Source organism: Corynebacterium sp. S5S1, from assembly GCF_001913985.1.
Classification (GTDB): Bacteria; Actinomycetota; Actinomycetes; order Mycobacteriales; family Mycobacteriaceae; genus Corynebacterium; species Corynebacterium marquesiae.
In genome coordinates this window covers 1-45,536 of sequence record NZ_MKXT01000015.1, presented here as the reverse complement: position 1 = coordinate 45,536, position 45,536 = coordinate 1, and the positions used below count along the sequence as shown (strand labels likewise).

Here is a 45,536-nt window from a genome sequence, read left to right as displayed (position 1 = left end):
ACAAGAAAGACAACGAACTCAGCCCCCAACGGGGCAACTAAAAACGAAAAATCTCGAGACACCGACCGGAACGATGTCTCGAGACTTCACATTGTGCCCCCAGTGGGACTCGAACCCACACTGAATCGATTTTAAGTCGACTGCCTCTGCCGATTGGGCTATGGGGGCAAGGGCAAGGAGTATTTTAGGCCACCTCACCCTGCGGGAGTTAACGAGGGGTACCCTCCGCAGCCAGACCAGCGATAATGCCATCGAGAATGTCCTTTTCACTGATGAAAAAGCTGCGCGCATCGCAATTGCGCTCGATGAGCTGCATGATGCCTTCGACGGCTACGGCCCCACCGCCGATGACATCGGCACGGCCGGGGTGAATGACGGGATTAAGGGCGCGGACGTCGGAAGGCAGGCTAATAAGCTGCTGCAAAAGCACGCGCAGGGCATCGAAGCGGAGCTCAGACCCGTGAATGGCATCGGCGTCGTAGCGCTCAAGGCCCTGAGCCAATGCAGAAAGAGTGGTAAAAGTTCCTGCGCAGCCGACGATGGTACGGGCCTTAGAAATAGGTACTATCTTCTCTACTTCCGCCGTGCGCTCGCCGACGTACTCGGAAGCGATCTCAATCTCCGACTCGGTTGGCGGATCGGTACGCATGATGCGCTCGGTTAGCCTGACGCACCCCATGCGGGCCGAGTGAGTGCCCAAGATATCGCCATCTGCGGTGCCTACGACGAACTCGGTCGAACCGCCACCCAAATCGATAACACAGAATGGCCCCCGGTCTGGCTCCACATCGGCCACGGCGCCATTAAAGGACAACAGAGCCTCTTCCTCACCCGAGACGACCTCGGCCTGTGCGCCAGGCTGAATTTGGCCGAGCAACTCAGCAGTCATGTCGAAGAATTCCTGCTGATTCTTGGCATCGCGGGTAGCGGAGGTAGCAACCATCCGCACGCGGGTGACCTTCTCAAACTTCATCTGGCGTACGTAGCCTTCCAAGGCCACGCGGGCGCGGTCTAGAGCCGCAGGGGCGATTTCGCCAGTGGCATCGACTCCCTCTCCCAGGCGGATGATTTCCATGGTGCGGGTAATATCGCGGACCTTGCCGTCATCCTGAATTTCAGAGATGAGCAAGCGAATCGAATTGGTACCGCAATCAATCGCAGCAACGCGAGTCATAGCAGCCCTCCTATTCCGCGTTAGAGAAATCGAACTGGGCCAAGTCAATCCCCAGATCCTCTACGCTGGGCCAATCCTGCGGGATAGCAGAGCCTCGAAGCTTGCCGTGGTCGGCGGCCATCGCCACCGCCTCAGTTCCCAAACGGAAATGCTGTGGGCCTTCAGCAAGCGCGTACGCGATGAGCACATGCAGACACTTCACCCGATCGGGCATGCCGCCACCGGAGAAATCGGTGCAAAGGTCTTCGATGTCATTGCGCTTGGCCAAAAAGTATTCGTGGGCACGCTGATAGTCGGCAGCCAATTCCTCGTCCTCACCCAAGCGGGCTTCCATCCACTTCATAACGTGAGCAACCTCCAAGCGTGAGGCTTCTGCCGTAAGCCGTGGGTCGGTGAGGTAGTAGAGGGTGGGGAATGGGGTGCCGTCGGCAAGCTTGGGTGCCGTCTTAATTACCGCGGGCTGCCCATCCGGCGTGCGATAAGAAACCTCTAGGACCCCGCGTGGAGTGCGGCCCAATTGCTCAGTTACTACAGCGATATCTGCATCAGTGACGGTCATGCGGACAATTATCGCACATCTGGATTCTCTTCCGGCGCCGGCTCAATCGGAAGATGATTTACCTGCTCGGACGGAGCTTCTTCCTCAGGCGGCTCGGCTACAGAATCCCACAGAACTTCGTACCATTCGCGGGAATCTTCTTCCTTCTGACCATCTGTAGTGAGCTGGTCATCCGGCTTAATCTGCGGGTCAATGATGCGGTAGGCGGTCTCACCCTCATCGACAACCCCGAATCGGCGCCGCGCCTCCTGCTTGATGTACTCATCGGACTTATATCTATCAATCTTCTCCAGCAAAGCAGCTTTCTCATCCTGCTTGGCGGCGATTGACTCATTGAGGCGGGCAATTTCGGACCGGCCGTGGTAGTAATTGCGCAGCGGAATGGCGATAGCAAACAAAACAACGAGCACTATAGCTACGATTACGCCTACTCCGGCAATACTCATCCGGTCCGGCTTCTGTTTCTGCTTCAGTTGTGCACGCTGTGCCTTGCGGACATCCGCAGCACGCGAGGCTACCGGAACCCTAGTACGGCTCCGGTTTCGCTGCGTCTTCTTTTCGCGTGCCATAGGTCTTTAATCCTAGCGCTGTCACTCCTGTAACAGGGACGTGGCACGCGCAAATTAGATACGCTAAAGGAAATTCTCCCGCCCAGGGAGGAACTTTCATGTCCCTCAAACGCCTCCTGCCCGTTCTCACCGCAACCTTATTCCTCGCCAGCTGCAACCCCTCCGCCCAAGACGGCGAATACCCCGTCTACGGTGACGGCTACGACCTAAACGCTAAAGACGGCATGGCCGACTACCTCAAGGAGTATAAGATCCTGCCGGATGATTACATCAACCATGATGCTGACCAGCTCGAGGGAGACGATCAGCCCGAAAGCTTTGAAACCAACGCAGACTCTGTCAAGAAGGCCGGCGAAGCTGCCTGCAAGAATGATGAATTGCTCGATATCTCGAAGGAATATTTCCGAGGAAACACCGACAAATTTGGGGGAAGCAGTTATGTCATCGGTCGACGGCTCTGATGACAAATATCGTGATGTTTTTGAAGCGCTAGACATCCCTGATGACGCACCGGACTCTGACAAAATCATGGCTGCAGCGATGACCTCACTCGGCGCCGTGATGTCTTGCGGTGATGAATTCAGCGATGAGGAACTGGAAAAGGTCGCTGAGACGATCCATTCCAGCTAGAGCTTCGAACCATATTCCCTGCCTAAGGAATAGTAATGCCACTCAAGCGTCTCCTCCTCCTAGCCGCCGTAGGCGCCCTACTTGCTGGGTGCAGCTCGAGCGACCACAAAGAAGAAGTCGCCACCGAAGCGGAGTCCCCCACTAGCAAAAGCACTACCAGCAGCGAAGCTCCTACCACTACCACCAGCAGAAACCACGACCTCAATACCAAAAGCGGCTTCATTTACCACATAAAAGAACACGGCACGATCCCGGACTTTTACCTGGACGTGTTCGGCGCGGGCGCTTCCGATACCGATGACGGCCCCACCAGCTACGAGGTCAACGCCACGACCCTGAAGAAGGCTGGAGCTGTTGCCTGCGAGAATGATCAGATTCTAGACGATGCTAAGTATTTGCTAGCCCATGGCGACAGCGGATTTGAGGAGCTCGTTCCCGATTTAGAAGAGTTTGACAGGAAATACGCTCCCGTCTACGAAAAGCTTGAAATGTCAGCGGCCTCTCCCCTCCCTGACAAGCTATTTACCATGTACATGGCTGGAGTGGGTTCCCTCGCCACCTGCGGTGACAAATATGATGATAAGGAACTCGAGGCAGTGGCTGACAAAATTTTCAGCTACTAGACCCCCCTAAATTTCGCACAATTTTTCGCTTCAAGCCTTGCGCAAGCCAGCAAGGCGGCTTATACTGAGGGTAGAAATTCGATTGGGTGTGCGATTTATTCCAGAGGGGGAACTTTCCGTGACAGCCAGCGACGCACCACCAAAGAAAGCTTATTTTTCTACCAATAACCTCGACGATACGGTTTGCGTTTTGGGCATGCTCCAACGCATTCAATCCTGGCAGCTCTACCAATCCGTACTTCCGCGATTAGAAGACGATGTCGAATGCACTACCGCTGCTTTAGCTAAGCGGGTCGGCTTGAGCTACTGGCGCGTTTTATCCGCACTGCGCTCTCACCTGCGCATGCGTGAGTTGCCGTTAACCACGGCAGTACAGACCGAACATTGGATTCTTGACCTCCCGCGGCTGCACGTCATTGATGCCGAGCTTGCCCCGCTTGGCGACGACGCCGAGGGCATCCAACTAGTCGATGCCGCCCTTGCAGACTTCCTCACCCCGAAGGAACCTGCTCAGCATGTCCCCACGGAATCTGAAATCCGTAGATTCTTGCGCGATTACATCGATGGCATTCTCAAACCAGATATTGAGAAGGAAATCGAGCACTCTGTTTCCATTTCTTATTCCAAAGGCCAAGCCACCATCACCCTGAAAACGGATAAAGCAACCGCCAGTGCTATTTCACGGCACATCGATAAAGCAGCGCGAAAGAAGAACATCACAAAGCCAGAGGCTTTGGAGGCGCTGATCTTTAATCGCACCCAGACAAAAGTAGTTATCAATACCTATACAGCGGGTGAGGATGCTTCTCGGGTATATATCCCGTCGGCAGGATGGTGCGTTCTTACCGAACGCTTGAGCACTTACTCGATGACTCGCGAGTTGTGCCCAAAAGAAACATCCTCCTACGTCCCCACCGAGCAAATCAGGACATGGGTCCATGGTCGCGATGCCACGTGCCGTTGGCCGGGGTGTTCCATGCCGGCGCATTACTGCCAGCTTGATCATCGGGTGGAGTATGCCGACGGCGGGCCGACGAGTATCGATAATCTTGTCACCCTTTGTCAGCACCACCACAATGTGAAGACCGATGGTAGGGCCCGCTACATCATGGATCCCATCACTGGGGACGTCGCTTGGCTCTTTTCGGACGGCACTTTCGAAATTGACCGTGCCCAAGGGCCTTTGGCGCCGCGGACCGTAAATTGGAAGCAAACCTGGCAACAATACCTAGACATGCGAAAGCGCCCCCGCGGCAATGCAAGGGCGCTATGAAAGGAGGCGATTAAGCCTTAAAGCGCGGGAAAGCAGAGCGGCCGGCGTAGACTGCGCCGTCGCCAAGCTCCTGCTCGATGCGCAGAAGCTGGTTGTACTTAGCTACGCGCTCGGAACGAGCCGGTGCACCGGTCTTAATCTGGCCACAGTTCAGAGCAACAGCCAGGTCTGCAATGGTGGTGTCCTCGGTCTCGCCAGAGCGGTGGGACATCATGGTGCGGTAGCCATTGCGGTGAGCCAGCTCGACTGCGTCGAAGGTCTCGGTCAGGGTGCCGATCTGGTTGACCTTTACCAGCAGAGCGTTAGCGGCCTTCTTCTCAATGCCTTCCTGCAGGCGAGCAGGGTTGGTGACGAAGAAATCATCGCCGACGATCTGTACCTTCTCACCAATCGCGGCGGTCAGGGTGGTGTAGCCTTCCCAATCGTCTTCCTGCAGTGGGTCTTCGATGGAGACGATCGGGTACTCGTCAATGAGGCCCTCGTAGACCTTGCACATTTCTTCAGCGGTGTGCTCGCCACCCTCGAAGTGATACTTGCCGTCCTTGAAGAACTCGGAGGAAGCAACGTCGAGTGCCAGGGCTACGTCCTTGCCGGGCTCGAAGCCGGCCTTCTTGATGGCGTCCACAATGACGTCGAGAGCAGCCTTGGTGGAGTCAACGGACGGTGCAAAGCCACCCTCGTCGCCCAGACCAGTGGACAAGCCCTTGTCCTTCAGCACTGCCTTCAGTGCGTGGTAGACCTCGGCGCCCATGCGAAGAGCCTCGGCGAAAGACTCCGCACCAATCGGAGCGATCATGAATTCCTGGACGTCTACGCCGGAGTCAGCGTGTGCGCCGCCGTTGAGGATGTTCATCATTGGCACTGGCAGTACGTGTGCATTCGGGCCGCCAATGTAGCGGTACAGAGGCAGTGCAGCGGACTCTGCGGCGGCCTTGGCTGCGGCGATGGAAACGCCCAAGATAGCGTTAGCGCCGAGCTCGGACTTGTTATCAGTACCGTCCAGCTTAATCAGTGCCTGGTCAATGAGGCGCTGATCGTCGGCTTCGAAGCCAGCAATTTCGTCGGCAATCTTCTCGTTGATGTTCTCAACAGCTTTCAGAACGCCCTTACCCTGGTAGCGCTCGCCACCGTCGCGCAGCTCGTGAGCCTCGTGCACACCGGTAGAAGCACCGGAAGGAACGCCGGCAACACCGCGGGCGCCGTCGTCAAGGAAGACCTCGGCCTCGACGGTTGGGTTGCCACGGGAATCAAGAATTTCGCGGGCGAAAGTGTGGATGATATCAGCCATGCTGTTTTTCACTCCTCATAAATAAGTTCGCTCTGGACCAGCCAGCCCAGCTACGTAGTCAATTGTTGCAGAAAACTTTGCTGTGTGACGCTACTTGGCACTTTGCGGAACCGAATAGGCATTGGCGGCGTGTGCAACTTTATGCAAATACTCGCTGGACTGGTTGTAATTTAGAACTGCTTCCTCCCACTGTTCTGGGTTAGAGAGATCTCTATCACCAAAGCATAAAAGTCCGGCGGCGCCGACTGCGGCGTCGTCAATTTGATTGGGATCTGCCTTCCCATCGCCGTTAGCATCGGCGCCCACCGATTCCCATGTGGTCGGGATAAATTGCATCGGGCCGACGGCGCGGTCATATTCGGAATCCCCATCGATGTCGCCATTATCGGTATCTGGAGTGTGCGCCGTATTGTTCAGGCCATCGAGGGCGATGCCGTTGATGGGTGGTTGGGGGTAGCCGGCGTCGTCAAGCTTGGAGGGCTTAAACCAATTGCCGTTGTAGGTGCCGTGGCGGGTCTCCACGTAGCCTAGGCCGGCAAGGGTATTCCACCGCAGATGGCAATTCGGCCATTTTTGCTGAGCGATGAGTTCCGCGTTGCCATAAGCGCGCAGTGCGGCCGGCGGGATGCCCGTCTGCTCAGCTAGGTCAGAGGCCCAGTAGGTAAGCTTATCCGCAGTGCGGCTGGGAGCATTGACGTCAATATGCGCGACCTCTTTGCCTTCAACGGGCGGAATGTTCTCCGGTACGGGCTCCTGGGAAGTGCCGTGCCCCGTCAACAGCCATGCCACCAACGCGATGATCACGGCTACGGCCACCCCGCAGCCCCCGAATATCTGCAGGAGCCTCTTCATGAGAAGCCATCCTACATTCCCTTACCTTCGCGCCATAGCCTCTCTTGCGTGTCAACGTCGACAATCTCCGTGGTGCCATCAAAGAGGTATGGGGCGCGGGCGCGCATTTTGGTGAGGAAGCTCTGGGCGACGTCGTCAAGCGAAAAGGTGGAGATTTCCGCATGGAAGAGTACTTGGAGGAAGATATCGCCCAATTCTTTGAGCATCTCGCTTTCCGGTTCGCGGTTGCGCACGGCCGCGGCGAATTCGGCAGACTCCTCCTCAAGATAGGGCAAGAGCGAGGTATGGGTTTGCTCGCGCTCCCACTCCCCAATGCGCCGCGCCGTGGCCATGGTCTGGCGCGCCTGCATGATGGGATCCGCAAGGGATTCGGCGCGAATGACGGACTCGCCGCTAGCGAGGCGGGCGCGAGTTTCCGGATCGTGTTCGTCGGTGCTGACCAAGGTTCCGGTGGCATCCTCGCCTACCAGCAGATCGGAGAAATTCCACCGTACGGACACGGGTACCTCACCCGTGAAGTGGACAGGGCCACGCAGCTTCCCGTGCGCCTGCATGGGGATCATGGTGGGCCAGCGTTCATCGAGCAACAGCACAGTCATGTGCACAAAGTCTAGCCCGAGTTCCCATTATGGGGCTATTCAAGGTATTTTAGGCCAATGACCTCCAGCCAGAATAAATCCCACTCCGTGACGTTGTGGACCCTCGTCGCGCTGATTATCGGTTCCACCGTGGGCGCGGGCATTTTCTCGCTGCCGCAAAACATTGCCTCCGTTGCCGGCCCAGGCGCGATGCTCATCGGCTGGCTGGTCGCGGGCATCGGCATGCTCTCTGTGGCGTTTGTTTTTCAAATTCTGGCCCGCCGAAAGCCGCACCTTGATTCTGGCGTCTATTCCTATGTGCGCGCCGGCCTCGGCGATTTTATTGGCTTTACCTCCGGCTGGGGCTACTGGCTGGGCTCCGTTATGGCGCAGGTGGGTTATGCCACCCTCTTTTTCAATACCTTGGGCCATTACCTGCTGCTTTTCGACGCCGACCATTACTGGTCCTCCGCCATCGCCGTCTCCCTCCTATCCTGGGGCATTTTCGCGGTGCTCGCTCGCGGTATCAAGCAGGCCGCGTTCATGAACCTCATCACCACGATTGCCAAGATCGTGCCCATCTTGGCCTTCGTAGTGCTCATTGCTTTCCTCGGGTTCAGCTGGGATAAATTCACCTTGGACTTCTGGGGGCGTGCCTCCGAGGCCAGTGTTTTCGAGCAGGTTCAAGGAATTATGCTCTTTACTGTGTGGGTCTTCATCGGCGTGGAGGGCGCCTCCGTTTATTCCAAGCAGGCTTCTAAGCGCACCGATGTTGGTCGCGCCACCGTCATTGGCTTCTTCTCCGTGCTGGCGCTCTTGGTCTCCGTTTCCACGTTGAGCTTTGGCGTGATGACCAAGGAAGAACTGGCCGCACTGCCAGATAATTCCATGGCCTCGGTGCTCACAGAGGTCGTCGGCCCCTGGGGCGGCGCGCTGATTTCCATCGGCCTGTGCCTCTCGGTCCTCGGCGCCTACGTTTCCTGGCAAATGCTGTGCGCTGAGCCCATCGTCATGATGGCCATCGACGGCCTCATTCCTCGCCGCATTGGCACCATCAATGTGGCCGGCGCCCCGTGGGTAGCACAGCTGATTTCCACGATGGCCATCCAGCTGTTCATCATCGTCTTCTACGTCAACGAGGCTTCTTATGCCGCGATGGTGCAGCTCGCCACCATCATGTACCTCCTGCCCTATATCTTCTCTTCGCTGTATCTGCTGCTGCTAGCGATACGGGGCAAGGGTGTGACCCACCCGCACGCCGGAACGCGGTTCGATCTCTCTGGGCCGGATATTCCCAGACGCGAAAACCGGCGCCACTTTGGCATCGCGCTGGTGGCCTTCGTGTACTCGCTGTGGCTCATTTATGCCGCCGACCCGGTTTATATTCTCTTCGGTGCTCTCGCCGTCGTGCCGGGAATTATCCCGTACGTGCTCACCCGGCTATCGCGCCGCGAGAAGCTTTTTAATGGATTTGAGTGGTCAATCGTCATCGTGGTGCTGGTGGCCGCCACCATCGCCGCGGTCGGCCTCACCCAAGGATCGCTGGAGCTCTAATCACCTGCCCCGCCAGCCGGGCCAGGTCGGTACCCTCACCCCGCCATCGCAAGTGGTCTTGAACACAGACAGTTTAGTACGATTATAACACCCCACTAATTCCTGTGACTATCACTTTTTGGAGCACTTGTGACTCAAACCAATGTTAGCGTCATGCCATCTGCCACTCCCGCTGGTTCGGCCCCCGCGGCAGGCAAGGCTTGGGCAGAGCGGATTAAAGAGTTGGCGGAGCAGCGCAATGCGGTGATCCTGGCACATAATTACCAGATCCCGGAGATCCAGGACGTTGCCCACCACACCGGCGATTCCTTGGCGCTGTCCCGCAAGGCGGCGGAAACCGATGCAGATATCATCGTCTTTTGCGGTGTGCACTTCATGGCGGAATCCGCCAAGATTCTTTCGCCGAATAAGAAGGTCCTCATCCCCGATGAGCGCGCTGGGTGTTCCCTGGCGGATTCCATTACCGCCGATGAGCTGCGCGCCTGGAAGGCTGAGCACCCCGACGCCCTTGTGGTCAGCTACGTCAATACCACCGCAGAGGTCAAGGCGCTGACCGATGTCTGCTGTACATCCTCTAATGCCGTCGACGTGGTCAACTCGCTGCCGACGGATAAAGAGATCCTCTTTTGCCCAGACCAGTTCTTGGGCGCCTACGTGAAGCGCGAGACCGGCCGGGAAAATATATACATCTGGGCCGGTGAGTGCCACGTGCACGCGGGCATCAGTTCCCAGCAGCTGACCCAACAGACCCAAGATAACCCAGACGCGGACCTGTATATCCACCCGGAATGCGGGTGCTCCAATTCCGCGTTGTACCTGGCCAACGAGGGCTTGGTGCCACAAGAGCGCGTGCACATGCTCTCAACCGGGCAAATGATCACCCAGTCCCAGAAGCAGCCCCAAAACAAGGTGCTCGTCGCCACCGAGACCGGCATGTTGCACCAGCTGCGCCAGGCCGCGCCGGACGTCGATTTCCAGGCCGTCAACGATCACGCCGAGTGCAAGTACATGAAGATGATTACCCCACAGGCCCTGGAGCACTGCCTGATGGAAGAGACCGATGAGGTTACGGTTCCAGAAGACATCGCGAATGCGGCGCGCAAGTCCCTCGAGGCCATGATTTCCATCGGCAACCCCGGCGGGGGCGAGTAAATGGAATCACTGCGCCTGCCTGATTGCTCCGCTCTTATCGCCACGACCTTGGATGAGGATTTCGCTTATGGGCCGGATTACACCTCGCTTGCCACGGTGCCGGGTGAGACCCGCTGCACGGCGGAGTTCACCGCGCGCGAGGCCGGCACCATCGCAGGCTTGGGCCTTATCGAAGAGGTCCTTGGGGCCACCGCCCAGCACTTAGCCCAGTGGGGCGTGGATACTGCGGGCTCCGCGCTTGCCGATGCCCCAGCCCCTACCATCACCCTCCACTCCACCGACGGCGACCGCGTTGCCCCAGGCCAGGTCATCGCCACGGTGCAGGCGCCTGCCCTCCTCGTGCTGTCCGCTGAGCGCACCATGCTCAATATGGTCTCGCACGTAAGCGGCATCGCTACGCAGACCCGGCGTTGGATCGATGCCATCGCAGCAGCAGCGGCGGACACAGGGACCCCGGATAGCGTTAAGCAAGCCCAGGTGCGCGATACCCGCAAGACCCTGCCTGGCCTGCGCGCGCTGCAGAAATACGCCGTGCGTGCCGGCGGCGGGGCGAACCACCGCATGGGCTTGGGCGACGCCGCCATGATTAAGGACAATCATGTGCTCGCCGTAGGTGGCAGCGTGGCAACGGCCCTGCGCCGCGTGCGCGAGCATGCCCCTGACATTGCCTGCGAGGTCGAGGTCGATACCTTAGATCAGCTCGACGAGGTGCTCCCGCTGCACCCGGATATGGTGCTGTTGGATAACTTCGCGCTTGCCGATGTCCACACCGCCGTCCACTGCCGCCAAGCCCTAAGCCCAACCACGGCGCTGGAGGTCTCCGGCGGATTGCAGCTGGAGAACGCCGGTGAGTACGGCACCTCGGGCGTGGACTATATCGCCGTCGGCGCCCTCACCCACTCGGTGCGCGTGCTGGATATCGGCTTGGACTTCTCCTAAGCGCCGATCGGCTACTCGCCTACGCTGATGACCGACCCGGCGCCGGCTTCCTCACCAGACACGTTGATGGGTTGGACGTCAAAAAGCGCGCTCAAAAAGTCCGCGGCCCACTGGATGAGCTCCTCGTCGCGCAACTTGGGCGAGGTGACATTGCGCCCCGCCTTGGGGAACGGCACGTTGATGGCCTTCGCGGCCGCGCGGAAGCTAGAGCCCGGATATAGGCGCTTGAGACGCACCTGCTTGGAATCCGGCAGCTCGACGGGGTGGAACTTGATGCGAGTGCCCTGCACAGTGATATCGGAAATACCGGCACGGCGCGCCTGGTGGCGCAGGCGAGCAACGGAGAGTAGGCGCAGCACCTCTTGCGGCAATGGGCCGAAGCGATCTTCCATTTCCTCGATGACGGCCTTGAGATCATCATTGTTTTGCGAGGCCGCAAGCTTGCGGTAGACCTCCAGGCGCAGGCGCTCAGAGTCGATATAGCTTTCCGGAATATGCGCATCCACGGGGAGATCAATGCGGATTTCCTTCGGGCCTTCATCGGTAACGGTGGGAGCCTCGCCGCGGGCGAGGGATTTGAAAGTTTCTACTGCCTCGCCAACGAGGCGCACGTAGAGATCGAAGCCCACACCGGCAATGTGGCCGGACTGTTGGGCGCCAAGGACGTTGCCGGCACCGCGCATCTCCAAGTCCTTCATGGCTACGGCCATGCCCGCACCAAGGTCATTATTTTGGGCGATGGTGGCTAGGCGGTCATAGGAGGTTTCTGTGAGCGTAGCGCCCTTGGGGTACAAGAAGTAGGCATAGCCGCGCTCGCGGGAACGACCTACTCGCCCGCGCAGCTGGTGCAGCTGGGACAAGCCCATATGGTGGGCGTTTTCCACAATGAGGGTATTCGCATTGGCGATATCCAAGCCGGTCTCCACGATGGTGGTACATACCAAAACGTCATACTCGCGGTCCCAGAAGCCCTGGACGGTCTGTTCCAGCACGTCCTCGTTCATTTGCCCGTGCGCGACGACGACGCGGGCTTCCGGTACCAGGTCACGCAGCTCGCGGGCCTTCTTTTCGATATCAGAGACTTTGTTGTGGATGAAAAAGGTTTGACCATCGCGCAGCAGCTCGCGGCGGATGGCCGCGGCTACCTGCTTGTCCTCGTAAGCGCCGACGTAGGTCAGCACCGGGTGGCGGTCTTCCGGTGGGGTCAGAATGGTGGACATCTCGCGGATGCCAGCCATAGACATCTCTAAGGTGCGCGGGATAGGTGTTGCGGACATGGTGAGCACATCCACGCTGGCTTTAAGGGCCTTAATGTGTTCCTTGTGCTCCACGCCGAAGCGCTGCTCCTCGTCCACGACGATGAGGCCGAGGTTCTTCCAGTGCACGCCGGTCTGGAGGAGGCGGTGGGTACCGACTACGATATCGACGCTGCCATCGGCCAGCCCCTTAAAGATGTCCTTTGCTTCCTTCTTTGAGGTAAAGCGCGAAAGCACCTCTATCTTGACGGGGAAGCCGGTCATGCGCTCGCTGAAGGTATCAAAGTGCTGCTGCGCCAGCAGCGTGGTGGGCACGAGGACGGCCACCTGCATACCGTCTTGCACGGCCTTGAAGGCAGCGCGGATGGCCACCTCGGTTTTGCCGTAGCCCACATCGCCGACGACGACGCGGTCCATCGGCACCGTGGATTCCATGTCCTGCTTGACGGCCTCGATGGCCAGCATCTGATCTTCGGTTTCGACGAAAGGGAAATTATCCTCCATCTCCGCCTGCCACGGATTATCCGGGGAGAATTGGTGCCCCGGCGCGGCCTGGCGCTTGGCGTAGAGCTCGACCAGCTCGCCGGCGATTTCGCGCACGGCGGCGCGTGCCTTCTTCTTGGTGTTCTTCCAGTCGGAACCGCCCATCTTGGACAGGTGAGGCGATTCGCCACCGGTGTACTTGCTGAGCAGATCCAGCGAGTCCATGGGAACCCAGAGCTGATCGGTGGGCTGACCACGCTTGGAGGGCGCGTACTCGAGCACGATGTATTCGCGGCGGCTGGTTTCATCGCCGGACTGGATGGTGCGCTCGGCCATCTTGAGAAACTTGCCGATGCCGTGGGTCTCGTGCACCACAAAATCGCCCTGCTTGAGGGCGAGCGGGTCAACCTTGTTGCGGCGCTTGGCGGGCCGGCGCTTCGCTTCGGCGATATTGCCTACGCGGTTACCGGTCAGATCCGTCTCGGTTACGACGACCAGTGGGAGGGCCTCGGCGTCCTTGGGCTTTTTCACCTTGGGAAATACCAGGCCGGCGTGGCTTAGTGCTTGGTAGAGGGTGACTTCGCCGGCGGTGGGCTCCCAACCAGGGGTAGCCACCTTGGTGCGGATGCCCTTTTCTGCAAAGCGATCCACCATGCGTTTGATGGCACCTTGTGCCGGCGCGATGAAGGCTGCTCGGCCGCCGGCGTTGGTGTGCGCGAGAAGCTGGGCCATCATGGCGTCGATTTCATCGATATTGCCGCGCGGGGTGGGCCCTGGTTCGAATTCGAGCGGGAGGGTCTCCTCTTCCGGCGCGGCGAGCATTCCCGGTGGGGAGAAAGTCCACAAAGGCAGGCCGGACTCGCTAATGGAGACCTCGAGCGACTCATAGGAGCGGTAGCTGGAAGCCTCGGTATCGAGTCCTTCGGTAGCCAACGGGCCATCGGCACCCATGGCTGCGGCCTCCCAGCCCGCGGCGAGGAACTCCGCATCGGTCTTTTCTAGGTCTGCCACGCGGCGGCGAATCTTTTCCGGACCGACCATCACCACGTGGGTGGTGGGGCGCAGGATTTCGGGGAGGGTGATCATGGGGGCGTCGGAAAGCGCGGGCAGGAGCGCCTCCATACCTTCGGCCGGGATGTGCTCGCTTACTTTGGTCAATAGCTCCACCAAGGCGGGATTGCCGGGATGCTTGACGGCGAGATCGGCCGCACGCTTGGCAATGGCGTCCGTAATAGGCAGCTCCCGGGCAGGGAAAATGTCTACGCAGCCCACCTCGATTTCCGGAATGGTGCGCTGGTCAGCCACGGAGAATTGGCGGATATCGGTAATCTCATCGCCCCAAAACTCCACGCGAACCGGATAATCCAGCGTCGTAGGGAAAATATCGATGATGCCGCCGCGCGTAGCGTACTCGCCACGCTTAGCCACCATGTCTACGTGCTTATAGGCGCGGAACTCGAGCTCGCGGACTACCGCATCAAAGTCATATTCATGATCTTCTTCGAGGTGGACGGGAGCGCGGCCCTCCACCTCTTGCAGGATGGGCTGAGACAGACCGCGGGCAGCCGTGACGATGACCTGCAGGCTATCGAGATTGTGCAGAACTTCAGCGCGGCGGCCGATGATGTCTACGCCGGGGCTCAAACGCTCGTGCGGCAGAGTCTCCCAGGCGGGGAACATGGCCACCTTCTCCCCCAGCATCGCCGTAAGCTCCGCCGTGAGATCCTCGGCCTCGCGACTCGTAGCGGTTACCACGAGCACTGGGGCATGATGGGCCAAGGTGCCCAAGGCCCACGGCCGGGACTGATCCAAGCCTGTGATGTGGAGGTCGTCGCCCACATGAGAAATCATGCCCTTGAGCTTGGGATCTGAGGCCGCTACCTTGAGCAGGCCGGCCAGCATTGGGGTCGCCATTTATTTGCCTCCTAGCTTGGGCTTTACTTCCATACCGGACAAACCATTCCAGCATAGATTGACAATATGCGTGGCGACGACTTCCTTGTCCGGGTTGCGCTCATCCAGCCACCATTGCGCCGTGGTCGATACCATTCCCACCAGCGCTTGGCCGTAAATATCCGCCAAATCTGGGTCGATGCCGCGGTGCTCGAATGCTTCTCGCAGGATATAGGAAACCTGACCCACTGCGGAATTCAACAGTGTGGAGAAGCTGCGTTCGTCGCCGGGCTTGGCATCGCGCACCAGGATGAGAAAGCCATCAGTTTCTTCCTCGACATAGGTCAAAATGGCCATGACGGCCTGCTCGATGCGCTCGCGCCAGCTTCCGGTCTCCAAGGAATCAGTAATAACCTTTTCCAGTGCTAGCATCTCGCGGTCCACGACCACCGCGTAGAGGCCTTCCTTGCCCCCGAAGTGCTCATAGACCACGGGTTTGGATACCCCGGCGCGTGCCGCGATCTCTTCGACGGTGGTTCCTTCAAAACCCAGTTCCGCGAATGCGGCGCGTCCGATGGAAATGAGTTGTTCGCGGCGTTCCCGGCCGGTCATCCTTTGTCGAGCCATGCCCTCTACCCTATCCTTTGCCCCGCAATTTGTGATTTACCCGGGGGCGTCAGGTAGGCTATGCCTACAGCTTTTGCTGTGTTTCCCCATGGTGTAATCGGCAACACTACGGTTTTTGGTACCGTCATTCTAGGTTCGAGTCCTGGTGGGGAAGCTGATTTTTGTAGCCCGTTGACTGGTGTTTTTGCTGGTTGCGGGCTATTTTTCTTTCTTTGCCGGGTTACATTGGCGACGTTTGGCGACCTGCGGAAACGGTTCAGTCTCCGTCAAAAGTCCGTCACAAAACACACCCCTAAAACGACGAAAAGACCCCACCCCGCTAAGGGTGAGGGGCAGCCGTTAAGAACATCTTCCTGAACATCCGGCGGGAGCCGAGCGATATCCAATGCGCTTTTGTCACGGCCGACTATACGCCGGATCCCACCAATCGCCGCCCAGTATTTACGCCGGGTACACTCGATGGTCTCCTGTAGCGTCTCCACACGTGAGCGGAGGCTAATAATCTGGTCGGCCTGATTTTTTAATTCAACTTGCTGGGCGTCGAGTCGCTGCATCATACATTCGGTGAATGCATCCCAGTCTGGCCTGGTCGTCTCTATGCGTTTCGTCTCCTCCGCAGACCGGGCGATACTTTTATTGCCGGGGTAGCCGGTAGCAATGATGCCGAATGCGGCGATGATTTCCCCGTTAGGATTCAAACCTCCCCCTAAAGTCGGGAACCTCCTTGTGCGGTTGTTGCCTGCCTCGGCCAAACGCCCAGAGCGCAAGCGGCGTGATAGCCCGATAGCTAATGGCGGTGCCCCAGCCTCTCCCACCGGTCAGAATGAATGACGTTGCCCACACGAAGTGCAGGCCGATTCCTGCGCCAACGGCGGGTGGCGCTTTCTCCTCTAGAAAATGTGCGGCTTTACGTGACTGGTCTAACACGTGTGGCAGGTAGCTTATTCCTCGTAGTGATGCGGCTATGCCGATGATTCCGAGTCCTACTGCGTCACCAGTAATCCAACCTGGCCCCATACTCATCCCTCTACTCGGTGGCGGACCACAGTGGTGTCCTTGGCTGTAGTGGCGCCATCGTAGACAGGCAGGCCCACACTATCCGCCCGCGGGGTCTGGTAGTCCTCCGGCGTGTCACTCACCCCGGGTCGTGTACCAAAAGCGCGTAGCCCAGATTGTTCCATCATGCGCGCCTTGCTGGGGGTCACGACGTCCTTGGTGAAACGGTTGACGATGAATCCGATGACGGTGGCAGCCGCAGTTAGCCCCATGGATAGCGCTGTATCGGCTTGCCCTGCGCGGTTCGCTAAGTCTACTACGGTGTAGAGGCGATTGATACGCTTGACTCGGTCTAGATCATCTAAACTAATAACAAAACATTGTCTTTTCCTTGTTTTGTAGCGGGTAAGACAAGATAGTATGTCACCCTCCGGCTATTTGACAAGTTTGTAATTCAATTAGCGGTAAGCATTTTGGCTTTTTGCAGGCCCACCCCCGATAGGTGACAACTTTTTTGTGCAGTATGCTTACTTTTATGACAATCCCCGCTGAAATAAAAGACATCTTCGCCAGCCTCGCCGGCCACCGCGTCACCGCTCAAGACATGGCCGAGATTCTCGACACCTCACGCAATACCGTGAACCTGCGCCTAAAGAATGGCCTGACAGCAGAAGACGTAATCACCATCGCCCGCGGACTACGCATTAACCCTGTCGATGCGCTCGTCGAACTAGACCAGCTAACTCGCGATGAAGTCTTTGGCTACCTTGACGGCGATGCAAGACTCCTAGCCACCGCTAGCGTTGAGGAGCTTGTCTACCACCTAGCCAAAGACACGCTAAGCAACGCCGACAAGATTGAGCTAGGCGGCGCGGCCCGCGCACTACTTGAGCGCGATGAGCTCACTGCCCGCCGTTCGGGTGCCCCCGTGTCCGGGCCGTCTGCTTCACTGCATGATGACGATGATGACGTTGTCCGCGAGTTTGATTACGACTCGGGCGAGTACGCCGCAGACTCGTCACCTAATGAGCAAGAAGAACGAGAGAAGCAAGGAGAAGACCCCATTGACTAAGCCAGATCAAGTCGCCATCTACACCACCGAAGACGGAAAAGCACACGTAAGGCTCCAACTAAAAGATAACGACGCATGGCTTACACAGAAGCAAATGGCTGATCTCTTCGACGTCACTGCAGCGTCCGTCTCACACCACATTCAGTCCATCACACGTTCAGGCGAATTAGCAGAAGAAGCTACTTTCAAAAAACTTTTGAAAGTACCAGGTCAAACCAGGTCTGTTAATCACTACAACTTGGACATGATTCTCGCCGTTGGCTACCGCGTACGAGGCCCCCGCGGCTCGCAATTTAGGAAATGGGCCACTGAAGTTCTACGCGGATACCTCACCAAAGGTTTCGCTATCGATGCTCAGAAACTCAAACACGATGGTGTCGATACCCATTTCGATGAATTACTCGAGACTATTCGAGAGATCCGAACTTCTGAACGCCAATTTTTTCGCAAAATCTGCGATGTTATATCCGCAACCAGCGCCGACTACCAAGAGAAGAAATCGTTCAAGGAAGTTCAACAATTCTTCGCTGGGATTCAAAACCGACTTCATTTCGCCACCCATGGGCGGACCGCAGCGGAGCTAATCTGGGAACGCGCAGACCGCACCAAACCATACGCCGGGCTCACAGCATGGGACGGAGAATCACCCCACAGAAGCGACATGGGCATAGCTAAAAACTTCCTCACCGAAAGTGAGGCCAAGCATATGCGCAGGCTTACCACTATGTTCCTAGACTATGCAGAAGACCAAGCCGAAATGGGCAAAACCATGCTCTTGAGTGACTGGGTTGATAAAACGGAATCCTGGCTCGTCTTCAATGAACGCGAAGTTCTCAAAGGATACGGGAAAAGGAACCACAAGCAGGCAGTAAATAAAGCCGAGAAAGAATGGACCGCTCACCAACGTCAACTCGATTCTGAAGTAAACGAAATAGACATGAAAGCTCTAGAAGCAGAAGTCAAGACTTTGAAACGAGGTGAGGATTCGATTGATTAGCACCGATACCCTCATTGATGTGGCGCAGGCCCGGGGCTACCGAATCCGGTGGCACCGCGGCGGGCCAAAAGCGGCATAGGGTCCGGCGCAAAATATAATCACCCTGCAGATCGGCCTCGACGATGCCCACACCGTGTGTGCCCTAGCCCATGAGCTCGGCCACGCACACTAAAGCGATCCTCCCGGCCACCACGGCGCGCACGAAATCCGCGCAAACCGCTTCGCCGCCCGTCTCCTCATCAACCCGGCAGACTACGCCACCGCAGAAGCAGTCTACGGACCGCCCCCAACCTCCTAGCCAACGAGCTAGGCGTGACGGTCAAAGTCCTTAAAACTTGGCAATCTCTCTACGATAGGCAAGCAGCATGAAGCGCCTATTCTCTACCCTCGCCATCATCCCTCTCGCCCTGGCCGCGTGCTCGAGCGAAGGCGATGAAGTTGGACATCCAACGTCCACCGCGCCAACTTCTGCTAGTAGCAGTGCGCCGGCGACCAGTTCTTCGACACCGAGCTCTACGAGTACCAAGGCATCGACGTCCCAGTCGCTGGCGCCGGAGACCACTACGCCTGCGGTGGATAACTACTCACCGACATCTCCGGCGGCAGCCGAGCCGACGTTCGTGGCGTGTTGGGAAAATGGCTACGCACAACTTTCAGATATGAGTGTGGTCAAATGGCCAGACTGCGTACTTCCGCCACAGGAAGCGGCAGACCTCGGCCCGGACCCGGCAACGATCCCCTACGCCAATGGCGGAACCTGCCCGGCGCACAAGTGCGGATACGGCCACGACGCGAGCGGCAACCCAAACCCCAGCTCCGGAGAAATCCAAGCCAAGAACGGCTGCGACACCGGCTACATCACTGCCCCCGCTCTCTGCGCGGCGGTAGCCGATATCCAAGTCCCTCACAAAGACGAAGTGCCTCGCCAACGCTCACAGCCGCAAATCTGAGACCAAACTGATGCTATGCGATTGACAATTCGCATACCGCGCAATGCTCCGATTTAGCTAGGAGAAATACACAAACCCCCAGCTAACACACGCGCGCGGACGCCACCCTAAAACCGCGTGATATTATACGGATATGCAAACGCATAGAGGAAAGCTACCCAAACCAGACCCCAGAAAAATTGCAGCCCAAATCGCCGCAGATAAACGCTGGGGCAAAGAGATCGAACGCGCCACACACCAAGGCATCATCAATATCGCAGACACCTCCCTCGACTGCTACGTATTAACAGATGGACGACGAATAATAAGCCAAACATCAATCATGTCGATCCTCGGAAGATCCCAATCCAGTGGTCGCCGCACACGCAACGACAATCGGCCTCCATTTCTGGAGGCAAATAACCTCCTTCCATACATCACACCGGAACTCAAAGTACAACTTCAACGAGTTCAATACAGAGTAGGCGACGAAAAACAAGAAAAAAGTGGATACAACGCCGAAATCCTCCCCCGCATCTGCAACGTATACATGGACGCAGAAGAAGATGAAGTTCTTACCCAAAACCAGAAACCAGCAGCTGCTGCATCACGACGAGTCGTAAAAGCACTCTCTCTTGTAGGTATCACTGCTCTAGTTGATGAGGCAACAGGATACCAAGAGACAAGAGCAAAAGATGAACTACAAAAGCTCTTAGACGCATACATCGTCGAAGAATTCCGACCGTGGGTTAGAACATTCCCTGAAACTTTTTTTAAAGAAATCTATCGCTTGCATGGATGGGACTTCACTCCTGGCGACCATCACCACCCACAATACGTAGGAAAAATCATCAATAAGTACATCTATGATGCTATGCCAGCAGGAGTTCTTGATCGCTTACGCGAATTGAATCCAAAGAATGAGCACGGGAATAGATCGCGAAAGCATCACCAGCACCTTGCAGATGACGTAGGAGTAACTCACCTAGAGGGACAAATACAACAAGTCATCGCGTTAATGAAAGCCTCAGACGATAAAGATCAGTTCGATCGCCTATTTAACAAAGCGACTAAGCGTGATTCTCCGGTACAACAGATGCTGGAATTTTAAGCGGTATCGCCCCAGCACTCTCAAACACCTACATCGTTGAGCGCCAGGGCGGCAGTAAAGCACACCGGCGCATGTCCGGTGGAAGTGTCAGCGCGTTCCTTCAGCACTGGCTAACAAGAACATTATATGGCATCAATCAAGGCATACAACACGAAACACGGCCGCAGATACCGTGTCGGCTACGTTAAGCCAGACGCCAGGAACACCTCGAAGCGTGGTTTCAAGCGCAAACCGGAAGCAGAAAAATGGGCTAGTCGTAACGCGGTGTCTATCGCGGACGGCGACTGGGTGGACCCGACTAAAGGGGCCGCGAAGGTAAGTGAGGTTGTCGAGGACTGGCTCGTCCTCAACGAGCTATTGAAGCCCTATAGCACGGACATGACTATTTGGCGCGGCACCGCCCAACCGTACTGGGGCGCGCGCAGGGTCAAGGAGATTACTCACCGTGAGGTGCAGCGGTGGGTATCCAGCATGGGCTACTCACCGTCGTGGATGCGCAACTGTCACAGTGTGCTGTGTCAGATTCTTGATGTTGCAGTCCAGGACCAGCGGGGAAAAGAACGTAGCTCGCGGTGTGCGCCCGCCACGCAAGGCCAAGACGGTGCATGTGTATTTGACGATGCAGCAGCTGCACGACCTCGCGGACGAATGCTCGCGCCACGTTGAGATTTTGATGCTGCTGGGCACGTCGGGGCTGCGCTGGGGTGAGCTTGCGGCTCTGCGGCTGAGGGACCTAGGCTCAACCAACAATCGTATCCATGTGCGCCGCAACGCCGTGAATCTTGATAACGAGAAGCGGTGGCATTTCAATACAACGCTGAAGAACCATAGGCGGCGCTCGGTGGCGGTGCCGAAAGCTGTCATGGACCAGGTGCTCGAGGTAGCCGCGCACCGCGGTAGAGACGAGCTCATCTGGCAGTCCCGCAGTGGTACGCCCATACACTCGCCCGGGCATAAGACGTGATTTGACGGCGCGGTACAGCGGATGATGGCGAGGTCTAAGGCCGATATTGATGCGGCAAGGATGGCGGGCCGGTGCCGCGGGCGTTTGAACGCATCACGCCGCACGGGCTTAGGCACGTGGCGGCCTGCCTGTCGGTGAATGCCGGGACGAACGTGAAAGTTGTGCAGACCCAGCTGGGGCATGCGGACGCGGCGGAGACGCTGAATACCTATGCGGACTTGTTCCTGAACATGCTGGACGAGGTTGCGGAGTCGATGGACGGCATGCTGGCGGAGGTGGTGGAATTTTGTGAAACTCCGTCAAAAGGGGAGCAAAAAGGCCGTTTATCCTAGTAAAATGCCCGGTTTATGGTAGGTTCGAGCCCTTGTGGGGAAGCTTTTTAGTTTTTCTTTCTACCGCGACGAAAACCTTTGAGCTCGGCTTTCTTCGCAATCGCCGCCACTTGGGCCGCGGTGTAGTTAACGGGGGCTACACCGGCGCGGGGCAGGACCCAGCCGCGCCAATAGGACAAAATCGCCATGCCACTGCCGACGATCGGCGCGACCACCATGCCGAGTGCAAACTGTCCGTAATCGGCAAAGGTAACCATGACGATGCCGGTGAGGATAGAGGGCACGGCATACAGGGGGCTGCCGCCAAAGATGGACGGGATTTCCCCGGAGGCAATATCGCGGACCATTCCGCCGCCCACTGCGGTGAGCACGCCAAGGAAGACACAGGGAATAAGTGGCATGCCGTGGGTGAGCGCCTTGACACAGCCGGTGGTGGACCACACGCCGAGGATGATGGCATCGCCGTGTTCGCGGAATAGCTCCCACGCCTTGCCCTTGAGATCGATGAGAAATGCAATGAGTGCACCGCAGCAAGCAAGGCCGAGGTACCAGGGGTCTGAAATCGCTGCGGCTGCTCCATCCCCGATGAGCATGTCACGGATCATGCCGCCGGCCAGCCCTGAGAAGAGGGCGAGGAACACGAAGCCCACAATGTCGAATTCGCGGCGGCGGGCAAGGGTGCCGCCAATGATGCCGTTCAAAACTACGCCGAGAAGATCGAAGGCTTGGTAGAGCGAATTGATGAGGGGATCGACATCGTGCATGATTCTTAGGCCTCCTGCCGCGCGGGTAGAATTTCGGCGTGACTGCGGCCGTGTTTTACTCTCCGGCGTGTCAGCATGGCTTTAATTTAACCAACTCGTTCCTCTGAAAGATCGCATTTCTCATGTCTAAATCCAATGCCCGGTATTTCATCTGGTCCAATGGCCTGCAAAACTTGGGCGATCAAATTGTTGCGGCCAAGACGGTGCTGCCCGCGCTCTTTAGTGCGGCCGGAGTGCCTGCGTTCTTTACCGGCCTGCTCACCCCTATCCGCGAGTCCGGTTCGATGCTGCCGCAGGCAGCGCTTACCCCGTGGGTGACTACGCATAGGGCCCGCAAGCGCCTGTGGATTATCGGCTCTTTGGGCCAAGCGGTATCCGCCGCGGTCATCGCGCTCGCGGCATTTTTTACCCGCGGGGCAATTCTAGGCATCATTGTGCTGCTGGCGCTGGCCGCGCTCTCGCTTTTCCGCGCGCTGTGCTCGATTGCGGGCAAGGACGTGCAGGCGCGCACCATTTCCAAGGGCGCGCGTGGCCAGGTGACCGGTAGCGCGGCAGCCCTCGGTGGCGGTGCTACTTTGCTGACCGGCATTATCCTCTACTTTTTGGGCGAGCTCAGCATTCCCATGATGGGCACGGTCCTCGCCATTGGTGCGGCCACGTGGGCCATTGCCGCGTGGGTCTTTTCGCACGTGGATGAGCCGGTGCCAGAGGAAGCCGAAGGGGGCATCGATAAGCAGTGGTGGCGCGATACCTGGCAGCTTTTTACTAGCGACGACCAATTTCGCAACTTCGTCATCGTCCGCGCGCTCTTGCTCGTGTCGGCGCTATCTACCTCTTTTATTGTGCTGCTCAGCAGCAACCTTGCCGGGCTCTACGGATTCGTGCTTGCTTCCGGCCTAGCCTCCCTGGTGGGCGGGCGTATCTCCGGGGTGTATTCGGATAAGTCTTCTAAGAACACCATGGCCGTAGGCGCGGCCGTGGCTTCCGTCGTGCTGGTGCTTTTGGTCGCCAGCTCGCGCTGGGCACCGGATGCGGTCAATGCCTGGGTCATGCCGATTGGCTTCTTCGCCGTGAACCTCGCGCACACGGCCATTCGCGTGGCGCGAAAGACCTACGTGGTGGATATGGCCGGCGGCGATAAGCGCACGCAGTATGTGGGTGCGGCCAATACGATGATGGGCATTATCCTTCTCATCGTCGGTGGCATTTCCTCCGTGGTGGCACTGGCCGGACCTGAGGCGGCGCTGCTTTTCCTTGCCCTCATTGGTTTCCTCGGGGTGTGGCGCGCCCGCGGCCTGAAAGAGGTTTCTCACACATAAATCGCACTTGGGCTATAGGATGTAGTCCGGATAAGAATCAGACTCGACCCCCAGGAGTTCAATAACCCGTGGTAGCAACAACCTCGTGTGCTGTCGTCGTCCTTGCGGCTGGCGCCGGCACCCGCATGAAGTCCACCAAGCAGAAGACCTTGCATGAGATTGGCGATCGCACCTTGCTCGGCCACGCTCTGCATGCTGCGGCCGGGATCAACCCGGAGCGCATCGTGACGGTGGTGGGCCACCAGCGCGATCAGGTCGCCCCCGCCGTGGATGCCATCGCCCAAGAGCTGGACTGCGAGGTACTGCAGGCGGTGCAGGAGGAGCAGCTGGGCACCGGTCATGCCGTGGCCTGCGGCTTGGAGCCGATTCCGGACTTCGAGGGAACCGTCATTGTCACCAACGGCGACGTCCCGCTGCTTACCCCAGAAACCATCGAGGGCCTGCGCGCCACCCACACCGAGCAGGGCAACGCGGTCACTGTGCTCTCGATGCGCCTCGATGACCCGACCGGTTACGGCCGCATCATTCGCGCTGAGGATGGCAGCGTGTCTGCCATCGTGGAGCAAAAGGATGCCACCGAAGAACAGCGCCAGGTCAATGAGGTCAATTCCGGCGTTTTCGCCTTTGATGGGCGCGTGCTTGCCGATGCCCTCCAGAAGCTCGACTCCAATAACGCCCAAGGCGAGCTGTATATCACCGATGTGCTTGAGATTGCCCGTACCGCGGGGCACGGCGTCGGCGCGCACGTAGCAGCAGATCCGGCCGAACTCGCGGGCGTCAATGACCGCGTGCAGCTTGCCGCTGCCGGCCGTGAGCTCAACCGCCGCATGGTAGAAAAAGCGATGCGCGGAGGGGCCACCATCGTGGATCCGGAAACCACCTGGATTGGGGTCAACGTCACCGTGGGCTCCGATGTCATTATCCACCCAGGCACGCAGCTGTGGGGCGCTACCAGCATCGCCGATAACGCCGAGATCGGCCCCGACACCACCTTGACCAATATGCAGGTGGGCGAGGGCGCTTCTGTCGTGCGCACCCATGGCAGCGATTCCGTCATTGGTACCAACGCTAAGGTCGGCCCGTTTACCTATATCCGCCCGAAGACCGTGGTGGGCGAGGACGGAAAGCTCGGCGGCTTCGTAGAGGCAAAGAACGCCCAGATTGGCCGCGGCTCCAAGGTTCCGCACCTGACCTATATCGGCGATGCCACCGTGGGCGAGCAGTCCAATATCGGCGCCTCCTCCGTCTTTGTGAACTATGACGGCGTGAACAAGCACCACACCACCATCGGCAGCCACGTGCGCACCGGTTCTGACACAATGTTTATCGCTCCGGTCAATGTCGGTGATGGCGCATACTCCGGTGCGGGTACAGTTATTAAAGACGATGTTCCTGCGGGAGCACTCGCAGTCTCCGGTGGCAAACAGCGCAACATCGAGGGCTGGGTTCAAAAGAAGCGTCCGGGTACTCCCGCGGCTGATGCCGCAGCCCGTGCGCAGGACAACGAAAAGTAAGGGGCATATTCTCCCATGACTGGCAAGGTAACTGGTAGCAGCAAGAACATGAAGCTCTTCTCTGGGCGTGCACACCCAGAGTTGGCGGAGGCTGTGGCTAAGGAGCTCAAGACCGATCTGGTTCCTACCACCGCCCGCGACTTCGCTAACGGCGAAATCTTCATTCGCTTTGAAGAGTCCGTGCGCGGCGCCGACTGCTTCGTAATGCAGTCTCACACCCAGCCGCTCAACAAGTGGCTAATGGAGCAGCTCATCATGATCGATGCTCTCAAGCGCGGCTCCGCTAAGCGCATCACCGCCATCCTGCCCTTCTATCCATATGCACGCCAGGATAAGAAGCACCTGGGCCGCGAGCCAATTTCCGCCCGCCTAGTGGCAGACCTTCTGCAGGCTGCTGGTGCGGACCGCATCGTGTCCGTGGACCTGCACACCGATCAGATCCAGGGCTTCTTCGATGGCCCGGTCGATCACATGCACGCTCAGCCCATCTTGACCGATTACATCAAGTCCAAGTACGCCACCGATAACATCACCGTGGTCTCCCCGGATGCCGGCCGCGTGAAGGTCGCGGAAAAGTGGGCCCACGACTTGGGTGATGCCCCGCTAGCCTTCGTGCACAAGACCCGCTCCAATACCGAGGCCAATAAGACGGTGTCCAACCGCGTGGTCGGCGATGTAGAGGGCAAAGACTGCGTGCTTCTCGACGACATGATTGACACCGGTGGCACCATCGCCGGCGCCGTACGCGTACTCAAGGATGCGGGCGCCAAGAAGGTCATCATCGCCTGCACCCACGGCGTCTTCTCTGACCCTGCCCGCGAGCGCCTCTCCGAGTGCGGCGCGGAAGAGGTTATCACCACCGATACCCTGCCGCAGTCCACCGAAGGCTGGTCCAACCTCACGGTGCTGTCCATCGCACCGCTTTTGGCACAGACCATCCACGAGATCTTTGAGAATGGTTCCGTGACCACCCTTTTCGACCGCGCCTAAACATGTTCTACTATCACTAGCCGCCGAGAATTTACTTCGGCGGCTTTTGATTTGTTACCGGCACACGTGCTAATCTAACTCAGTCTCGGCGAGGGCGACCTCAGGATGAGGAAGCCGTTATCGACGCGATTGAAGTTAGAGCATGTTGCTTTTTATATACGCCTGCGATGACTCGTCCAAGACGTCCATCGGCAGGCTTTCGTCGTTTTATCGCGTTGGCCGCGCCGCACTACTTTAACTAAGGAGAACGAAGCATGGCACAGCGCCCAGTAATTAAGGCTGAAGCACGTACCGAATTTGGCAAGGGTGTCGCACGCCGCCTGCGTCGCGAGTGGAAGGTTCCAGGCGTCATCTACGGTTCCCACCAGGAGCCGGTCCACTTCGCAGTTCCGCTGCTGGACATCCAGTCCCTCGTCCGCAACAACGGCGTCAACGCCGTTCTGGAGCTGGAGATTGACGGCGAGCAGTACCTGACCATGGTTAAGCACGTTGACCAGAACGTCCTGACCTTCGACATCGACCACGTTGACCTGCTGGCTATTAAGCGCGGCGAGAAGGTTGAGGTTGAGGTTCCGGTTACCCTGACCGGCGAGCCGGCCCCAGGCACCATGCACATCCAGGATGCTGACGTACTGCTGGTTGAGGCAGACGTACTGAACATTCCGGAGGAGCTCGAGGTTTCCATCGAGGGCCTCGAGGACGGTGCAGTTATCACCGCTGCCGACGTCACTATGCCGGAAGGCACCACCCTGGTAGCAGAGGAAGACACCGTTATCGTCTCCATCTCCCTGCCTGAGGTTGATGAGGAGCTCGAGGAAGCAGCCGAGGCTGCTGAGGAAGGCGGCGCTGACGCTGGCGCCGAGTCCGTCGACGAGGGCGAAGAGTCCTCCGACTCCAAGGAGTAATCCCCTCCCCTTCACACGCATAGGCCGCCGTGAGATTCGCTTCTCGCGGCGGCCTTGCCGTTTTTCTCTCTGCCTATGAGACAATTGAGCGCGTGACTCCACTTCTCGTAGTAGGCCTTGGCAACCCCGGCCCCAAGTACGCAGGCACCCGGCACAATATCGGCTTCGATGTGGCAGATGAACTCGCAGGAGAGCTCATGAGCAGCTTTTCGGTACACAAAAAGACCAATACCGAAGTCGCTGAGGGCATAGCTGGCGGCCGCAAAATTATCTGCGCAAAGCCACGGTCCTATATGAACCTCTCCGGCGGGCCGATCAAGGCTTTGGCCCAATACTTTCATCTCTCCACCGCCGACATCATCGTTATCCACGATGAGCTAGAACTCGATTTCGGCACCATTAAGCTCCGCAAAGGCGGCGGCGACCATGGCCACAATGGGTTGCGTTCAACCACAAAGTCCCTGGGCACCAAAGACTACCAACGCCTTTCAATAGGAATCGGGCGCCCACCGGGGCGCATGGACCCTGCGTCGTTTGTGCTCAAGCCTTGGGCAAAGCAGGAAAAGGCAGAAATCCCCATCCTTTGCGCCGACGCAGTCGAGGAAATCTTACGCGTAGGATAGTCGCCATGAAATTGGCTACCCTACGCACTGGCTTTGGAACTTCCGCTATCCGCATCGACGGCGATAACGTGGGTGTTGAATTGGATTATGAAGATGTCGGCCAGCTGCTGCGCAGCGAAGATTGGCGCAAGGCCGCCCAGCTTTCCGGCGAGCCCGTGGTCTTCGACCACGCCGACCTGGAGGCTGTCATACCAACTCCCGGCAAAGTCATCTGCGTAGGGCTTAATTACGCCAAGCATATCCGCGAGATGGGACGCGAATTCCCCGAACATCCCACCTTGTTCATCAAGTTCGCCGATGCCCTCACCGGCCCCTATGATGATGTCTTCATTCCCGAATATGGCACACGGAAGCTGGATTATGAGGGAGAATTGGCGGTCATCATCGGCGAGCGCGCCCACCGTGTCACCCGCGACGAAGCACTGGATTATGTGGCCGGCTACGCCATCATGAATGACTACACGCTGCGTGACTTCCAGCGCCAAACTAGCCAGTTCCATGCCGGCAAATCCTTTTATCGCACAGCCGGCTTCGGCCCTTGGCTTACCACCGCGGATGAGTGGTCACCGGGGTCCGGAGCTGTCCTCACCACTACCGTAGGCGGTGAGGAAAGGCAGCGCGATAATACCGATGACCTCATCTTTTCCGTAGCTGAGCTCATAGAGTTCTGCTCGCAGCTCTACCCACTCAATCCAGGCGACGTCATCGTTACCGGCACGCCGGAGGGCGTGGGTTTTGCCCGCATCCCGCAGCAATTTATCGAGGACGGCCAGAACGTCACCATCTCCATCGAAGGCTTGGGGCATATTTCTAATACCACCCGCTATGGAGAGCCCGGCTGCGGCCCCGGCTGTACTTGTTCCTAAGCTGTGCCCAGGTTCTCACTCCAAAGTGGGCGGTAGCGTTTTCATCCCAGCCGCTTGTGCCGGTTAAGCTGGATTAATGAGCACAAAAAGCAGTAAAGCCCCTAAGAAACTCAACAAGAAGGCCTACGAAAAGGAGCTCGAACGCCTCCAAGCGGAGCTCGTGGACATGCAGCAGTGGGTCGTTGAAACCGGCGCCCGCGTAGTCATCATCATGGAGGGCCGCGACGCCGCTGGCAAGGGCTCCGCGATTAAGCGCATCACCCAGTACCTCAACCCGCGCACCTGCCGCGTCGAGGCACTGCCTGCACCGAACTCGCGCGAACAGGGCCAGTGGTACTTCCAGCGCTACGTGGAAAAGCTGCCTACCAAGGGCGAAATCGTCATCTTTGACCGCTCCTGGTACAACCGCGCCGGTGTCGAGCGCGTCATGGGCTTTTGCACCGATCAGGAATACGTCCGCTTCCTGCACCAAGCACCCACCTTTGAGCAGATGTTGGTAGAAGACGGCATCATGCTGCGCAAGTACTGGTTCTCTGTGTCCGATGAGGAGCAGATCAAGCGCTTTGAATCCCGCCGTAACGATCCGCTGCGCCGTTGGAAGCTCTCCCCTATGGATCTGCAGTCCATTACCCGCTGGGAGGACTACTCCCGTGCCAAGGATGCGATGTTCATCCACACCGATACCCCAACCGCGCCGTGGTACACCGTGGAATCGGAAGACAAGAAGCGCTCCCGCATTAACGTCATTTCGCACCTGCTGAGCACCATTCCCTACGAGAAGATCGAGCGCGAGATGCCCGAGATTCCGCAGCGCCCGGATTCCGATGGCGAAACCTATGAACGCCCTGCCCGCGAAGAGTTCCGCTACGTGCCGGACGTCGCTGCCAAGCTAGAGCGCAAGTCCGAGCAGAAGACAGCGAAGAAGACGTCCAAGAAGGGCAAGAAAAAGGATAAGAAGAAGTAGCACCAGTTCAGCCACAGAGCTTTAGCCCGCCTTCATTTTGTCTTGAAGGTGGGCCTTCTTATTGAAGTTTTTAACGGCACCCTAAGCTTCGAGCCTTAACCGTCAGGAGTCTCTTTGGATACTCACGACCTGATGGGGTCAGGGAGGGCGAAGCTCAGACTGTGGACGATTGTTGAAACACATAAAGCGGCCACGTTTCAAGTCCATTGGCGTGCTTCCAGGCCGATAGCATGGCTGCTTTTAGGGGTGGGGTGATTGGGGGCAGGGAAAACGGCAAAAGCCCGCGGTTAAGCCGCGGGCTTGGGCTAGGTGTGTTTAAAGCTCAGCAGGAGATACGCGCTTTGGCAGAACTACCGGGCGGGTGTGCGCCAGCTCTTCTACGATGCGTACTACCTGGTTAGAGTAACCGAACTCGTTGTCGTACCACACATACAGCACCAGGTGCTTGCCAGAGGCGATGGTAGCAACGCCGTCGACGATGCCAGCGTGGGTATTGCCGATGAAGTCAGAGGAAACAACCTCTGGGGAGGCAATGTAGGAAATCTGCTGGCGCAGGTCGGAGTGCAAAGAAACATTGCGCAGGAAGTCGTTGACCTCATCGCGCTCTACTTCCTTCGACAGCTCGAGGTTGAGCACGGCCATGGACACGTCCGGGGTAGGAACGCGAATGGCATTGCCGGTGAGCTTGCCTTCAAATTCCGGCAGGGCCTTAGCCACAGCCTTGGCTGCGCCGGTAGCGGTAAGCACCATGTTCAGGCCTGCGGCGCGGCCGCGGCGATCGCCCTTGTGGTAGTTATCAATGAGGTTTTGGTCATTGGTAAACGAGTGCGCGGTCTCCACGTGGCCGTGGGTTACGCCGTAGCGGTCATTGATGACCTTGAGTACCGGCGTGATTCCGTTGGTGGTGCAGGATGCAGCGGAGAGAATCTGATCCTCATCGGCGATGTTGTCGTTATTGATGCCGTAGACGATGTTCTTGATATCGCCCTTGCCCGGTGCGGTCAGCAGCACGCGGGAGATGCCCTTGGCCTTAAGGTGCTGAGACAGGCCCTCGCGGTCGCGCCATGCGCCGGTGTTATCTACCAAGATGGCGTTGTTGATGCCATAAGAGGTGTAGTCAATCTCGGACGGATCGTTTGCGTAAATCATCTGGATCTTGGTGCCATTGGCCCAAATGACCTCATTTTCCTCATCCACGGAGATGGTGCCGTTGAAAGCACCGTGGACGGAATCGCGGCGCAGCAAGGAAGCGCGCTTGAGGATGTCACCGTCGCCCTTCTTGCGCAGGACAATGCCGCGCAGGCGAACGCCACCATATGCTGCCTCGCGGGCGACGAGCAGGCGGGCCAGCAGGCGACCGATGCGACCGAATCCGTAGAGAACGACGTCGGTGGTTTCTAGATCCACGCCAGCACCGACGATCTCGCACAGCTCGCCTTCCAGGTACATGCGGAGGTTTTCCTCGTTGGACTCCTCCCAGCCCAGAACCAAGCGGCCCAGATCCACGCTTGCGGCACCCAGGTTCATGTCTGCCAATTCCACCAAGATAGGCAGGGTCTCCGCCGTGGACAGGTGGCGCTGCGCGATGCGGCGGCCATAGCGGTGAGACTTGATGATGTCGATATCGGTCTGGCCCACCAGTGGGCGGCCGAAGATGGTGGTGACAACGTTATTGTTGCGGTGCAGCTGGTGAATGAGCGGAATCATCTGCTGCGCCAGCTCGAGGCGCTCGTTCCAATCATCATGGCCAACATGTGCGTTCGCAGTCACGTAATTCATTCCTTTTCTGTCACGGGGGTGGCATTAAATCTTCAAACATAAATATTAGCGCCTACTACTGTGGGTTTTGGCATAGTTCGTTCAGGATGTTGGCCACAGTACCCCCGTTTATTTTCTCCACTTCGGTTCCTACGAGGCAATAAGCTACGGCATCATCGTGCTGCGCACGGCGTTCCTTAAGCACAGGATTCAAGAGCGGATAAACCGGTGGAAGGTTGGGATGACTGCGGGTGTACTGAGTTTCTAGTCCACGGGCAAAGCGGCCCGAGAAAGCACGGGTCGACACGGTCTGCCCACCACGGCGCAGTAGCTGCCGGTTGTAGTCACTCGTTCCAGCCTCTTCGGTGAGCAAAAATGCGGAACCGCAGGAACATGCGCCGACGCCGTCCCAGGACATAGCGGTGGCTATATCGTCTGCGGTGCGCAGGCCGCCAGCAGCGATGAGAGGAAGATCGGGGGCTGCGGTATGCACGTCGGACACTAGCTCTTCCAAGTCCCGGGAATCGGGAGTCGCGGCTAAGTCCCAGGTTCCGCGATGGCCGCCGGCGGCCGGGCCTTGGACGCAGAGCACATCGACGCCCCGACGTGCGGCCGCGGTTGCCTCCGCAGAAGTGGTGACGGTGGTCCAAGCCTCTGCGCCCGCGGCGTGGATTCGCTCTATCTGTTCGGGTGTGAAGGTTCCAAACATGGACCACACCACGCGGGCGCCACCGCGCAGCGCTAGAGCCAGCTTCTCTGCAAAGCCAAAGGAGTAATCGGGATCGGGCAATGGCTGGTTTTCTGCCTGCGCCAGCTCGCGGGCGGCGGTACGTTGCGCCCCAGAAAGCGGCTGTTGTGGGCAAAAGAGGTTTACTCCAAACGGAATGCCGGCACACTGGTCAATCTGTGTGCGGGCAGTGTCTATGCTCGCAGAGCCCACACCTAAGGTGCCAAAAGAGCCGGCGGCATGGGCGGCGCGCACTAGTTCCGGGGTGGTGGGACCGCCGGCCATGGGCGCGGGGATTACGCTACGGGAAAGAGAGCTTATAACCTGACTCATACCACCCCACCCTACCGAGAGAGGAAGCTAGTGCAGTGGCAGCTTTAGGAGATTTTTTCGCGCGGTTCTTTGGCTCGAAGAATAAACCCACACCAGGCCTCAATCCGGACGAGCTAGAGGCGGAGTGGCTTATTGTGGGCTTGGGCAATCCCGGCGCAAAGTATGCCGCTACCCGCCACAATGTGGGCTATATGGCCATCGATGATCTATTAGCCGCAGACGGAGACGTGCTTGAGCCGGTACGTGGGATGGATGTGCAGGTCGCGCCACTTAGCTGGGCGGGGCAGAAAGTACTTGCCGTGCGTTCAGGAACCTTTATGAATCTTTCTGGCGATCCAGTAGCGCCGCTGGCACAGCAGCTAGGAATCGCCCCAGATCACATCATTGTTCTCCACGATGAGCTGGACCTTCCGGCCAATAGGATCCGGATCAAGCAGGGCGGAAATGAAAATGGGCACAACGGACTCAAGTCGCTCACGGAGCGCTTGGGCACCCGCGACTATCTGCGTGTGCGCATTGGTATTGCCCGACCACCCAAGGGATCGTCCATTCCGGATTACGTATTGGGCCCCGTGGATGCGGGCGCCGGCTTTGATGACGCCATCGCCACCGCGGCCGAGGCCGCCCGCCTCATCGTGACAGACGGGTTAGGCAAAGCCCAGAACCAGATCCACTCGCGCTAGCACTGGGAAAATTTTTCTAGGGCCTGGGGGCTGCCGGCGGCGACGATGAAATCGGTGGGGGTGAGCTCGGTGGCGTCGGCAAGCGGGGCCCACTCCCCTTCCGCGCGGCGCACAGAGACCAATTGCACGCGGTGCGTGCGCCAGATGGCAGAAAGGTCGAGCGGCCGGCCCACCAATGAACTAGGAACGGCCATCTGGGTCACGCCATAATCAGTGGCAATCTCCGCAAAATCACGGAAACGCCCGCCCAACAGGTAAGCCACGCGGCGGCCAGTATCACGCTCTGGCCGGATGACATGGTGGGTACCAATCTGGCTGAGAATACGCGCGTGTGCCTCCGAATCAGCCTTGGCCCAGATGTCTTTGACCCCCAACTCCACCAGATTGGATGCGGTGAGGATGGAATCTTCCAAATGGGAGCCGATGGCGACGATGACGCGCTCGACCTCCTCCACGCCCAGCTGGCGCAAGGCCTCTGGGTCGGTGGTATCTGCCGCAATGGTCTCGGTGAGGTAGGGAGCTTCTTCGCGCACGCGCTTTTCGCTGGAATCGATGCCGAGGACCTCAACGCCATTGGCCATCAGCTCATGAGCAAGCGAAGAACCAAATCGGCCTAACCCAATAACGACGACGGGTGGAATATCGATGCCGGCGCGGGAGCGTCCCAACGCCTTGAGAATATTAGCCAAGGAACGGCCTTTCTTCGGGGAAGCTATAGCGCCGGCTAACGGATTTCGCCGCCAGCGCTGCTACCAAGGTGGTTGGGCCAATGCGACCCAAGTACATGATGAGGCATAGCACAATCTGCGAGGGCGCAGACAAGCTTGCGGTAATTCCGGTGGACAAGCCCACCGTAGCGAATGCGGAGAGCACTTCAAAGGACACTTGATCACCGCTAAACTCCGGATCGAAAAAGCGCAGCGCCGCCACGCCCAGCGTGACTACCATGACCCCGGCAAAGCTCAGCGCCAGCGCCTGGCGGGTCACCGACCGCGGAAGGCTACGGTGCCCAATTGTGGTGGTTTCCCGGCCCGTAAATTCTGCTGCCATGGCTGCCAACAGCACGCAAGCGGTGGTGACTTTAATACCGCCGGCGGTACCGGCCGAGCCACCACCGATGAACATCAAAATATCGGTGCCCATCAGCGTAATGGGATGTGCCTGGCCATAATCGATGGCATTAAACCCTGCCGTGCGCGGAGAAGCGCCGGCAAAGAAAGAGTTGAGCAGCTTATCCCCCAGCGACATCGAGGACAAAACCCCGGTCCACTCCATGCACGCGAAGAAGACGCCACCGGCGAGCAGGAGCACCATTGTGGCCGTTAGGGTCATGCGGGCGGTAATGGAAATGCGGTGGACCACATGGCGATCGCGGCGTACCAACCGCGCCAACTCCGCCCACACCGGAAAACCTAAACCGCCACCAATCAATGCGGCGGCCAAGGGCAGCAAAATCCAGGCATCAGAAACAAAGGGCACCAGGTTATCGCTATTGGTGCTAAACCCCGCATTGTTAAACGCAGAAACCGCATGGAAGATGCCCTCCCATACTGCGCGCGGAAAGGAATGCCCATAGCCAATCATCAAGCGCGCAGCCACAATGACGGCGATGATGGTCTCAGCCACCGCGGTAAATGCGAAAGTAAAAATCAGCGTCTTGCGGATACCACCAGGGGCGATAGGGCGCCCCTCATAAGCGCCGGTTTTGCGCGCCTTAAAGCTAATCCGGCCGGTAAAAATCAGGCCAGATAGCGAAGCGAGCGACATGATGCCCAGGCCGCCCAGTTGGATCAGCGCCAAGATGATGACCTGGCCGGCCGGGCTCCAAAAACTACCGGTATCCACCACGATGAGGCCGGTAAGCGAGACCGCAGACGTAGCAGTAAACAAGGCAGACAGGAAGGAAGCGCGGGCGGTGCCGGCCTCGGCAAACGGCAGCATGAGCAAAACCGTTCCCACCAGAATCAGCACAAGGAAGCCAGCCGCGGTCAACCGCGCCGGGCCCCACTGCCGTATGGAAAGCAAACGTTTCACCAGCGGAAGTATAGACCTGCTTTCGGCGCAGGGAAACTGCTGGCCGGCACCACCCCTCGGGGGCGGTTAGCATTGGTGTTATGACTTCGCCACATAGCACTGCCAAGACCATTGTGATTACCGGCGCATCCGGCGGATTAGGGGCCGCGGCAGCTCGTCAGTTGCACCACACCCGGCCGCAAGACAACCTGGTTATCATCGGCCGCAATCCGGAAAAGACCCGCGCGGTGGCCGAGGAAGTCGAAGGCCGGTATTTCCTAGCGGACTTCGAATCCCTGGGCCAGGTACGCCGCTTGGCACAGGATTTGGAAGGCTTAGAGCACATCCACGCCCTGGGCAATAATGCCGGCGGCATTTTTGATGGCCCGTCCACCACCGCCGATGGATTTGAGCGCACCTGGCAGGTCAACGTGGTCGCGCCTTTTCTATTGACCTCACTGCTACGGGATAAACTGCGCGCGGATAACGCGAACGTGGTCCAAACGGCTTCCCTAGCCAATTTCCTTATGTCTAAATTCGACCTCAGCGATCCCACCACGCTGGAGCACTTCAGCCCCGAGCGCGCCTACGGCAACGCCAAGTTGGGCGATATCCTGCTCACCCGTTATATCGATGCCCACGGGCTTAATGCGGTCTCCTTCCACCCCGGCGTGCTTGCCACGGACTTTTCCAAGTCTTCTACTGGCCTAATGTCCAAGATGTATTCCGGGCTGATTGGCAAGACCTTTGGCACGCCTGCAGACGGCGGCGATAACCTCGCCTACTATTTGACCGGCACCGAGGGAATCCACTTTGAATCGGGCGAATACTACAACAACAAGCGCAAACCTGGCCTGCAGCGCCCCATTGCGAAGAAGCTGTCGGTAGCTCGCCGCGTCTTTGATGATTTGGGGCGCCGCCTCAATGTGGAGTGGTAGCGCGAAACCACTAGACTATGCCGCATGAGTTCTGTCGTTTCTGAGGCCTCGCGCCGCCGCACGTTCGCCGTTATCGCCCACCCGGATGCTGGTAAGTCCACGCTGACGGAGGCGCTGGCGCTGCATGCACACGTTATTAATGAAGCCGGCGCGGTCCACGGCAAGGGCAACCGCAAGTCCACCGTGTCTGACTGGATGGATATGGAAAAGGACCGCGGCATTTCCGTGGCTTCCTCGGCGCTGCAGTTCGAATATGCACCGGAGGGCCACGAGGGCGAGCCCTACATGATCAATCTGGTCGATACCCCGGGCCACGCGGACTTCTCGGAGGATACCTACCGCGTGCTCACCGCGGTGGATGCGGCAGTCATGCTTATCGACGCCGCCAAGGGCCTCGAGCCTCAGACCCTCAAACTCTTCCGCGTGTGCAAGGCCCGCGGCCTGCCTATCATTACCGTCATCAATAAGTGGGACCGCGTGGGCCGCGAGCCCCTAGAGCTTGTCGACGAAATCGTCAACGAAATCCAACTGCAGCCCACCCCGCTGTACTGGCCGGTAGGCATTGCCGGTGACTTCCGCGGCCTGGCGCATATCAACGATGATGGCGAGGCCGATGAGTATATCCACTTCATCCGCACCGCCGGTGGTTCTACCATCGCCCCGGAGGAACACTTTGCTCCGGATGCCGCCGGGGAGAAGGAAGAAGAGGTGTGGGAGACCGCAGTCGAGGAAGCCGAGCTGCTTGCCACCGATGGTGCCCTGCACGATCAGGAGCTTTTTGAACAGTGCGTGACCTCCCCACTCATCTTCGCTTCTGCGATGCTGAACTTTGGTGTGCACCAGATTTTGGACACCCTGTGCGCCATTGCCCCGGCTCCGCGCTCGCGCGACTCCGATCCGAAAGCAGTTGAGGCTGCCACCAGCGCCATTGATGAAGTCCGCGAGGTCAGCGATGACTTCTCTGGCGTCGTCTTTAAGGTCCAGGCAGGTATGGACCAAAAGCACCGCGATAATCTGGCCTTTATGCGCGTGGTATCCGGTGAATTCGAGCGCGGCATGCAGGTCAACCACGCCCAGTCCGGCCGCAGCTTTTCCACCAAGTACGCCCTGACTGTCTTTGGTCGCACGCGCGATACTGTGGACACCGCCTATCCGGGCGATATCGTAGGCTTGGTCAACGCCGGCTCGCTTGCCCCTGGTGACACCATCTATTCCGGCAAGAAGGTGCAATTCAAGCCCATGCCGCAGTTCGCGCCGGAGGCCTTCCGCATTCTGCGCGCGAAGTCGCTGGGCAAGTACAAGGCCTTCCGTAAGGGACTGGAGCAGCTGGCGGCCGAGGGCGTGGTCCAGATTCTCAAGAACGAGGCGCGTGGCGATGCTTCCCCGGTCATGGCGGCGGTCGGCCCCATGCAGTTCGAGGTCATGCAGGCCCGCATGGAGTTCGAATACAACGTGGAAACCGTCACCGAGCCTATTCCCTATTCCGTGGCTCGCCGCACCGATGCCGAATCCGCCCCAGAGCTCGGCCGTCAGCGTGGCGTGGAAATCTTTACCCGCCAAGATGGCGAGCTCATCGCGCTCTTTGGCGATAAGTGGAAGCTCGCCTTCATTGAGAAGGAACACCCAGAGCTCACTATGGAAACCCTCGTGGCGGATTAGAAACCACACAGGTCCACATAGCAGAGAAAAAGGCCGCTTCCCGTTCTGGGAAGCGGCCTTTTCCGTTGCGTGTTAAACCATCAACATCACAGGGACAACGGCAATCTTGACCACCTGCCCCACCACAATGGTGGCCGCATAACCGGTCATGATGCGCGAGTCGGAGCTCAGCCCCGTGGCGTAATTGACCACGGCCGGCTGAGCAAAGATGCCAGAAAGTCCGCCAGAGGTACGCGTTTCGGACTGACCCATGAAGCGATTCGCTACAGCGAATAGGACCGAAACCACCACGGTGACAATGGCGGCGAGGATCATGCACTTCAGACCCATCCAGGAGAAGGCGGTGGACAAGAATGCCTCGCCGGATGAGAGGCCCACAGACGCCAAGAAGATGACGAGGCCCCACTGCTGGAAGGCGGTATTAATGGAAGCCGGAACCTGCCATGGAATGCGGCGGGTGCGGTGCAGCGCACCGAGGATAAGACCGGTAATCAGCGGGCCGAGCGCGAAGCCCAGCTCGAAAGAAGCACCACCTGGCATCGGTACCACGACCTGGCCCAGCAGGTAACCCAAGAAGAGGCCACCACCCAAGGCCACCCAGTTCAGCTCGGAGTAGGACTTAATGGAGTCGCCGAAGTAATCCTGGATATCGCCCAAGCGGTCAAACTTCACGATGAGCTCGAGGATATCGCCGGAAGCCAGGTGAGTTTCATTATTGGCCAAGAATTCCTCATCGCCGCGCTGCACGCGCACGATACGACCGCCATAGCGGGAGAACAGGTTGAGCTCCTCAACGGTGCGGCCGGCAATATCTTGGTTAGAAATAGCCACGGTTTCGATGACCAGGCGCTTATCCACGAACGGAGTTTGCGGCTGGCGCTTGCCCAACATCTGGGTGAGTTCGCGGGCCTTGGCCTTGGTGACCATCACGCGCAGGATATCGCCCTTGTGCAATTCGGGGCGATCGCCGGCAACCCGGACCTTATTACCGCGGCGAATGGTAGCGATAACAAAGTGATCCTTGAACTGTTCTTCCAAATCATCGTAGTTCACGTCTTTGGTAACGCGAATGGTGCGGGAGCGGAAGATCTTGGAGGCAGAATTGTCCTTATCGTGCTTGGCGGGCCAATTCTGCTTGAGCAGGAATGCCACGACTAAAATGGCCACCGCCACACCCACGGGATAGCCCAGCGAGTAGCCCACGGCGGGTAGCTCTTCACCGGTTTGTTGCTGGGCAACTGCCAGCGACGGCGTCGAGGTCGTGGCGCCGGCAAATACACCAACGGAAGCCAAGGTATCCAGCCCCAGCATGCCACCAAAGAGGATGGCTGCGCCCGCGGCCACCACAATCGCAATGGTCGCCGTGAGCATGTGCTTCATCTGCTTGGAAAAGCCCTTGAAGAAGCGCTCACCGGCGGACAGGCCTTGCATATAAATAAAGAGTCCCAAGCCCAGCTCTTGCAGGGAGCTTAAGATGTCTTTATCTAGGTCAATAAACGAGCCGAAGGCCAAACCCACAAACAGCGTGCCTGCCGCGCCAAAGCGCAGCGGACCGAAGGGGATCATGCCAAATAGCGTGCCGAGCAGCACTATGAAAAAGATGCTCAGCCATATATTTCCATCAAAAATTGCTAACACGCTGGAATAGTTTAGGCATTTTCCATCAAAGTGCCACGTGAAAAGCACTTTCCTCAAAGCCTGCAATCGGCATCGCTACTGCTTAGACCCTTTTCGTCAGGGGCCACCCACCTCCAGCAGCGGCACATCTCACAGCTAACGCTCATAGTGAACTAATCGAGGAGGAATTCCTTCCACCGTGGCCACTCCGTGTAGGTCTGGGCTTTCCCTGCGTGATAGTTCGCCCGCAGCTTGTGTACGTTGCGTTCGGTGGAGGCCACCTGCATATCTTCCGGGAAAAATAAATACGCCTTTCCTTGGCGCTCCAACTCCAAAAGCCGATCTTTGGCTGCGTTATAGAGGGCGGGGCGGGCTATAAGGGCGTCGGCAATAGCGGGGTACCTGCGGAAGATGCGGCGGACGAAGGCTGGGCGCGCGACCTCCGGGCGCACATACCCGCGCGGCTTAGTACCAATAAACAGAAACTTCTCGTATCCGTCCTCTTCTGCTTGCGCAATAGTAATGCCACCGGAAGAGCCCAAAGCACCGTCCACGTACGGCGCGCCGTCGATAAAACGCATCGGCATAATCAGCGGCAGCGTGGAGGAAGCGCGCACGCGCGCGAAGAGATCTTCTGGGGTGTGGATGTCCTGGCGAGTCCAGTAAACAGACTCGCCGGTGTCGGCGCGCGCTGCAGCAAGCACCATATCGGCCGGATGCTCGCAGTAGGACTGCCAATCAAAGGGCAAATCCCTGTCTGCTGCGCGCTCATAGATGTACTCGGCATTGAAATACCCGGTGCCACGCACCAGCGAACCCACGCCACCGAAGCTAGGGTTTTTAGCAAAGTCCGTAAAAGACTCTTCGGCGCGGCGGGCATCGCGCGACAAGTAATTAACGGTGTGCGATGCCCCAGCAGAGACACCGCCTACCCAGCCAAAGTCCACGCCCTCTTCGATGAGTTTGACCATACAGGCGGCCGTATAGGAATTGCGCATGCCGCCGCCTTCAATAACGAGTGCGGTGTTACTGGCGTCAATCATGGTGCCCCATACTACGCTGGGCCCAATGAAGCGTATTTTCCGGCAATTGCTCGCGGACGAAGAAGGCACCTTCGATATCGAAACCGGCCAGCAGCCCCGCACCGGGTTCGCCTATAACCCCACCGGGAAGGTGCTCCTGCGGGTGACGGAGCCTACCCCAGCCGCGGTGAGCAAAGCCTTGGCCTTAGCCAAGGAACACGGCGCGCGGTATCTCGGCACATGGCGCCAGCCCGATGGTCCACTCGTCTTCCTCGCCACGGCCGTAACCCACGATGAGTCTGTGGCCCGCGAGCGCGTTGCCGCCACCGGGCAGCGTGCGTACTTCGACTTGGAGCGCTGCCGCACCATCACCGTGAGCGCTCACTAGACTGGGCTCCCATGGGATTAAAAGATGCACTTGCCCGGCTGACCGGCGCGCAGTCCCCGCACCTGGCCCGCCCAGACTCCGCGGCGCTCACCGCCCACATTGACCGGCTAGAAATCCACACCGCCGGGCCGCTTATCATCGTCGTGACTGACCAGCCCGGTGCCGAGGTACTGCGCGAGGTAGCCCGCGCCCACGAGTCAGCTACGCTGGTTTCCCCCACCACGACGGTGCATTTTCCCGCCTTAAAAAAGGAAGCCTTGCCCATCAAAGATCCCCGGCACGGCTGGGTCATTCCGCTAACGCCCGCGCTTGCCGACGCCCTCGTAGACAACCTCCCCTACCCCGGCGACTACGAGCTTTCCCCCGCCCTAGCCGTGGTGGTGGAATAGTTTCCTGAAAGGACTGCCATGCTGCTTGTGCCTTATGCTGGAAAGAAGCCGCGTATTCACCGCAGTGCGTGGATTGCACCCACTGCCACCATCATTGGCGATGTAGAAATCGGCCCGGATTCCTCCGTGTTTTATGGCAGTGTTCTGCGCGGCGACGTGGGCGCGATTCGCATTGGTGCTAGGTGCAATATTCAGGACAATTGCGTCTTCCACGTAGAAGAGGACACGCCGTGCGTACTAGAAGATGATGTCACGGTGGGACACATGGCGATGGTCCATGCCGCGCATGTGGAGGCCGGTTCCCTGGTGGGTATGTCCTCTTCGCTGCTCTCGCGCTGCACTATTGGAACCGGCTCGCTCATCGCGGCAGGCGCTGTGGTACTGGAAGGAACCACCATTGCGCCGCGGAGCCTTGCCGCCGGCGTGCCAGCCAAGGTGCGCCGCGAGCTCAGCCCAGAGGAATCGCAAGCCTTCATTCCGCATGCTGCCCGCTACGTGGACTGCGCGCGCAGCCAATCCGATTCGGCTTTGAGCCTGGATGAGGTCACCTTTGATTAAAGGGAAAGCACGCCCATGAGGATGAGGAAGACCGCCACGAGGTAGCCGCCAAAGAGCGCCACCTGGGTGCTATTGGCGCGCGCCGCGGCAAAAAGACGGCCGGCGGCCGATTTGGGATGGGCGCGCACCACCGCAATAAAAAGGCCACAGACAGTGGGCAGGGACAGGGCAAGGCTGGCGTACCACACCAAGCCGCCGTACTGAGCGGCCGGAGCAATATCTTCGGTAGCCAAGTGCATAAGCCCGTAATAAAACGGCACCGAGGTCAGCGATTGCACCACACCCATTACGAAGCCGATGAGTGCGGTAATCGGTGATGGCGTGCGCAGCGGCTCTAGCAGCCGATTGACTAAGGCATTGGGCTGGCCTTGAGAGCGCCACGCACCGAACCCCACCGCGATGCCGACTGCGACAAGTACCCAGCCAGCAATGGGTGAGCTCAAAATGGCCTCAATTTGGTCTTTGACTCCTAGCAACAAAAACATCACCACGGCCGCTGCGACGAGCACCCCGACCCAATCTCCTATTACCACCAATACAGCAATGCGCCGATACTTACCGCGGGGCAAAATGATGCCAATGGCCACGAGGATGCCAATGAGTAGCGCATTGACGGAATCCAAGAGGGCAAAACTAACGGCGTGGAGCATGCCGCACAGTCTACCGCCCCATACCGCCATCGCCGATACGTCCAAGGGCACAAACCGCATATGTCACGACCAGCTTCCTGCGGTCCACCGCACAGATCTTTGCACACATTCCGCAATTTTGCGTACACTATGCAATGTTTCGCACGGGGTGCAGATTTTTCCCCGCGGATTCCATATTCACTGTCACCCGCGCGCAGAGCATTGCACGCATACTGCACAAGAAAGCACATTTTTTATGTCTAAATTCCTCTACCGGCTAGGCAGCTGGTCCTACCGCAAGGTGTGGCCATTCCTCGCCTTTTGGCTCATGGTCTTGGTGGCCATGGCGGGACTTACCGCCGGCTTTGCCAAGTCCCCGAACCCTAATTTCTCCATGCCGGAGATGGATTCCACGATCACCCAAGACAAAATGATGGAGCGCTTCGGCCAAGATACCGATGCCATGAGTGCACCCGAAGGCACGGTGGTCATACAAGCACCGGAGGGCAAAGACCTCACCGATAAACAGGTAGCCGGCAAGGTAGATGACCTCCTTAGCGAGCTCAAAGACACTGGCGCGCTCAAGGCTCAGGACAAACTGGTCAGCCCGGTGATGGCTGCAGCCGGCATGGAAAAGCAAATGGGCGAAAAGATGAAGGCCCAGCATATGCCGGAGGAGCAGATTCAAAAGAACCTGCAGCAGCTCTCCCCGCTCAGCGAGGACAAAACTACCGGTACCGTCACTATTACCTTCAACGCCAACGAAGTCATGGACATCCCAGAAGAGGACATGACCAAGGTCACGGACGTCCTCAACAAGTACGACGAGGGCGAGCTCACCGTGAAGTACCAGGGCAACGCCTTTAGCTCCGCGGGCCAAGAGATGGGTGGCAGCGCCGAGATGATCGGTCTCATCGTCGCCGCAATCGTGCTGCTGATTACCTTCGGTTCCTTCGTAGCCGCTGGCATGCCGCTAATTTCCGCCATCATCGGCGTGGGCATCGGCATCCTCGGCGTACAGGTATCCACGGTCTTTACGGATACCGTCTCCGATATGACCCCGACGTTGGCTTCCATGATTGGCCTGGCCGTCGGTATCGATTACGCACTGTTTATTGTCAACCGCTTCCGCAACGAGCTCATCACCTCCTCTGGTCTCAACGATCTTTCGCCAAAGGAACTGGCCCAAGAGCTCAAGAAGATGGATAAGGCCACCCGTGCCCACGCCATGGGCATGGCGCTGGGCACCGCGGGCGGTTCGGTTGTCTTCGCCGGCACCACCGTGGTCATCGCCTTGGCCGCGCTGACCATTATCGGCATCCCGTTCCTGGGCACCATGGCCATCGCTGCCGCGGCAACAGTGATCATCGCCGTATTGGTTGCTAATACCTTCATTCCCGCCCTGCTGGGACTTTTGGGTACCAAGATCTTCGCCGGCCGTGTGCCTGGCCCCAAGGTTCCAGACCCAGAGGACGAAAAGCCCACCATGGGCCTGCGCTGGGTACGCCGCGTGCGTGCCCAGCCGTGGCTGCACCTTATCGCGGGCGTCGTCTTGCTGGGCATCCTGGCCGTACCATTTGCCCAGCTGCGCCTGGCCATGCCTACCGATGGCACCGCAAAGCCCGGCACCCCGCAGCGTGAGGCTTATGAAATCACGGCAGACGCCTTTGGTCCTGGCCGCAATGCCCCGATGATCGCCTTCGTTGATGTGGCCGACGTTCCCGAGCAGGACCGCATGCCGGCCTTCCAAGACCTCCTGCAGGAGATCAACGGCAATGACGGCGTGGAAAACGCCCAGATCGTGCAGACCACTGACAACGGTGATGCTGCGCAGATCATGATTACGCCCACCACCGGCGCGACCGACGAAGAGACCACGGAAACCCTTAACCACCTGCGCGATTACCAGGGTGAGTTTGAAAAGACCGGCGGTTCCTACGGCATTACCGGTATCACCCCGATCTTCGATGACATTTCTGAGCGCCTCAATAACGTGCTCATCCCATACGTAGCCATCGTGCTGGGACTGGCCTTCATCGTCTTGATGCTGGTCTTCCGCTCCATCTGGGTACCGCTCATCGCCGCAGCCGGCTTCGCTTTGTCGATGGCCGCAACCTTCGGCATCACCGTAGCCATTTGGCAAGAAGGCATGTTCGGCATCGTCGATGACCCACAGCCGCTGCTTTCCTTCCTGCCCATCATGCTCATCGGCCTGACCTTCGGCCTGGCTATGGACTACCAGGTCTTCTTGGTCACCCGCATGCGCGAGGGCTTTGTCAATGGCAAGACGGCTGGCAACGCTACCTCCAATGGCTTTAAGCACGGCGCCCGCGTGGTCACGGCGGCGGCCCTTATTATGATTTCTGTCTTTGCCGCCTTCATCTTGATGGACGAGCCATTCATCAAGACCATGGGCTTTGCCTTGGCTGCGGGCGTGCTTATCGATGCCTTCGTGGTCCGCATGATGATCATCCCCGCTACCATGTTTGTACTGGATAAGAAGGCATGGTGGTTCCCGCGCTGGTTGGATAAGATCACGCCAAACATGGACATCGAAGGTGAGGCCTTGCACTCTGAGCGCGAGGAACTCCTGCGCGCACAACGAGAGAAGGTAGGCGAGACCCACCGTGGCTAGTCTGCGCGAAGAAAAGAAGCGGGCTACGCGTCAGGCCATGGCCGATGCGGCAGCGCGCCTCGTCCTCGACGGTGGCGCCGAAGCCGCCACGATCTCCGGCATCACCACGGCCGTCGGGGTCTCCCCGCGCACCTTTCACAACTACTTCTCCTCCGTGGCAGATGCGCTACTGTCCTTTAGCACCGATGTGCTTGCCAAGTTTTCCAAGGAAGTACCCACTGTCTTTCCTAATTCATCCATTTCTGAATTCCTCGAACAGGTAACGCTCGATGCCACCGAAAACGAGGGCAAATGTCAGATGCGAGTTTTTGGTACCGGTGTTCTGGGGACTCGGTACTGTCGTGTTCCGGGTAGTTGGTACCGGGCCGAGGGGTGCGTCGGCCCGGACCGT

The 45,536-nt window shown here is 58.5% G+C and carries 46 protein-coding genes and 1 tRNA gene; 28 read left to right on the top strand and 19 right to left on the bottom strand.

Translation table 11 applies throughout. The annotated features are described in order from the left end of the window. Positions 1-94: 94 nt before the first annotated feature. The 4 genes from BKN05_RS06910 to BKN05_RS06895 form a co-directional block, all read right to left on the bottom strand. Positions 95-168, bottom strand: a tRNA-Leu gene (locus tag BKN05_RS06910). A 40-nt stretch (positions 169-208) separates the two neighbouring features. After that, positions 209-1,174: a Ppx/GppA phosphatase family protein gene (locus BKN05_RS06905; RefSeq protein ID WP_049379137.1), complete on the bottom strand. Its 966-nt coding sequence runs from the start codon at positions 1,172-1,174 to the stop codon at positions 209-211. Positions 1,175-1,184: 10 nt separating this feature from the next. Continuing rightward, positions 1,185-1,733: a DUF501 domain-containing protein gene (locus tag BKN05_RS06900; protein WP_049379135.1), complete on the bottom strand. Its 549-nt coding sequence runs from the start codon at positions 1,731-1,733 to the stop codon at positions 1,185-1,187. A gap of 8 nt (positions 1,734-1,741) precedes the next feature. Then, the gene (locus tag BKN05_RS06895; protein ID WP_049379133.1) at positions 1,742-2,302 is read right to left on the bottom strand and encodes an FtsB family cell division protein; all 561 of its coding nucleotides are present in this window, start codon (positions 2,300-2,302) and stop codon (positions 1,742-1,744) included. Between the two features lie 98 nt (positions 2,303-2,400). Here BKN05_RS06895 and BKN05_RS06890 point away from each other — a divergent pair, with 98 nt between their 5' ends. From BKN05_RS06890 to BKN05_RS06875, 4 genes are all read left to right on the top strand, one after another. Further along, positions 2,401-2,763 carry a hypothetical protein gene (locus BKN05_RS06890; RefSeq protein WP_225747202.1) on the top strand — a complete coding sequence of 121 codons (363 nt, stop codon included), beginning with the start codon at positions 2,401-2,403 and terminating at the stop codon, positions 2,761-2,763. Further along, positions 2,741-2,932, top strand: a complete 192-nt coding sequence (locus BKN05_RS06885; RefSeq protein ID WP_225747203.1) for a hypothetical protein — start codon at positions 2,741-2,743, stop codon at positions 2,930-2,932. Before BKN05_RS06890 ends, BKN05_RS06885 begins: the two co-directional genes overlap by 23 nt. 35 nt (positions 2,933-2,967) lie before the next feature. Beyond that, positions 2,968-3,555 carry a hypothetical protein gene (locus BKN05_RS06880; protein ID WP_049379131.1) on the top strand — a complete coding sequence of 196 codons (588 nt, stop codon included), beginning with the start codon at positions 2,968-2,970 and terminating at the stop codon, positions 3,553-3,555. 118 nt (positions 3,556-3,673) lie between these two features. Next, the gene (locus BKN05_RS06875; RefSeq protein WP_286688280.1) at positions 3,674-4,828 is read left to right on the top strand and encodes an HNH endonuclease signature motif containing protein; all 1,155 of its coding nucleotides are present in this window, start codon (positions 3,674-3,676) and stop codon (positions 4,826-4,828) included. Between the two features lie 10 nt (positions 4,829-4,838). On the opposite strand, the gene eno is transcribed toward BKN05_RS06875, so the two are convergent. The 3 genes from eno to BKN05_RS06860 all read right to left on the bottom strand — a co-directional run bounded on the left by eno (position 4,839) and on the right by BKN05_RS06860 (position 7,567). Then, positions 4,839-6,116 carry a phosphopyruvate hydratase gene (gene eno, locus BKN05_RS06870; RefSeq protein ID WP_286688279.1) on the bottom strand — a complete coding sequence of 426 codons (1,278 nt, stop codon included), beginning with the start codon at positions 6,114-6,116 and terminating at the stop codon, positions 4,839-4,841. A 90-nt stretch (positions 6,117-6,206) separates the two neighbouring features. Next, positions 6,207-6,968 (bottom strand): lytic transglycosylase domain-containing protein, encoded by a 762-nt coding sequence (locus tag BKN05_RS06865; RefSeq protein ID WP_286688278.1) that lies wholly within the window; start codon positions 6,966-6,968, stop codon positions 6,207-6,209. An 11-nt stretch (positions 6,969-6,979) separates the two neighbouring features. Further along, on the bottom strand, positions 6,980-7,567 hold the full coding sequence (locus BKN05_RS06860; RefSeq protein ID WP_198492789.1) for a MazG nucleotide pyrophosphohydrolase domain-containing protein: 588 nt from the start codon (positions 7,565-7,567) through the stop codon (positions 6,980-6,982). A gap of 57 nt (positions 7,568-7,624) precedes the next feature. On the opposite strand from BKN05_RS06860, the gene BKN05_RS06855 reads away from it, so the two are divergent. From BKN05_RS06855 to nadC, 3 genes are all read left to right on the top strand, one after another. Beyond that, on the top strand, positions 7,625-9,100 hold the full coding sequence (locus BKN05_RS06855; RefSeq protein WP_286688277.1) for an amino acid permease: 1,476 nt from the start codon (positions 7,625-7,627) through the stop codon (positions 9,098-9,100). Positions 9,101-9,253: 153 nt separating this feature from the next. Continuing rightward, entirely contained in the window at positions 9,254-10,252 is a 999-nt protein-coding gene (gene nadA, locus BKN05_RS06850) for a quinolinate synthase NadA (RefSeq protein ID WP_286688281.1), read from the top strand. After that, entirely contained in the window at positions 10,253-11,191 is a 939-nt protein-coding gene (gene nadC, locus BKN05_RS06845) for a carboxylating nicotinate-nucleotide diphosphorylase (protein WP_286688276.1), read from the top strand. An 11-nt stretch (positions 11,192-11,202) separates the two neighbouring features. On the opposite strand, the gene mfd is transcribed toward nadC, so the two are convergent. The 4 genes from mfd to BKN05_RS06825 all read right to left on the bottom strand — a co-directional run bounded on the left by mfd (position 11,203) and on the right by BKN05_RS06825 (position 16,718). After that, positions 11,203-14,844, bottom strand: coding sequence for a transcription-repair coupling factor (gene mfd, locus BKN05_RS06840; protein ID WP_286688275.1), 3,642 nt, complete (start codon positions 14,842-14,844; stop codon positions 11,203-11,205). After that, entirely contained in the window at positions 14,845-15,450 is a 606-nt protein-coding gene (locus tag BKN05_RS06835) for a TetR/AcrR family transcriptional regulator (RefSeq protein WP_049379121.1), read from the bottom strand. It lies immediately after the preceding gene. 266 nt (positions 15,451-15,716) lie between these two features. Then, positions 15,717-16,148, bottom strand: coding sequence for a hypothetical protein (locus BKN05_RS06830; RefSeq protein ID WP_286688274.1), 432 nt, complete (start codon positions 16,146-16,148; stop codon positions 15,717-15,719). Between the two features lie 321 nt (positions 16,149-16,469). Then, a complete protein-coding gene (locus tag BKN05_RS06825; RefSeq protein WP_286688273.1) occupies positions 16,470-16,718 on the bottom strand; it encodes a hypothetical protein in 249 nt (82 codons plus the stop codon). Between the two features lie 263 nt (positions 16,719-16,981). Between BKN05_RS06825 and BKN05_RS06820 the strand changes: the two genes are divergently transcribed. The 6 genes from BKN05_RS06820 to BKN05_RS06795 all read left to right on the top strand — a co-directional run bounded on the left by BKN05_RS06820 (position 16,982) and on the right by BKN05_RS06795 (position 21,851). Next, positions 16,982-17,518, top strand: coding sequence for a hypothetical protein (locus BKN05_RS06820; protein WP_286688272.1), 537 nt, complete (start codon positions 16,982-16,984; stop codon positions 17,516-17,518). Then, entirely contained in the window at positions 17,511-18,515 is a 1,005-nt protein-coding gene (gene rhuM / locus BKN05_RS06815; protein ID WP_286688271.1) for a RhuM family protein, read from the top strand. Before BKN05_RS06820 ends, rhuM begins: the two co-directional genes overlap by 8 nt. A gap of 365 nt (positions 18,516-18,880) precedes the next feature. After that, a complete protein-coding gene (locus BKN05_RS06810) occupies positions 18,881-19,465 on the top strand; it encodes a hypothetical protein (RefSeq protein WP_286688270.1) in 585 nt (194 codons plus the stop codon). Between the two features lie 133 nt (positions 19,466-19,598). Beyond that, positions 19,599-20,555, top strand: coding sequence for a P63C domain-containing protein (locus BKN05_RS06805; protein ID WP_286688269.1), 957 nt, complete (start codon positions 19,599-19,601; stop codon positions 20,553-20,555). A gap of 529 nt (positions 20,556-21,084) precedes the next feature. Next, positions 21,085-21,519: a site-specific integrase gene (locus tag BKN05_RS06800; RefSeq protein WP_286688268.1), complete on the top strand. Its 435-nt coding sequence runs from the start codon at positions 21,085-21,087 to the stop codon at positions 21,517-21,519. 71 nt (positions 21,520-21,590) lie between these two features. Continuing rightward, on the top strand, positions 21,591-21,851 hold the full coding sequence (locus tag BKN05_RS06795; protein ID WP_286688267.1) for a tyrosine-type recombinase/integrase: 261 nt from the start codon (positions 21,591-21,593) through the stop codon (positions 21,849-21,851). 47 nt (positions 21,852-21,898) lie between these two features. On the opposite strand, the gene BKN05_RS06790 is transcribed toward BKN05_RS06795, so the two are convergent. Then, a complete protein-coding gene (locus tag BKN05_RS06790) occupies positions 21,899-22,615 on the bottom strand; it encodes a trimeric intracellular cation channel family protein (RefSeq protein WP_198492784.1) in 717 nt (238 codons plus the stop codon). Positions 22,616-22,737: 122 nt separating this feature from the next. Between BKN05_RS06790 and BKN05_RS06785 the strand changes: the two genes are divergently transcribed. From BKN05_RS06785 to ppk2, 7 genes are all read left to right on the top strand, one after another. Next, the gene (locus BKN05_RS06785) at positions 22,738-23,934 is read left to right on the top strand and encodes an MFS transporter (RefSeq protein WP_286688266.1); all 1,197 of its coding nucleotides are present in this window, start codon (positions 22,738-22,740) and stop codon (positions 23,932-23,934) included. A 68-nt stretch (positions 23,935-24,002) separates the two neighbouring features. Next, complete coding sequence (glmU, locus tag BKN05_RS06780) at positions 24,003-25,448, top strand: bifunctional UDP-N-acetylglucosamine diphosphorylase/glucosamine-1-phosphate N-acetyltransferase GlmU (protein WP_286688265.1); 1,446 nt, start codon at positions 24,003-24,005, stop codon at positions 25,446-25,448. 15 nt (positions 25,449-25,463) lie between these two features. Beyond that, positions 25,464-26,438, top strand: a complete 975-nt coding sequence (locus tag BKN05_RS06775; protein ID WP_049379117.1) for a ribose-phosphate diphosphokinase — start codon at positions 25,464-25,466, stop codon at positions 26,436-26,438. Positions 26,439-26,692: 254 nt separating this feature from the next. Then, positions 26,693-27,343, top strand: a complete 651-nt coding sequence (locus BKN05_RS06770; RefSeq protein WP_286688264.1) for a 50S ribosomal protein L25/general stress protein Ctc — start codon at positions 26,693-26,695, stop codon at positions 27,341-27,343. Positions 27,344-27,435: 92 nt separating this feature from the next. Next, positions 27,436-27,966, top strand: coding sequence for an aminoacyl-tRNA hydrolase (gene pth, locus BKN05_RS06765; RefSeq protein WP_286688263.1), 531 nt, complete (start codon positions 27,436-27,438; stop codon positions 27,964-27,966). 5 nt (positions 27,967-27,971) lie between these two features. Then, positions 27,972-28,832: a fumarylacetoacetate hydrolase family protein gene (locus BKN05_RS06760; RefSeq protein WP_225747265.1), complete on the top strand. Its 861-nt coding sequence runs from the start codon at positions 27,972-27,974 to the stop codon at positions 28,830-28,832. Between the two features lie 76 nt (positions 28,833-28,908). Beyond that, the gene (gene ppk2 / locus BKN05_RS06755; protein WP_198492778.1) at positions 28,909-29,796 is read left to right on the top strand and encodes a polyphosphate kinase 2; all 888 of its coding nucleotides are present in this window, start codon (positions 28,909-28,911) and stop codon (positions 29,794-29,796) included. A gap of 315 nt (positions 29,797-30,111) precedes the next feature. Here the strand turns inward: ppk2 and BKN05_RS06750 are convergent, their stop codons facing one another. Both BKN05_RS06750 and BKN05_RS06745 read right to left on the bottom strand, forming a co-directional pair. Beyond that, the gene (locus BKN05_RS06750) at positions 30,112-31,566 is read right to left on the bottom strand and encodes a glyceraldehyde-3-phosphate dehydrogenase (RefSeq protein ID WP_374043187.1); all 1,455 of its coding nucleotides are present in this window, start codon (positions 31,564-31,566) and stop codon (positions 30,112-30,114) included. A gap of 64 nt (positions 31,567-31,630) precedes the next feature. Further along, positions 31,631-32,614 (bottom strand): nitronate monooxygenase, encoded by a 984-nt coding sequence (locus tag BKN05_RS06745; RefSeq protein WP_286688261.1) that lies wholly within the window; start codon positions 32,612-32,614, stop codon positions 31,631-31,633. 35 nt (positions 32,615-32,649) lie between these two features. Here BKN05_RS06745 and pth (BKN05_RS06740) point away from each other — a divergent pair, with 35 nt between their 5' ends. Beyond that, complete coding sequence (pth, locus tag BKN05_RS06740; protein WP_049379103.1) at positions 32,650-33,297, top strand: aminoacyl-tRNA hydrolase; 648 nt, start codon at positions 32,650-32,652, stop codon at positions 33,295-33,297. Here pth (BKN05_RS06740) and BKN05_RS06735 read toward each other — a convergent pair. Both BKN05_RS06735 and BKN05_RS06730 read right to left on the bottom strand, forming a co-directional pair. Then, complete coding sequence (locus BKN05_RS06735) at positions 33,294-33,986, bottom strand: potassium channel family protein (protein WP_049379102.1); 693 nt, start codon at positions 33,984-33,986, stop codon at positions 33,294-33,296. The two genes, pth (BKN05_RS06740) and BKN05_RS06735, sit on opposite strands and share 4 nt — an antisense overlap. Beyond that, positions 33,979-35,331, bottom strand: coding sequence for a TrkH family potassium uptake protein (locus tag BKN05_RS06730; RefSeq protein ID WP_049379101.1), 1,353 nt, complete (start codon positions 35,329-35,331; stop codon positions 33,979-33,981). Before BKN05_RS06730 ends, BKN05_RS06735 begins: the two co-directional genes overlap by 8 nt. Positions 35,332-35,411: 80 nt before the next feature. Between BKN05_RS06730 and BKN05_RS06725 the strand changes: the two genes are divergently transcribed. After that, positions 35,412-36,248, top strand: coding sequence for an SDR family NAD(P)-dependent oxidoreductase (locus BKN05_RS06725; RefSeq protein WP_225747268.1), 837 nt, complete (start codon positions 35,412-35,414; stop codon positions 36,246-36,248). Between the two features lie 24 nt (positions 36,249-36,272). Beyond that, positions 36,273-37,907 (top strand): peptide chain release factor 3, encoded by a 1,635-nt coding sequence (locus BKN05_RS06720; protein ID WP_286688260.1) that lies wholly within the window; start codon positions 36,273-36,275, stop codon positions 37,905-37,907. Positions 37,908-37,979: 72 nt separating this feature from the next. Here BKN05_RS06720 and BKN05_RS06715 read toward each other — a convergent pair whose 3' ends face one another. Both BKN05_RS06715 and BKN05_RS06710 read right to left on the bottom strand, forming a co-directional pair. Beyond that, a complete protein-coding gene (locus BKN05_RS06715) occupies positions 37,980-39,545 on the bottom strand; it encodes an aspartate-alanine antiporter-like transporter (protein WP_049379144.1) in 1,566 nt (521 codons plus the stop codon). Between the two features lie 152 nt (positions 39,546-39,697). Continuing rightward, positions 39,698-40,567 (bottom strand): patatin-like phospholipase family protein, encoded by an 870-nt coding sequence (locus tag BKN05_RS06710; protein WP_286688259.1) that lies wholly within the window; start codon positions 40,565-40,567, stop codon positions 39,698-39,700. A gap of 25 nt (positions 40,568-40,592) precedes the next feature. Between BKN05_RS06710 and BKN05_RS06705 the strand changes: the two genes are divergently transcribed. From BKN05_RS06705 to BKN05_RS06695, 3 genes are read left to right on the top strand one after another with little or no spacing between them, the layout of a single operon-like run. Further along, positions 40,593-40,934: a hypothetical protein gene (locus BKN05_RS06705; protein ID WP_225747272.1), complete on the top strand. Its 342-nt coding sequence runs from the start codon at positions 40,593-40,595 to the stop codon at positions 40,932-40,934. Positions 40,935-40,945: 11 nt separating this feature from the next. Then, the gene (locus BKN05_RS06700) at positions 40,946-41,323 is read left to right on the top strand and encodes a hypothetical protein (protein WP_049379095.1); all 378 of its coding nucleotides are present in this window, start codon (positions 40,946-40,948) and stop codon (positions 41,321-41,323) included. Between the two features lie 18 nt (positions 41,324-41,341). Then, positions 41,342-41,881, top strand: a complete 540-nt coding sequence (locus BKN05_RS06695; protein WP_049379094.1) for a gamma carbonic anhydrase family protein — start codon at positions 41,342-41,344, stop codon at positions 41,879-41,881. On the opposite strand, the gene BKN05_RS06690 is transcribed toward BKN05_RS06695, so the two are convergent. Further along, on the bottom strand, positions 41,878-42,531 hold the full coding sequence (locus BKN05_RS06690; RefSeq protein WP_049379092.1) for a hypothetical protein: 654 nt from the start codon (positions 42,529-42,531) through the stop codon (positions 41,878-41,880). The genes BKN05_RS06695 and BKN05_RS06690 overlap by 4 nt on opposite strands. A 235-nt stretch (positions 42,532-42,766) precedes the next feature. Here BKN05_RS06690 and BKN05_RS06685 point away from each other — a divergent pair, with 235 nt between their 5' ends. Together BKN05_RS06685 and BKN05_RS06680 are read left to right on the top strand one after the other, a co-directional pair. Then, positions 42,767-45,145 (top strand): MMPL family transporter, encoded by a 2,379-nt coding sequence (locus BKN05_RS06685; protein ID WP_049379091.1) that lies wholly within the window; start codon positions 42,767-42,769, stop codon positions 45,143-45,145. Next, positions 45,138-45,536, top strand: a 399-nt coding sequence (locus BKN05_RS06680) for a TetR/AcrR family transcriptional regulator (protein WP_286688258.1), incomplete at its 3' end; no start/stop codon positions are given. The genes BKN05_RS06685 and BKN05_RS06680, both read left to right, overlap by 8 nt.

Excerpts from the sequence above, each read along its gene's own strand:
- BKN05_RS06905 (WP_049379137.1), bottom strand. The coding sequence starts at position 1,174 with ATGACTCGCGTTGCTGCGATTGATTGCGGTACCAATTCGATTCGCTTG.
- BKN05_RS06900 (WP_049379135.1), bottom strand. The coding sequence starts at position 1,733 with ATGACCGTCACTGATGCAGATATCGCTGTAGTAACTGAGCAATTGGGC.
- BKN05_RS06895 (WP_049379133.1), bottom strand. The coding sequence starts at position 2,302 with ATGGCACGCGAAAAGAAGACGCAGCGAAACCGGAGCCGTACTAGGGTT.
- BKN05_RS06890 (WP_225747202.1), top strand. The coding sequence starts at position 2,401 with ATGTCCCTCAAACGCCTCCTGCCCGTTCTCACCGCAACCTTATTCCTC.
- BKN05_RS06885 (WP_225747203.1), top strand. The coding sequence starts at position 2,741 with ATGTCATCGGTCGACGGCTCTGATGACAAATATCGTGATGTTTTTGAA.
- BKN05_RS06880 (WP_049379131.1), top strand. The coding sequence starts at position 2,968 with ATGCCACTCAAGCGTCTCCTCCTCCTAGCCGCCGTAGGCGCCCTACTT.
- eno (WP_286688279.1), bottom strand. The coding sequence starts at position 6,116 with ATGGCTGATATCATCCACACTTTCGCCCGCGAAATTCTTGATTCCCGT.
- BKN05_RS06865 (WP_286688278.1), bottom strand. The coding sequence starts at position 6,968 with ATGAAGAGGCTCCTGCAGATATTCGGGGGCTGCGGGGTGGCCGTAGCC.
- BKN05_RS06860 (WP_198492789.1), bottom strand. The coding sequence starts at position 7,567 with ATGACTGTGCTGTTGCTCGATGAACGCTGGCCCACCATGATCCCCATG.
- BKN05_RS06855 (WP_286688277.1), top strand. The coding sequence starts at position 7,625 with ATGACCTCCAGCCAGAATAAATCCCACTCCGTGACGTTGTGGACCCTC.
- nadA (WP_286688281.1), top strand. The coding sequence starts at position 9,254 with ATGCCATCTGCCACTCCCGCTGGTTCGGCCCCCGCGGCAGGCAAGGCT.
- nadC (WP_286688276.1), top strand. The coding sequence starts at position 10,253 with ATGGAATCACTGCGCCTGCCTGATTGCTCCGCTCTTATCGCCACGACC.
- mfd (WP_286688275.1), bottom strand. The coding sequence starts at position 14,844 with ATGGCGACCCCAATGCTGGCCGGCCTGCTCAAGGTAGCGGCCTCAGAT.
- BKN05_RS06835 (WP_049379121.1), bottom strand. The coding sequence starts at position 15,450 with ATGGCTCGACAAAGGATGACCGGCCGGGAACGCCGCGAACAACTCATT.
- BKN05_RS06825 (WP_286688273.1), bottom strand. The coding sequence starts at position 16,718 with ATGGGGCTAACTGCGGCTGCCACCGTCATCGGATTCATCGTCAACCGT.
- BKN05_RS06820 (WP_286688272.1), top strand. The coding sequence starts at position 16,982 with ATGACAATCCCCGCTGAAATAAAAGACATCTTCGCCAGCCTCGCCGGC.
- BKN05_RS06810 (WP_286688270.1), top strand. The coding sequence starts at position 18,881 with ATGAAGCGCCTATTCTCTACCCTCGCCATCATCCCTCTCGCCCTGGCC.
- BKN05_RS06805 (WP_286688269.1), top strand. The coding sequence starts at position 19,599 with ATGCAAACGCATAGAGGAAAGCTACCCAAACCAGACCCCAGAAAAATT.
- BKN05_RS06800 (WP_286688268.1), top strand. The coding sequence starts at position 21,085 with ATGTTGCAGTCCAGGACCAGCGGGGAAAAGAACGTAGCTCGCGGTGTG.
- BKN05_RS06790 (WP_198492784.1), bottom strand. The coding sequence starts at position 22,615 with ATGCACGATGTCGATCCCCTCATCAATTCGCTCTACCAAGCCTTCGAT.
- BKN05_RS06785 (WP_286688266.1), top strand. The coding sequence starts at position 22,738 with ATGTCTAAATCCAATGCCCGGTATTTCATCTGGTCCAATGGCCTGCAA.
- BKN05_RS06775 (WP_049379117.1), top strand. The coding sequence starts at position 25,464 with ATGACTGGCAAGGTAACTGGTAGCAGCAAGAACATGAAGCTCTTCTCT.
- BKN05_RS06770 (WP_286688264.1), top strand. The coding sequence starts at position 26,693 with ATGGCACAGCGCCCAGTAATTAAGGCTGAAGCACGTACCGAATTTGGC.
- BKN05_RS06760 (WP_225747265.1), top strand. The coding sequence starts at position 27,972 with ATGAAATTGGCTACCCTACGCACTGGCTTTGGAACTTCCGCTATCCGC.
- ppk2 (WP_198492778.1), top strand. The coding sequence starts at position 28,909 with ATGAGCACAAAAAGCAGTAAAGCCCCTAAGAAACTCAACAAGAAGGCC.
- BKN05_RS06745 (WP_286688261.1), bottom strand. The coding sequence starts at position 32,614 with ATGAGTCAGGTTATAAGCTCTCTTTCCCGTAGCGTAATCCCCGCGCCC.
- BKN05_RS06725 (WP_225747268.1), top strand. The coding sequence starts at position 35,412 with ATGACTTCGCCACATAGCACTGCCAAGACCATTGTGATTACCGGCGCA.
- BKN05_RS06720 (WP_286688260.1), top strand. The coding sequence starts at position 36,273 with ATGAGTTCTGTCGTTTCTGAGGCCTCGCGCCGCCGCACGTTCGCCGTT.
- BKN05_RS06710 (WP_286688259.1), bottom strand. The coding sequence starts at position 40,567 with ATGATTGACGCCAGTAACACCGCACTCGTTATTGAAGGCGGCGGCATG.
- BKN05_RS06705 (WP_225747272.1), top strand. The coding sequence starts at position 40,593 with ATGAAGCGTATTTTCCGGCAATTGCTCGCGGACGAAGAAGGCACCTTC.
- BKN05_RS06700 (WP_049379095.1), top strand. The coding sequence starts at position 40,946 with ATGGGATTAAAAGATGCACTTGCCCGGCTGACCGGCGCGCAGTCCCCG.
- BKN05_RS06695 (WP_049379094.1), top strand. The coding sequence starts at position 41,342 with ATGCTGCTTGTGCCTTATGCTGGAAAGAAGCCGCGTATTCACCGCAGT.
- BKN05_RS06690 (WP_049379092.1), bottom strand. The coding sequence starts at position 42,531 with ATGCTCCACGCCGTTAGTTTTGCCCTCTTGGATTCCGTCAATGCGCTA.
- BKN05_RS06685 (WP_049379091.1), top strand. The coding sequence starts at position 42,767 with ATGTCTAAATTCCTCTACCGGCTAGGCAGCTGGTCCTACCGCAAGGTG.